Here is a 57,671-nt window from a genome sequence, read left to right as displayed (position 1 = left end):
CAAACTCTGCGTACCCCCAAAAGCTGCCGCAGAAGCCTCTATCATAGTACGCGCCACATTGTTAAACGGATCCTGTTCGGTGAGGCTCCAGCCACTGGTCTGGCTATGCGTTCGCAAAGCCATGGATTTGGGGTTTTGAGGATTAAAGCCCTTTACCAGCCTGGCCCATAGCAAGCGACCGGCCCGCAGCTTGGCTATTTCCATAAAGTGATTCATGCCAATACCCCAGAAAAAAGATAAGCGGGGGGCAAATGCATCTATTTTTAAGCCCGCTTTAAGCCCTGTGCGGATATATTCCAGACCATCGGCAAGGGTGTAGGCCAATTCCATATGGGCGGGAGCTCCCGCTTCATGCATGTGGTAGCCGGAAATACTGATACTGTTGAAGCGCGGCATATGCTTACTGGTAAATTCAAAAATATCAGCCACGATCTGCATGGAAGGGGTAGGGGGATATATATACGTATTGCGCACCATAAACTCCTTCAGAATGTCATTCTGAATGGTCCCTGAGAGCTGCCCGGGAGCAACCCCCTGTTCCTCGGCGGCCACAATATAAAATGCCATTATAGGGATAACGGCTCCGTTCATGGTCATGGAAACCGACATCTTTTCGAGCGGGATTCCGGCAAAGAGCAATTTCATATCCTCCACGGAGTCTATCGCTACCCCGGCCTTCCCTACATCCCCTACCACCCTGGGGTGGTCACTGTCATACCCCCTGTGGGTGGGCAGGTCAAAGGCAACGGACAGGCCTTTCTGCCCGGCAGCCAGATTCCGCTTGTAAAAGGCATTGCTCTCTTCAGCCGTAGAAAAGCCGGCATACTGCCGGATGGTCCAGGGGCGCTGTACATACATACTGCTGTAAGGTCCTCGCAAATATGGGGGGATGCCGGCCCCGAAACCGGGATGCCTTATCTCTTTGATATCCGCTTGTGTATATCGGGTTTTCAGCTCGATGCCCTCTGCCGTGGTTATCGCTTTAGCGACATCCGGCCCGGGCGCCTGCGAGATACCAGAGCCCTTTTTCCATTGTAGCTGTTGTATCTTATCTCGGTTCATCCTGCAGTCTCTTTTGTTCATAATTGGTCGCAAGCCTGGAGGGTATTATGGGTTCCAGCAGGGTCTTTCTGCTTTTTTTGGCGAGCCGGATGGGTTTTTGAAGCAGCACCTGCATCTTGTTATCCGCATTGGGGTATTTGTTGCTCCCCACCAGGATTTTGCTGCCGGAATCGAATGCCTGTTGCTCCTTGGTGGCAGATTCTCTTATCTTTTGCTGAATGGTGTGCGCTCTTAACTGTTTTAAGAAACCCCCACCTTTTTCAAGTTGTTTTAAAAGTTCCAGTGCTTTTGAACCCAGTTGGTCCGTTAGCGACTCGATATAGTAGGTGCCGTCTGCCGGATTATGTACCTGTGAAAAGTAACTTTCATGCCTCAGTAATTGCAGCTGGTTTCTGGCTATGCGGTCTGCGAAGGTATTGGGATACTGGTAGATTTGATCATAAGGCAGGTTGCAGATAAGGTCAGCTCCTCCCAGTATAGCGGCCATACATTCAGTTGTGGTACGCAGCATGTTGGTATTGTAATCGTAAATGGTTTTATTTCTCAGGGAAGGGGATGCAAAAATGAGGCAATCTCCAATGAAGCCGTATTCCGGGGCAACTCTGGCCCATAATTTTCGAAGTGCCCTGAACTTGGCTATTTCAAAGAAATAATCCCCTCCTGCCGCAAGGTGGAAAACCGGTTGCTGCAACAAGGGCTGCAGGGATTTTTCCTCTGCAGACCAAAGCAGATATTCCAGGGCGTGGGAAAGGGCGTAAGCCAGTTCCTGTACCCGGTTGGCGCCGGCGTTCTGATACAGATCTGCGTGAACTGCGAAACGGAATTCGGCTGAGCTCGCAGCCGGATGGGATAATACTTTTAAGAGCGAGCCTGCGTCATTGGTTTCCCTGCTGTACCAGTTCCCGGTAGCTGCTAAATGACCTATTGGATCCACCAGGATTACCGGATGCCTGAGATTGGATTGGCTGATCCAATCCGGCAGGAGTTCGTCTGTCCCGGAAAAATCGAGGTAGACAGGTTGCTGCAACTCACTTAAGACCGCTTTATGGGGAAATGTTGCGGAAAACGATTCGGGCGACTGGACCAAAAAATGTTGAATATCCGCTTGCAGCGCTTCTGAAACCTGCTCAGAAGGGGTTTCATTGCCAATCCGGTAGCCAATTTTCCAGTTCCCGCTGCCTGTGGCGGGTATCCCCGCTTCTTCCGGCAGGTCTTCCTCTGAATAGAAAGGCTTAACCTGGATACCTTCAGGGCTTGTCCAGCTCAGTAATTCATTATAGTCGGCACCTTTTAGGTCGGCCTGCAATTTTTGTTTCCATTGTTTGGCCGAAACAGGTTCAAAATCTTTTAAAAGCTCGTTAGTCTTCATTTTTTTTATGTTCCAGGCTGTCTTCAAAATCGATAATGAAGATTTCCTCATTCTTCTTTTTCAGGTAGTACTGTTCCCTGGCAAACTTTTCCAATTCTGCGGGGTCCGAAAGTTTTTCGATAAGTGCCCGGTCTTTTGAAATTTCCTCTTTCAGGAATTCCTGCTGTTTTTCCAGTTTACGGATTTCTTTTTGCAATTCCATGTGAATCAACAGGGAATTGGTGTCAAAAAAAAGCATCCAAATGGCGAATACGGTCAAAACGAGCACATAAATATTGCTGACCACTGCAAACCACTTTTTCTTCCTTAAAGATTTCAGGCCCATATTCAGATGAGTTTGTCGGCTATGATCGTTCGTACTATATCTATGGCAACCGTATTGTAGCGGTTATTGGGGATGATGATATCTGCAAACTCCTTTGTAGGCTCAATAAATTGGTTGTGCATAGGTTTGAGCGTATTCTGATAGCGGTCCAGCACCTCGTCCAGGTCCCTTCCCCTTTCTGTGATATCGCGCTTAAGCCTTCTGATCAGGCGCTCATCCGAGTCTGCATGAACAAAGATTTTGATGTCGAACATCTCTCGTATTTCCGGATGGGTCAGGATCAGAATTCCTTCCACGATCATGACCTTCCTGGGAGGGGTCAGTACGGTCTCTGTTGTACGGTTGTGCTCTTTAAAAGAATACACGGGTTGTTCGATGGGTACCCCGGCTTTTAACTGTCGCAGGTGTTCCCCCAGTAGCTTGAAATCGATGGCCCTTGGGTGATCAAAATTTATTTTAGCCCGTTCTTCATAGGTAAGCCCGGACAGGTCATTATAATAGGAATCCTGCGAGATCACGCCCACTTCGGTATCCGGAAGTTCATTTACGATTTGGTTTACAACGGTTGTTTTTCCGCATCCGGTACCTCCTCCAATGCCTATTATTAACATGCCAGGTCTCTTTGGATCAAAAATAAAAATTTAGATCGACCTGAATTCGAATCCGGACGTATTAATTCCCGATTAATCGCGTGGCAAAAGGAAAGGGGAAGAGCATAATCTGAGGGGTTATTCCCCTGGGCAAACTGTGATGGGCCATTGGTGTGGCTGGCAACCCTTAATATTTGTATGCAAATACGGGTTCGTCCAGGGATAGTGTTGATAAAATAAATCCGGATTGCGATCTCAGATTCTGCCTGAAACCTTATTTTTAAGGTCATTTCAAATGTTAAGCCATGTCTGAGACTTTTTCCGTATCCGTTGATGAAAACTGGAATTTTGACTTGTATCCTGAAGATGCCGCCGGCTTGGACCTGATTCAAACCGGCGCAGCCCGCTACCATTTAGTGGATGGGAATCAGTCCATGGCCGTGGCGATTCGAAATACTGATTTTTTAGCCAAATCATATGAAATCGAGATAAGGGGAAAGACCTATACCGTACGGCTTGCTGATACGCTCGATCAGCAAATCGGCAGCATGGGCTTCCGTAGCGGGAGCAATAAAGACATTTCCGAAATACGCGCCCCAATGCCCGGGCTGATCCTGGACATTCCGACCTCTGCGGGAGCGACTGTCAAAGAAGGCGATCCGCTATTGATCCTGGAGGCCATGAAAATGGAAAATGTTATTAGTTCCCCAAGGGAGGGAGTCATCAAAAAAATATGTGTAAACAAGGGGGCCGCCGTAGATAAGAAGGAGCTCTTGCTTGAATTCGAATAATAGTATCAGGCATGAAGAAGATTTTAGTTGCCAACAGGGGGGAAATTGCCATACGGGTAATGCGCACAGCGCGCCGGATGGGGATAGGTACCATCGCCATTTATTCAGAAGCAGACCGGGATGCCCCCCACGTGCGATTTGCGGACGAAGCAGTGTGTGTGGGGGAAGCCCCCTCTGCCAAATCCTATCTCAGGGGAGATCATATCATAAAAAAGGCCCTGCAGTTGGGCGCAGACGCCATTCACCCGGGTTACGGCTTTTTAAGTGAGAATGCCGGGTTTGCCAGGGCCGTTACAAAGGCTGGATTGATTTTTATAGGCCCCGGACCTGAGGCTATTAGAACCATGGGCGACAAGCTGGCGGCAAAGGAAGCGATTAAATCTTATGATATCCCCATGGTACCCGGAACAGACTACGCTCTTAAGGATGCCACCTCGGCCCTGGAAATTGCCAAATCCATAGGCTTTCCAATCCTGATAAAGGCGGCAGCCGGGGGTGGGGGAAAAGGCATGCGTATAGTAAACCGGGAATCAGAACTGAAGCAGCAAATTGAACGGGCCATGAGCGAGGCCCAGTCCGCCTTCGGGGACGGCTCTGTTTTTATCGAAAAATATGTGAGTTCCCCCAGGCATATTGAAGTGCAGGTCATGGCCGACACCCATGGGAATATCCTCCATTTTTTTGAGCGGGAATGCAGTATACAGCGCCGCCATCAGAAGGTAGTGGAAGAGGCCCCATCCTCGGTACTGAGCCCCGATCTTCGCAAGCGCATGGGGGAAGCGGCCGTTAATGTGGCCCGCTCCTGCGATTATGTCGGCGCAGGAACCGTCGAATTCCTGTTGGACGATGAGCACAATTTTTATTTCCTGGAAATGAATACGCGCCTGCAGGTGGAACACCCGGTAACCGAATGGATTACAGGGCAGGACCTGGTGGAATGGCAGATCCGGATCGCCAGGGGTGAACCGCTGAGCATGGCGCAGCAAGACCTGCAGATCCGGGGGCATGCCCTTGAATTGCGCGTTTATGCTGAAGACCCCCTAAACGAATTCCTCCCATCAGTGGGGACGCTCGAACGCTACCGCCTCCCCGTTGGAGAGGGTATCCGGGTAGACAACGGATTTGAAGAGGGCATGCAGGTACCTATCTATTACGACCCCATGTTGTCCAAACTGATAACCTACGGACGCGACCGGGATGAAGCCATACAACGCATGCTGGAGGCCATTGCAGCCTATGAGGTTAAAGGCGTATCTACCACTCTGGACTTCGGAGCCTTCGTTTGCAGACATCCTGCCTTCCGTTCCGGGGATTTCAATACGCATTTCGTTAAAGAACACTACAATCCTGAAACCCTGATGGAACAGCGGGCCAAAGAAGCAAAAATTGCGGCTGCTGTAGCACTGAAGCTATATCTGGAGGAAAAAAATAAGCTGAGAATTCCAAACCCATAAAGGATGAAAAAGAAAATTGAAGACCTGCAGGAACGCCTGAAAGCAGCTCATTTGGGAGGGGGCCAGAAGCGGATCGCCCGCCAGCACGAACAGAAAAAACTGACAGCCCGGGAACGGATCGCTTATTTGCTGGACGATGAGTCTTTTGAAGAGATGGGGGTGCTGGTCACCCACAGGACCACAGATTTCGGAATGGAGGACCAGCAATTCTACGGGGACGGGGTGGTAACCGGCTACGGAACTATCAACGGCAGGCTGGTGTATGTGTACGCGCAGGATTTTACGGTTTTTGGAGGATCCCTGTCCGAAACACATGCCGAAAAAATTTGCAAGGTGATGGATTTGGCCGTAAAAGTAGGCGCCCCTATCATAGGCCTTAATGACTCGGGGGGTGCCCGTATTCAGGAAGGGGTCCGCTCCCTGGGGGGATATGCCGATATTTTTTACCGCAACGTTCAGGCCTCTGGAGTGGTTCCGCAACTTTCAGCCATAATGGGTCCTTGTGCGGGCGGGGCGGTTTACTCTCCTGCCATAACGGATTTTATCCTGATGGTGGAAGAAAGCAGTTATATGTTTGTGACCGGCCCCAATGTGGTCAAGACCGTTACCAACGAAACGGTAAGCTCCGAAGAGTTGGGAGGGGCCAGCACCCATGCGGTAAAATCCGGGGTGGCCCATTGCACCTCCCCCAATGATGTGGCCTGTCTGGATGACCTGAAAACGCTCTTGTCTTACCTGCCTCAGAATAACACGGAAAAACCTCCTGTCAGGGATTATACCCTGGGGGATGAATTGCGCAGCGAACTGCAGGATATCATTCCGGACAACCCCAATAAGCCCTATGACATGCATGCGGTAATTCAGGGGCTTATTGACATGGATTCGTTTTTTGAGATACAGAAAGACTTTGCTGAAAATATCATAACGGGATTCGCTCGCATGGGTGGCGAATCCATTGGCATTATAGCGAACCAGCCGCTCTTCCTGGCCGGGGTTCTGGACAGTGACAGTTCACGCAAGGCAGCGCGTTTCACACGCTTTTGCGACAGCTTCAATATCCCTTTGCTCGTCCTGGTGGACGTTCCTGGTTTTCTGCCGGGAACCGACCAGGAGTGGTCCGGTATTATTATACATGGAGCAAAACTGCTTTACGCCCTGAGCGAGGCTACAGTGCCCCGTATTACCCTGATTACACGTAAGGCATACGGGGGTGCCTATGATGTAATGAATTCCAAGCATATTGGGGCAGACCTGAACTTCGCCTGGCCCAGTGCAGAAATTGCAGTTATGGGAGCCAAGGGGGCCAGCGAGATTATTTTCCGCAAAGAAATCAAAGCGGCTGCCGATCCTGAGGCGGAGCTGGCTGAAAAGGAAGCCGAATATGCCGCCAAGTTTGCCAATCCGTATCGCGCGGCCCAAAGAGGTTTTATCGATGAGGTGATCCTCCCAGAGCAAAGCAGGAGGAAACTCATCAAGGGTTTTGCTTCCCTGAGAAATAAGAAAGTGGAACAACCCCGTCGCAAACACGGAAATATCCCACTCTGATTCCCGGGATGCTTATATGCTGATTTATTTCAGATCTAAGGGTACAGCCAGTTTCCCGTTTAAGGAAGCCTGCCCCAGGAAATGCCTGGCTGCTTGCTCCTGGAAGGCCTCCAGATCCTGATAGACCAGCACAATCCCCGAGGTCTGGGAAACGCTTATTTTTTCCAGAAGATATGGGTTGCCGAAATGGTACAGCAGCACCTCGTATTTTTCAAGGATTTCTTTAAGGGTTTTGAAGGCTGCATCAGAAAAACCAAAATGCTCTTTGGGTTTGTAACTCGCAGGGTTAAGGGCCAGTAACACCTTACTGCCGGGAGGAGGCCATTGAAACGGATTGACGCTGGCATTATCCGGTAGAAATAATTGTTCTATGAGCTTGGAACTTTGTATCGCCTTTTCAAAAACCGGCAGGGCTTTCCCTGCTACTACCATATAAAATGGCCCCTCGCCAATTGTTTTTGGATCTTCGCCCGGTTTGTGAACCGGGCTGATGCATTGCCCGGCAAGTTTTGCCAGCAATTCGCCCGGAGCAAATGCGGGTGATATTATCGTTTTTTGAGGGTTAAAATGCGTTTTTTTTAAGTTCCAGACCCTTTTAAAACGTTCTTCTGCAAATTCAGCTGGCAGCCGTTTTTTAAGGTGTATTATGGCCTGTGGGATGTCTTCGGCAAAACACAGCAAGTCATTGCCTGCTTCCAGGGCTTTGAGGGCCAGCATTCCCGGTTCGGAATATAATGTACTGACCGCATGCATATTGAGGGCATCGGTTATTACAACCCCCTGAAAGCCGAGTTTCTGACGCAAGAGGTTTTCTATAAGTTCCCGGGATAAACTGGCCGGATTCCCGGAGGGGTCCAGGGAAGGCACGGCAAGATGTGCGGTCATAATAGCCGGAACACCCTCCGGGATCAATTTTTTGTAGGGGATAAGTTCCTCCTCTTCCAGTGCCGAAACTCCTTTTTGAATCAGCGGCAGGGCTAGGTGTGAATCCGTTGCCGTGTCGCCATGGCCGGGAAAGTGTTTCAGGCAGCTAAGGACTCCCCCGTCTATCAGCCCTCTGTGGATTTGAAGTGCTTTGCGAGCCACGCTTTCAGGCCGGGCCCCGAAGGAACGATAGCCAATAACTGGATTTTCGGGATTGGTATTTACATCCACAACAGGAGCCAGGTTCCAGTCAATTCCCAGTTCGCGACAGTCTTCTGCCATGCGCAGGCCCGTCTGATAGAGCAAGGGGTCGTTGTCTGAGAGGGCTCCAAGGGTTAAAGCATAGGGATAGGCCGTGCTGTTTTCAAGGCGCATGGCCAGGCCCCATTCTGCGTCAATGGCTACCAGCAGCGGGTAGGAGGCCGCTTTCCGGAACCGCTGTATCAGTTTTTTTAATATCTCCTTACTGGAAGCGTTAAAGCGTACCTTTTCAGAGCCTTCAAAATTGGCAGCCGCGCTGGCCCGGCTATGGAAAAAACAAATGGCTCCAATATGGTAGTCCTGTATGAGTGCCTCCAATTCACTGTGGGCTGCTTCCGTATCATTTACGAAGGCGGCGGGCATAAATAGCTGCCCCAATTTTTCTGCCAATGACAATTGGGTAGTTGCTACCCTATATTCTGGAAATTCAGACATCTGCATTGCTTTTTTTACCATAATCGGCTGGGTAGGTTATGGCTTTTGACAGGAGCAGTACCGGGATGGCAGCAGCCACAACCCAGATAAAAAAGCCGGTATATCCCAGCCATTGCTGTACATACCCGCTGATCATACCGGGCAGCATCATTCCCAGGGCCATAAAGCCTGTGGCAATGGCGTAATGAGCCGTTTTATAGGCCCCATCTGCTATATAAATCAGGTACATCAGAAAAGCGGCAAACCCAAAGCCATATCCAAATTGTTCTATCACTACGGTTGCAACTACTGCCCAGGTTTGATCCCACTGAAAGGCCGCCAACAGCGCATAGAGCACATTGGGTGCATTCAGGGCCAGGATCATGGGCAGCATCCATTTTTTAAGGCCATCCCGTGATATGAGAATCCCCCCGATTATTCCACCCAGTGAGAGGAAAATAACTCCGGCTGTACCATAAATAGTGCCCACCGCTTCTGTGGCGTACTCGAGCCCGCCTTCCGATCGGCTGTCCAGCAGGAAGGGAGAGGCCATTTTCACCAGTTGGGATTCGCCCAGCCGATAGGTCAGGATAAAGGCGAGGGCCAGTGCCATCCCCGGTTTTTCAAAGAATTTCCGGAAGACGGTAAGGAAGCCGGTATTATGATCGGCAACGCGCACCTCTTCATAATCCGGGCAACTAAACCAGTTGGCCAGGGTCAGCAAAAGCATCAGGAAAGCCGTGGCCGAGAGGGTTACGGACCAGGCCTTTGCATTATCGCCATAATAATTTTCCAGAAAGCCGGCAAGGATGACGATAAGGCCCTGCCCTGTAATCATGGCCAGTCTGTAAAAGGTACTGCGCACTCCCACAAAAAAGGCCTGCTTCTTTTCGCTTAGCGCGATCATATAATAGCCGTCTGAAGCAATATCGTTAGTGGCCGAGGCAAAGGAGGCCATCCAGAAACAAGCCAGGGATGTTGTCAGGAAAAGGTTGGTGGGCAGGCTCAGGCCTGCAGCCAGCAGGGCTACGCAAATCAGCAATTGCATGGAAAGGAACCATTTGCGTTTGCTGCTTTTCAGGTCAACCAGTGGGCTCCACAGGGGTTTTAAAACCCATGGCAGGTAGAGCCAGGAGGTGTATAAACCAATTTCCGCATTGCCGACCCCAAGTTGTTTGTACATGATTACCGAAACGGTAACTACCATTATATAAGGGAGGCCCTGGGTGAAGTAAAGTGTGGGCACCCACCACCAGGCCCGGGTATCTTTTGGGATCATTCAGGAATTTTGACCTAAAAGTATAAAAATAGGGGCGTAGTTCCTCGGATTCCTTGTGGCAGCTTTTCCAAAAACCGGACAGGAGTATCTGCCGGGTACCCCAAAAGCTACAAATGGTAGCGTACAAAACCCTCCATGGCCTCGTATTCTGCCATCCCCAGGTCATTGTAACGGGCAGCCGTTTCCTTGTTGCGCTGTTCTGCCCGCTGCCAGAATTCCCGTTCGTCATTGCCTGGGAACATGGCGCTGTCTTTTTGTGACTGATGCTTGAAAATCGCATTCTTTTTCCGCTCCATATCTTTCGGGCCAATAGGGACGGTCATTTCCATATCGGCAATGTCCCATTCCTGCCAGGCGCCGCGATAGAGCCATACATAGCAATCCTCCAGCCAGGCCGCCTGTTCTTTTTTCAACCGGTCCAGGGCCTTGTATATGATTTCCAGGCATACCCGGTGCGTTCCATGCGGGTCGGAGAGATCTCCTGCCGCAAATATTTGCTGCGGCTGCAATTCTTGCAGAAGTTTGTAGGTAATATCGATGTCGGCCTCGGAATAGGGTTTTTTCTTTACAGTACCCGTTTCGTAGAAGGGAAGGTTTAGAAAGTGGGCATTCTTTTCAGAAACACCGCAGTACCTGCAGGCAGCAAGGGCCTCCCCTTTGCGGATCAGGCCTTTGAAATTCTGGATTTCAGGACTGTCTACGGCTCCGGGGCTTTTCTTACTAAGAAATTCACGCACCTCCCGGAACTGTTTCTGCAGGGTTTTATTGTCTTTTTGGATGTCTGTGGCGAAGTCCAGAAAACGGATCACCTCATCATCAAAAACCGCAATATTACCAGAGGTCTGATAGGCGACATGCACCTGGTGCCCCTGATCGACCAGGCGCAGTAGCGTCCCGCCCATGGAGATGACATCGTCATCAGGATGCGGGCTGAAAATGAGGGAGGTTTTTGGATAGGGGTCTTTTCGTTCAGGTCGCTGGCTGTCATCTGCATTGGGTTTGCCGCCCGGCCAGCCGGAAATGGTCCGTTGCAGGTCGTTAAAAACCTTCAGGTTGATATGTTCAGCAGACCCGATCTCTGCAACCAGGTTCCCCATTCCATATTCATTGTAGTGTTCGTTGGTGAGTTTCAGAATGGCCGTATTGAGTTTTTGCGAAAGCCAGATTGTTGCCTTTTTAATCAGCCGGTCATCCCACTGGCATTCGGAAACCAGCCAGGGGGTGGCAACCCTTGTCAGGGAGGAGGCTGCTGCCCGATCCGTAATAACCTCACAGTGCGGGTGTCTCTGCAGGAAGGTAGCCGGAACGGATTCGCGCACCTTCCCTTCCACGGCTTGCTTTATAATATCAGCCTTTCCCTCCCCCCAGGCCATCAGGATAATGCGCCTGGCAGCCAGGATGGTCCCTACACCCATGGTAAGGGCCTTGGTGGGCACATTTTCCAGGCCAAAGAAGTCGCTGGCCGCGTCCAGGCGGGTCACACGATCCAGGCGTACCATTCGGGTAAGGCTGCTCAGGGAAGACCCGGGTTCATTAAAACCGATATGTCCGGTGCGGCCAATCCCCAGGATCTGAATATCCAGCCCTCCGGCTTTATGGATCTTTGCCTCGTAATCGCTGCAGTAATTTTTAACGTCTTCTTTCTCAAGGGTACCCTCCGGGATATGAATTTGTGATTTGGGGATGTCAATATGGTCGAATAGGTGCTCTTTCATAAAGCGGACGTAGCTGTGGATGGATTGGGGTTCCATGGGGTAGTATTCGTCCAGGTTGAAGGTTATAACATTCTTGAAACTCAGGCCTTCCTCTTTGTGAAACCTAACCAGATATTCATAGACACGCGTAGGGGTGGAGCCTGTGGCCAGCCCCAGAACAGCTTTCTTTCCCTGTTTTTTACGTTGCCGGATAAGCGCTGCAATTTCGTTTGCCACAAAAAAGGAAGCCGCATCGGACTGTTCGTAAATACGGGTGGGAATACGCTCGAATTTACGGGCTTCTTCTTCGGTTGGGATTAGCTGAGGGTCTGCTTGACTGAGCATAGGGCAATAATTAAAGATTAGTGCAGCAAAATTACATATAAAATTTAATATTTGCAGTTTATTGCAATATTAAATGCAATATATTGCAGTAATAAGAAAGTATTATCTTTGTATAAGCAATTTATGGCAGATTATGGAATTCACTATCTTTGTCAAAATTTAACATGCATGCTTAAGGAAGAACGCCAGCGGCTGATACTTTCAGAGGTAGAATTGCACAACCGGGTACTGCTTACCGACCTGGCAGATACCCTTGAGGTTTCTGTCGATACGGTCAGGAGGGATGTAAAGGAACTGGATATAGAACAGAAGCTGCGCAAAGTGCACGGAGGGGCAGTGTCTTTGGGCTTTACCTCACTGCCGGCTGTAAACAATAATGTCTATGCCCTGGAAGAGAAACGGCTGATTGCTGCCAAGGCCTTAGATCTGATCAAGGATGGGGGGGTGATCTTTCTGGACGGCGGAACCACCTGTCAGGAACTGGCCCGTATTATCCCGGAACGCCTTTCCCTGACCTGCTTTACAATAAGCCTTCCGGTGGCCATGTTACTGCTGTCCAAACCCAGGATAGAGGTCATCCTGATTGGAGGCACCCTTTCACGCGAGGCACAGATTACCTCCGGGGCCTCTGCCATTCACGGGCTTTCGGGGATACAGGTGGATTATGGATTTATCGGGACGGGCTATGTGGACGCCCTGCATGGGCTTACTGAGTTTGACTGGGAGGTGGTGCAGGTAAAAAAAGCGGTGGTACAGGCCTCCCGTAAAACCGTTTTGCTCTGTATCTCCGAAAAATTGAATTCCCAGCATCGCTACAAAAGTTGCGATATAGCTGCCATTAATACCATGGTTACGGAACTCCCTCCGGAGCACAACCGCCTGAATCCTTTCAGGGACTATCAAATACATATATTATAGGATGTCAGACTTTAGAAAAATTACAGAGCAATCTTCCCTTTACGACAATCTTGAAAATGAATCCGTACAGAGCCTGCTCGAAAAAATTAATACGGAAGACCAGAAAGTAGCCCTGGCTGTGGGAGCCTGCATCCCGGAAATTGGAAAGCTGGTTGAAGCCCTTGTTCCCAGGTTCCTCAGTGGGGGGAGACTGTTTTATATAGGGGCGGGCACCAGTGGCCGGCTGGGAATACTGGATGCCTCCGAAATTCCTCCTACTTACGGCATGCCGCATGACCGCGTTATAGGCCTGATTGCCGGGGGAGATTCCGCTATCCGGAAGGCGGTAGAACACGCCGAAGATGACCGGGAACAGGCCTGGAAAGATTTAAAGGCATTTAATATCGGACCAATGGATACAGTAGTGGGGATTGCCGCTTCCGGAACTACCCCTTATGTGCTGGGAGGCGTAGAAAAGGCTCGTTCGGAAGGCTTGCTGACCGCGGGAATTACCAATAACCCTGGTTCTCCCCTGGCTTTGGCGGCCGAGATCCCGATAGCAGTGGATGTAGGGCCGGAATTTGTAAGCGGCAGTACCCGTATGAAAAGTGGTACCTCCCAAAAACTGGTGCTGAACATGATTTCCACAGCCCTGATGATCCGGATAGGACGGGTTCAGGGTAACCGGATGGTACATATGCAATTGAGCAATAACAAGCTTATTGACCGGGGCACCCGGTATCTGATGGATAGTCTGGGGCTGTCATACGAGGCAGCCGGAAAAGCCCTTAAAAAATACGGTTCCGTGCAGGCGGCCCTGAGTTCTCTGGGAAAATAGCCCTAATTGCGCCCAATTTGGGCGACTTCAGCCTCGGTTACCATGGCCTCTTCGGTTTTGTTTCCGAGGCGGTTGCGGATATAATTCATGACATCAGCAACTTCCTGATCTTTCAGGCCCATCGGCATCATGGTATTGTCATAAGTGATGCCGTTCACTTCAATGGGGCCCCTTTGTCCGAATTTGATCCCCCGTATGCTGGCTGCCCTTTTGGACATGAGATAATCGGAGCCCGCAAGGGGCGGATATACCCCCTCAACCCCTTTGCCATCCGGCAAATGGCAGGTAACGCAAAAGTCCTGGTAGACTGCTGCCCCCCTTTCAATGCTTTTTGAAAGGGTTTTATCCTGTCCGTAAAGCATAGTAATAATTCCTGTACTGAAAATAAAAAAAAGCAGTCTTTTAAGCATATTTGGCATTTAGCCTTGCGGGACCAGGCGGTAAATGCCCTTCCCCTCTATAGCTACGTAGATAAAACCATCCGGGCCCTGGCGAACGTTGCGCACGCGGCCCATCCCGTCCAGGAGCTTTTCCCTTTTTACGACTGTGTTTCCATCGAGTTCCAGGCGTTCCAGATATTGGAAAGAAAGGGAACCTACCAGTAAATTGCCGTTCCAGTCCGGATACCGCTCTGAGGTAACAAAACACATACCGCTGGGGGCAATAGAGGGGACCCAATAGTGAATGGGCTGTTCGGTTCCTTCCATTTCGGTCTGATCCGTAATAGGGGTCCCACTGTAATTGATACCATAAGTCACCAGGGGCCAGCCATAATTTGCACCTTTTTTGACAATATTGATTTCGTCTCCACCCCTTGGGCCGTGCTCATGTATCCAGATCTCCCCGGTTTGCGGATGCCGGGCCATGCCCTGCGGATTCCGGTTGCCGTAGGTATAGATGGCAGGCCGGGCTTCCGGGCTATCTATAAAAGGATTGTCTGCAGGGATCCGCCCATCGTCGTGCAGGCGGTATATTTTTCCGCAGTCCCGGTTAATATCCTGCGGGTTTACATCCCGTTCCCCACGTTCCCCTATGGAAAAATACAGATACCCATCGCTGTCAAATTCAATCCGGGAACCAAAGTGCTGCCCCCGTATGGTATTGGGCCCTGCCTTGTAGAGCACCTCCAGGTCTGCTAACTGATTACCCTGTAAACGGGCTCGGGCTATGGCAGTGTTCCCGCCTTTTTCTGCTCCCTCGGGAGAGGCGTAGCTCAGGTATATCCAGCCATTCTCGGAATAGTCAGGGTGTAATTCAAGATCCATCAGCCCACCCTGCCCGCGGTTGTAGATTTCAGGCAGGTTGCCTATGGTAGTCTTTTGCCCGTCTTTAAAGCGGATAAGTTCCCCAGATTTTTCTGTTATCAGCATGCCGCCATCCGGCAGAAAAGCCATCCCCCAGGGAATTTGGAGGCCATCTACCACCAATTCGGCGGAAACCACCTTGTTTTCCGGGACATTTACCTTGTTTTCGGGGTCCTGGGCACAGGAAACAAAGGTCATTACAACGAAAAAACAGATACATACCATACTATTTCGCATATCAGATCGTTAAGATTTATAATGATTATGGGGTTTAACCCCCTAAAGATAAAGAGTTTTTATAAGTATATATAATTACACCGAAGACTAGTTGGGTTCCCAAATCCCGATTATTCTTACCACAAGTTTAACCTATGCTCCCGAAACGAACCAGGCATCTATGGTATGCCCTGCTGCTGATAGCTGTTGCTGTCATCAGTACTTCGGCAATTGCGAATGGTCCTATTCAAAGCCTGATCAGGGGATTTCACTATCTGCTCCCTGACAGTTTTGACAAGGATACTTCCGGGCCTGAGGCCGAAACACAGGATCCTTTTGGAATACAAACTTCCGGGGCCGACGCATTGACGGCTTCGGCGCCTATGTTTATGACCATCATCCAGAATGCGGATGAGGAAGTGGTTTGTAGCGACAACGGCTTTACGATTGCCCGCTTCAATCTCTGTGGGGATTTTGATGACCGTATCATCAGCGTTGCGGGGAGCCACAGTACCTACCAATGGCAGCAACTGGTCCCAACCGGGGCATGTACCTTCGACATCAATGAAGATTGTCCGCCCATTATCGGGAACGAGTGTAACACTTCCTGGCAAACTATTTCAGGGGCTTCCACCCTTACGCTCAATGCAGCTGGTATCCCTGCTTCCAGTGGAGCAGAATTCCGGGTCCGGGTAGACGGTGGTGCCTACTACTATTTCAAGGTTAAAAAGAGTACCATTACCCAAACCTTTGTTAAACGGGATTTTATTTGCGGTGTAGACGGTCGGATACAAATTACCAACCTTTCAAGTGCCTACGAATTCAGTATGGACAGCGGCAGCGGTTTCGGACCCTGGCAGTCTTCTCCCATTTTTGACGGACTGGCCCCTGGAACTTATATCGTAAAGGCCCGCCTGCGAAATACACCCAATACCTGTGAGTATCCCTACGCCCCCATAACGATTGACCAGCTCGATATCGATATCGATGTGGAGTTTGTGGATGCCCAGTGTTTCGGAGAAACCGGAAGTATTACAGTAACCGTGAATAACGTACCGGGCCCTTATAAATACACCCTGCTCGATTCAAGCGGGGTCCCGCAGGAATTTACCACCTTTATCCCCAACAATCCCTATACGTTTGCTGCAGTGGGCTTCGGCAATTACAGCATACAGGTAGAAACACAGCAATGTGCGGGAGACCCCGGGAACGGCATACCACCACCGCGGCAGGACCTCGACATAAACGGGAATCCCATCAGTATTGGAAACGGGCTGGTAGCCCTTTCGGCTTCCACTGAGGTGAATGAAAGCCTGAGCTCAGACCCGGCTTGTGGCGCCAATGATGCGGATATTATCGTCCGGACTTCGGGCGGGGCACCTCCCTACAGTTTTACGGTTAGTGACGGCGGGAACTCCGGTGGGACCTATGCCAGCCAGACCACCTATAATGTAACCGCTGCGGGAACTTACGACTTTACTATTACCGATGCCAATGGTTGTGTGATTACGGCAACCGCCAGCGTTGAAGAGCTTACTCCACCGGTAGTTTCGGCAACCGGGACCGACGGGGACTGTAACAGCGGGGCCCGTATCGATATCAATATTATAGATGCCAAGGGGTATAACCTCTTTTTCAGGGCAGATCCGTCTGACCCCTGGTCGGCCAACCCGGTACTAACGGTTCCGGACGGTACGTATAACAACATTCAGGTACGGTATGAGCAGGGCAGTTTTAGCTGTATTTATACACTGCCCGACAGTATTACTGTAACCAATATTGGGGCTATCAATGGATCTGCCGTAAAAATCCAGGATCGGGTTTGTAATGCTGCCGGAGGGGTTGACGGTGGTATTATCGAGTTCCAGGGGCCTTTTTCAGGTGGTTTCGGAAGCGGCTACGAATTCAGTATTGACGGGATCAATTTCAGTGCACAACTCACCTATAGCAACCTGGCACCCGGAGATTATACTCCAATTATAAGGGATGCCGGAGGGTGTCGCCTGGACCTGACTACCATTACCATCAACGATGTGGATCCGCCTACGGACATTAGTTTTGCCCAAAGTGCTATCAACTGTGCCGCCGGGACATCGGATGTTCAATTAAGCGTAACCAGCAATGCGGCCATCGTTTTATATGAAGTGATCAGCCCCGTAAGTATCAACAACGGAGGCAGCGATACCTTTGCAGGATTAGCCGTTAACACGGCCTATACTTTCCGTGTTACCGATGCCAATGGCTGTATGTATACAGAGAGTTTTACCCCGGCTGTGCTCAGTACCATTCGCGCCCGGGTTAAATCCGGAGGCGATACAAGGGTGTGTACCGGAGCTACCGATGGTGCGGGTACCTTTATAATAGATGGCTTCGATAACGCCTATACCTATAATATTAACGGGGGTCCTGAAAGCGCCCCGCAAAGTGCCCCGGAAGTGGACCTTCCCCCCTCCGGCGCCGGAAACTTTATCATTACGGTTACCGATGCAGATACGGGTTGTACGGATACGGCCAGCATCCTGATAGAAGAACCGCCCAGCCCACTTACTCTTACAGGTAATGTTACCGCCATGAGTTGTGCCAATGGCAATCTCGGACGGGTTGTTTCTACTGCCTCCGGCGGATGGGGTACCTACCGCTACACCTTGGAACTGCCCAACGGATCAACTATTGGCCCCAGAAGCGGGCGTACCTTCGGAAACCTGGGTCTGGCAGGGAACTATATCCTCTCTGTGGAAGATGCGGAAGGCTGTACGGCTACTTTCAACTTTAGCCTTACGCCCATAGATCCGCCAACCGTGAGCCTGGATGCAGCAGCATCGGACTTTTGTTACGTCCCCGGAACCGGGGCAACCCTGCAAGTGACTTCCACGGCCGGAACGGCACCTCTGGGCAGCCACCAATATCGTATTAATGGAGGACCGCTGCAGGCCAGCCCCGTATTTAGCGGGTTGACGCCCGGCAATTACAGCATTGAAGTGGAAGACGGCAACGGGTGTACTGATTTTGTAAACGTTACGGTTAACCCACAATTACGGGTGACCACCAATATTGATTCCGAAATCCCCTGTGGCGGGGCAGACGGAGGTATCAGCGTTCAGGTAACCGGAGGGTATCTTGCCGGGGCAGGCCCCAAACAATACGAGGTCAGTTCCGACAACGGAAGCACTTTTGGCGCTCCAGTCCCCCTGGGTGCAAATTCATTTGTATACAGCACCAATGTACCCGGAGATTATATTTTCAGGGTTACAGACAATCAGGGTTGTGTGGCGGAGTCTTCACCCATTACGCTCAACCCGCCGGCGAATATTGACCCTGCCAGTATAAATGTGGTTCCGGCCAGTTGCGGGGAAACCGATAACGCAATTGTAACGATTACTCCGGATGCCACCAGCGGTATTCCACCCTATGAAATAAGTTTTGATGGCGGGCCTTTTGGCGACCAGACTGTATTTTCCAACCTGATCGCCGGTCAGACCTATACCTATATTGTACGCGATGCCAGGGGCTGTGAAACGGTCCCAGCCTCTGTACTGATCCCGCTGGATGCCACCCCACCGCCAGATGCTACCGTAAGCCCGCTTACAGCCACCTGCTCCCTGGGGGTAGTGGAGGGAAGTGTACAGGTTACGTCCGTGGCCGGGGGAACGGCAGATTTTACCTATATCCTTCAAGACCAGTTTGGCAACGAACTAAGCAGGATCGGGCCAACTTCCAGTACTTCGGAGAGTTTTGACAACCTGGCACCCGGTATATATACTATAGTAACCCTGGATGCCCTGGGCTGCCGCGATGTGGATACGGTCACTTTAGACCAGACTACCGTGGATGTAGTTCCGGATCCGGTAGTGGCGCCCGTTTGTGCCGCTGGAGGCTTTACCAATACAGTTGAGATCGTAGGAGGGGTCGGACCCTTTGAAATCCGACTGGCAACAGATCCAAGCCCGCCTGTTCCTGTAAATAGCCCTCCAAGGAGACATACCTTTACAGGACTGCAGTTTGGGGTGACCTATACGGTTGAGGTAACTGATTTGGGAACCGGGTGTGTGTACCTGGATGAAATCCCTCCGGTGGATGGCCCTAATCCGTTGGATATTACCGCCAGTTCAACCCCCGGCTTCTGCGATGTAAACCGAAACGGCCAAATTCTTTATACCATTGATGGCTTTACTCTGGGGGCCACCCTCTTTGTGGAATTGCTGAATAATGATGACGGCACCCGGATCCCGCTTGAAACGGTAACCCCCGGAGCTGTACCTTATTCCAATAGCTATGAGTCCCTGCCTGCCAATTACCAGGTAATTGTTACAGACCTATCGAATGACTGTACGGATGCAGTAGCCGTTACCATAGACCAGAATACCCCTTCAATCGATATTCTGGCCGAAGAGCCAGCGAATTGTAACGCCTTTGGGCAGTTTACCGTACGTGGTTCCGGAGGGGATGGTGGCCCTTATATGTATGCCTTTATGGACAGTGGCGTGTCTCCGACCCCTGGCGATTATAGCTCGGAAACCACCTTTGTGGGAGCAGCCGGGGCTTATGATGTCTATGTTATGGACAGCAGCGGCTGTACCTCATTTGCCATTGCCCAGATCATTAACCTGGATCCGGATCTTCCACCTCCAACCATTTTGGTGGATAACCAGTGCGATATTACAGCCACTTCTTTCCAGATCACCGTAAGTATGCCGGCTACCGTAGATACCCCCCGTTTTACACTGGGTGGGGTGACACTGCTTACCAACCCGGCCACCTTTACGGTAAGTTCGCCCGGGGATTATACCATTGATGTAATCGATGCCAACGGTTGTACCAGCCAGGGAATCGCAACGGTATATGAATTCCTGACAGCATCAGGAGATTTCACCACACAACCCAACTGTTTGAACAGTGACGGGGAAATCACTATCAATACGATAGGCGGAAGCGGGGATTTCACCTTTGAACTGCGCACCGGGGCAGGCGCCTATATTACGGACAATACCAGCGGGATCTTTAGCGGATACCCCGCAGGTGATTACGAAGTATTGGTCACAGACAACCTGGTGGCAGACCTTTCCGGGAACTGTACCTTCCTGGTAGACAATATAACGCTGGATCCACCGGTTCCCCCGGTTATCAATACCGTACTGGATGCGGATATCTCCTGTTTCGGGGCAAATGACGGCAGTATTGACGTGCTGTTGCAGGCGGGTACCGATGTGGATAACCCCCTGGTATATACGCTTTACGATGCGGGAACGGCAAATATCGTCCAACAGAATAACTCCGGTTCCTTTACCAACCTGGCCCCTGGTTTCTACGATGTAACCGTGGTAAGTAGCCGAAATTGCGAGGACCGGCAGGACAATATCGAAATATCGGAACCCCAGCCGTTTTCCATTACGGCCAGCGCTCCGGACTTTGCCTGTGAGCCGGGTGCAAACCGCTATAGCTCCACTATTATTACCGTTTCTATTGTGGATCCGGGAACGGCAGTGGGCGGGTACCAGTACAGTATAACCGGCTTTTCGAATTATCAGAGTGCGAACACTTTTGAAATAATCGACAACGGATCGCCTCAGAATATTACGGTATATGCCATAGACGGGAATGGTTGCCAGGACCAGTTTACGCTGCCGACCATTAATCCCCCCACCGATGTGGTACCAACCTTAACGGTGGAACAACTACTCACCTGTACGCTGGACGAACGGGTACGAATTGATGTGGTCGGGACTACTGACTTCACGGTTTCCCTGGTAAACGGCCCGGTTGCCCTGGCACCGGTTACCAATACCCCCGGCGACTCTTTTGTTACCATTGACCTTCCGGTTGCAGGAGGCTATTTACTGGAAATCACAGATAATATTGAGGGCTGTAGCTATCCACTACCCTTGCATGAGGTAATAGACCCGATTTATCCGGTGGTATCCATCAGCGAGGCCAACCCCGTGAGTTGTGCGGTACCCGGAAACGACGGAGCACTCTTTATAGAAGTAACCGACTATACCGGGGTATACAATTATCAGGTATATCAGGTAGACAGTTCCGGAAACCGCATTATGCCTGCGGTAAGCAGTGGCAGTTTTGATACGAATAATTACCCGGATGTTAGTGGGGATCCTGCCCGGATCACCGGTCTTACGGGTGGAAACTTTATAGTAGACATCGTTTCTGCAGACAGCCCGGGCTGCCCGGCTGAAAGTAATGTTGCAACCGTACGGGCACCCAACGGCCCACTTGTGCCTGCAGCTGTGGAAGAAGGGAATGTTAGCTGTAACGATAATATGGGAATTATTGTGGCCTCCGCTACCGGCGGTTGGGACACTGCCCCTTATGAATATCGATTATTACAGGATGACGGCAGTGGGACCTTCATTGAAATTGTGGCCTTCTCCAACGCAGATCGTTTCCAGAACCTGAGCAGCGGGGATTACCGCGTGGAAGTTCGGGATATTGAAGGCTGTACACAAACCGCAGACATTAGCCTGAATCCTATTGATCCTATTTTAGTCGGGATACGGGAGCCTGTGGCCCTGGTTTGTCCGGGAGGTAATAATGCGGTTCTGGAGGCCTATGACCCTGCTACAGGAGATGCTATTACAGGTCTTCCGGGAGCATCCGGAGGGGTACCCGGAGCCGGTTACAAGTACCAGCTCATTTATTTGGGCAGCAACAATATTGCAGATGAGTTATCCCGAAGTGGTTTACAGGACACCCCTACTTTTATCGGTAGCTCCGGTGCCGGGTACATCAGTACGGGCTGGTATGCCATAGAGGTTTCTTCCAGCTATTCCTGTGTAGGGGTAACCGCACCCTATTTCGTGGATCCGCCCCCGCCAATTAATCCTACTCTGGTACAGGTGCAGGCTCCCGGTTGTGGGGGTATGGGTGAAATGCGCCTGAGTATACAAAATCCGGAACCCGGCTTTGATTACGAGTACCGCCCGGTTGGTTCCCTGCCTGCGGATCCCTTTACATCGATGGGCCCTGGCGTTACATCGGTACTGATATCAGGAGGCCCTGGCTTCTATCAGTTTGAGGTCCGCAAAATTAATGCAACCAATACCTGTGATGTGGTAAACTCCAACGGACTTACCCTGATCGATGCCCAAAACCTGGACCTGGTAGTAAACCTGCCGGATGATATCTCCTGTTCCAATGAACTGGACGGACGGATTGAATCCTTTGCCTCAGGTGGGGTGGGGAACAATAGTTTTATGCTCTTTGACGGAGATCCCGGCCTGGATCCCTTTAATCCCCTGGCCTCAGCTACAATCGTGCGCGGGCCACAGCCTGACGGAACCTTTGAGGGGCTCTCTGATGGAAATCAATACTATGTTACTGTAACCAGTGGCAGTACCTGCGGGGACGTGGAGGGGCCATTTACCATCGTGAGACCCGACCCCATTTTGTTCACGGCAACGGCAACCCCTGTATCCTGTGCCGGGGAAACGGATGGCAGTATTACTATAGAAGTGAACAGTGGCGGACAGGGACTGTTGCAGTTTGCCATAGAACCGAATTTCAACGAATTCTTTAGTGACCCGACCACTCCCGGGCAGTACACCTTTACCGATCTGGAAGGAGCACCTTTCCCGGGAAGGGAGTATGATATCCTTATTCAGGATGAACAGGGATGTTCAGAGGTTACAACCATTTCCGTGGTAGAGCCACAGCCTCTGCAGGCAAGTTTCACTGCCAGCCCTGAGACCTGTCTGGGTTTTGCAGATGGATCTGCCCAGGTCACCATTACCGGGGGTACCCCTTTTGTGGATGGAGTAGGGGTGCAATACTATGAAACCAGTCTGGATTCTTCGGCAGATACGGATTATGTCCGCAATGACGCTTTATTCTACGATAATCTCTCCGGGGGTCAATCTTATGTGGTCTTTGTCCGTGATGCCAATGGCTGTACCACCAATGTGGTGATTCCGATCGATATTGGAGTGGAACTGGCAGCAGAGCCTGTTGTAGAGTACGGATGCCAGGGAATATTTCCATTCAATACAGTGCGAATTGAAATGCAGGATAACAGCGTACTGCCGGATGTGCTCTTTGCACTGGATCCGGTAGATCCTACAGATGCTATCACCGCCCAGGCCGACACTATTCGTAACTGGGGCGATCTGCCAGCCGGAGACCATACCGTATACCTGTATCATTCCAACGGCTGTACGTCCTTTGTAGAATTTACCATAGAAGATTACCAGCCCCTGGTATTGGATGCCATGCAAACCGGGCCTGATGAAATTACGGCTACGGCTACCGGAGGCTTTGGAGGATACGAGTACTTCTTCCAGGGTGATTCTTATGGTGCCAACAATGTTTTTAATATCAACTATGACGCCACTGTAAATATCAGGGTGGTAGACCAGCAGGGATGTGAGGTAGAAATCGCATTCCCATTTGACTTTGACGGCATGGTAGACTTCCCGAACTTCTTTACTCCGGATGGTGATGGGATGAACGATGAGTGGTTCCCCAGAAACCGCGAATTTTTCCCGAATATTGAAGTGATTATCTATGACCGTTACGGAAGGGTGGTTGCCCGCCTGGACCAGGTAACGAAATGGGATGGTACCTATGAAGGGAAAGAAGTACCCACCGGGGACTACTGGTATGTGGTTAACGCCAACGACAACGAAAAACAGCAGTATGTAGGGCATTTTACCCTTTACAGATAAGGGTATAACAAGCGGAGCATGTGTTAGAGCCGGTCTGTTGCAATTTACAATGGGCCGGTTCTTTTTTTTGGCAATCCCTGATTTAAAATAGAAACTGTAGGAAGAAACTAATTTTAGTTGCCGTGCACTTCAAGCATTTCCTGCTCATTTAAAAGACGGGTAACCAGATAGATGGTGTCGAAAGTCTTTCCGAACTCCTTGCTTTCAAATTCGGTTTTCAGAAGTGCTTCCCTGTAGTAATATTCTTCACCCGGGGCAACTTCCCGGTATCCGGTTGAAATCCAGAACTCCCTTTCTTCTTCGCTAACCAGCAGGTATATGTATTTGTCCGTGGGTATAGTCTCTTTAATAAGCACTTTATGCAATTCATTACTGAGGCCATCCAGGGAGATATGTGCAACATTGGATTTTACAGGAAAAGGGCCGGCTTCTTTTGGATTATCCTTACAGGATAAAAGAAGTGCCACAGGCAGAAAAAGCAAAACTATTTTTAAGCGATTGAAGAACATCATAAATTTTCAGGTTTAATAGTGCGAAAAACCAATCGGAAGATACACCACTACAGTTCCACTTCATTTGCTATGAGCTGATCGATTAATTTCGGCCGCACTTCTTTATGTGGGTATTTGATTAGCTTTCGCATTAATCGGTCGGATTCTGCAGAAACTCTTTTGACAGCTTCTTTTTCAGATGTTGCGTGTAAATACTCCTCCAGCCTGCTTTCCAGCAGTAGTTTATACTGGCCTAACACCGCCCTGAGAGGAGCTTCCCGAAACCAGTTATTATATTCCTGAAGCGCCTGTTCAATGATCCCTTCTACACTCCTTATGGCAGCCCTCCGTTTTTCCTTTGTTTGTTGCAGGTCTACAGAGAGAGAATCCAGGTCATAGAGGCTAAGGCCGGATACCCTTTTAAGATTACTGTCAATATTGGCTGGCAAAGCCAGGTCTATTAGCAAGCGCTTGTCAGTATTGGGGTTTATGCTATGAATCAGGTGGTGCTGATTGCTTACGGCACTGATGATGACGTCAAAACCATCGAATGTATTGCTTAGAACCTTTTCCCAGGGATAGAGTTTTAAATGGAATTTGTCGGCTAATTTTTGTGCATTTTTTTGGGTGCGGTTGCTCAGATAAATTTCACTAAATCCAAAACTATTGTTATACTTCAGCAGTTGCCTTGCAATATCGCCTGTCCCGATCAGTAAAATGCGAACGGGCCTCCTGGATGACAAGCGATTAAAATGATCCCTTACTACTTTGAGAGATTTATAGGCCATTGAAGTGGTACCATTCCTGAAGGTAGTTTCGTTGCTGATACGCTTGTGGCACTTAAATACGGATTGCATGGCCCGTTCCAGCAAGGAACCCTGCAGATTTTGACTCATACTTAGTTGGAATGCCTTTTTGATCTGGTTTAAAATTTCTGCATCACCCAGCACCTGTGAAGAAAGTCCTGAAGATACCTCCAGTAAATGCCGGACCACATCCATTGTATCATCGCCTTGTTGAAAAAGCGATTTTGAGGCTTCAGGATCTGAAACACCCCTGGATTCGACAAAAAAGTCCCGAACTTCTGCGGCTTTGGTGGTTTCGGATTCAAAATAAAACTCTGTCCGGTTACAGGTCACCAACAGGAACAGCCCGGAAATGTCTGGAAACAGTTCTTGTATATGCCCCATCAATTCCAGCTTTTCCTCCTCAGGCACAAAGAATTGCTCGCGCACCTGAATGGTGGCTGTTTGGTGAGATATACTTATAAAGTGAACGGATTTACTCATATTTGATTTTACTAATAAAGCAATACAAAGGCTTCTTCCCTATGACAATTGTCATAAAGTGCAAAAACCCTGAAATTGGAGGGCTATTCTTTAAGAGTCCGCATATGGTTTACAATCAGCCATCGGTCTTCGTCATCTGGAATCTTTTTAGTGAATTCGGGCATGTCGTCCCTCCCAAAACTGGTTTTATAAAAAAGTTCCCCATCTGTCTGCTTTTGAAATTCCGATGAAGAAAAGTCTCCAAGGTCACCGGTTAAATCATCTGCCTTTGGGCCGTCTCCATATCCTTCTGCGCCGTGGCATGATTTACAATGCTTGGAATACAGGTTTTTGCCTATGGCCTTGTTTTCTGAATCTGAGGCATCAGTAGGATTTTTTTTGTTTTTATACTCTGCAGGCACTACCCATTTTTCCTGGTAATCATTTGTAAATGAATAGACCCCAAAACAGAATACGCCTAACAATGCGATTAATAAGATTTTTTTCATGGCTATTGATTTTTGGATTTATAGATGTAAAATAAGTTTGCTATTAAATATAGTAAGATCCCCCAGACCCCGATAATCAAAACATTCGAAACTACAAGCAGGAATAGTGGGGTTTTAGACGGGGGTGACCACATAGTCCGTTGGTCAAAAGTAGACTTATCGGTTATGGGGACTCCCAACGGAGCATTGGCTATGGCTTTTACGGTCCCGTAGGTGTCATTATCCAACAGTACAACCTCCAGGGTAAGCTGGCCATTTACTCCGGGAATATCCGAAGCAATGGGAATTCGAATACTTCCACTGGCATCAGTCATATTAAAATCTCCACCGATCCGTAGAGGTCGGAACAAACGTTGCACTTGCAGGATCAGTGGCTGGTCTTCAAGTGGCGCTCCATTATTGATATCGATCAGTTGGGCTTCCAGATAGGTACGATCTGTCTCCTTGGAAAAGTGGAGGCCTATTTCGGCATCCCGGATGGAAAGCGTTTTGGAGGCTATCCGAAAACTCGGGTGTTCTGTAGATTTCACCACAAAAGTGTATAGTCCTGTACTATCGGCATGCTTGCTTGCCAGATCTCCCAATTGAAACGGTGCTTTTCCCTCTTGATTGGTAATCGCATTTCCCAATAGGATCAGGCTATCTGTTTCGGTCTGATTGAAGATCTCAAAATTAAGACCATTCGCAGGCTGCATGCCATCTTCCCCGCGGTACCTCGCCTGTATGGACAGGGTAGAGGTTTCCGGCATGAGCTTTGTGTAGCTCAAAGAGATACGGGGTCTGTTTTTGGACTCCTGTCCGTAGAGTGATCCGGTCGCCGGAAGCAACAGCAAACAAAGCAGGGCAGCCAAAGCGCTATGTAAGCTTATCCTATTCATCCTGTTCTAATAAATTGGAAATTTTGGATGTTTCATTTTCAATAGTCTTCTCTACGGGAATAATAGGCAAAAACCGCACCAAAAACGTCATGATTAGTAAGGCCATGGCCGATGTCCCAATGGTTACAATCCACTCGAGGGTGGTTGGGAAATAATGATGCCAGGACTCCGGCACCCCTTCGATCGGCAGAAAGGGATGCAGCAGGGTGGGGGTGACAATAAGGTACCTTTTCCACCAGGCACCAATAACGACCAGGATCCCCATAAAAAAAACAGGCAAAGGTTTCCGACCCTTCGGAAATACCATGACCAGCACGGGAATGAACAGGCTCCCAATTATAATCATCCAGAAGAGGGCGGCGTATTCGCCAACAAATAGCTCCTCTAAGTGGACCGCTTCGTCCACGGTATTTTTATAGGCAGGTACCAGATATTCATTAATATTAAAATAGATATAGACCAGGCACAGCAATACCAGTAATCTGGCCATTCTATCAAAATGAAAATCTGTTATATACTGCTTTAGTTGGTGGGATTCCCTTAATATGTACATCACCACTACAACAGCGCCTGCTCCGGCAACAAAGGCCCCGGCGATAAAATACGGTCCAAAATTAGAACTGTCCCATCCAGGGCGGTAAGTGGTTGCAAATAACCAGGCCGTTACGGTGTGGATCCCAAAGGCCACCGGGATGATCAGGATACTCAGTATCCGGATCGCTCTTCTGTGCCTGGCTTTCTGATCTGCTGTTCCTTTCCAGTTCAGGGAGAGCCGGGCATACCATTTCCTGGCCCTGGATCCTTCAGGGTAGTGATTCTTTATCAAGGCGAAATCCGGCAGCAGCGGATAATACAATAATAAAAGGCTTATTACCAGATAGGTAGTGATGACTACAACATCCCAAATAATAGGGGATTGAAGTCGCCCGTGCAAAAACAAATTGAATAGCCGGTCGGGGCGGCCCATGTCAATAATAATTGTAAGCCCTGCCATGATGATGGCTGCCACTGCAATTATTTCTGAAATTCGGACCAGGGGTGTTCTCCAGTGGGCACCCGTAATCCTGAGAATGGCGGTGATAAGCGACCCAACCAGACTGATGGCTACAAAGAAGACGAAATTTGAAATATATACCCCCCAAAGGGCGTAGTCGCGCATATCCGTTACAATCAGTCCTTCCTTGAGCTGAATGGCATAGGCCACCAGGGAAGCGACGATCAAAATGCCCAGGAATGAGAGCCATATATAACTCTTTACCCCGAATTTCCTGGGCATCAGATCTTTTAGGATTCGATCGCGTATCTCCATGACTATTCAGGTTTTTCTACTGACTGGTAGGGCGTGTAATTCTCAAGACCTTCCTCAAACTCCACCAGGCGGTCTGCCGGAGGCAGATAATACACACTGGGTTCGGTACCAAAATCTTCCATGAGCCGGTATCCGGCCTTTTCTTTCAATAGTTCTTTGAGCCTGAATGTTTCCTCCCCGTTGGTAACAGTATCCTCATAGGCATCCCCAAAATAGAATACCCCATTGGGGCAGGCCGTCACGCAATGCGGTAATTCATTATTATCAATCATGTGCGGGCAAAAATCACATTTATCGACAGTCCCCATCTGGCTTGGCAAACCCGCGTAATCAGGCGAGTGAGACATATGTTCCAAATGCAGGCTTATTTCGGTGGTTTCTCCCTGTGCGGGTTCCTCCCAGTTAAATACACGGGTAGAGTAGGGGCAGGCGGCCATACAGAACCGACATCCAATACACCTATCATTGTCGATCAGTACCAGGCCGTCCCTCCTTTTAAATGTAGCGTCAACCGGACATACTTTTACGCAGGGTGGTTTGTCGCAATGCATACATAGGGTTGGCTGCCAGTAGGGAGGCGTCTCAGGTGAATCCTGCATTTTATAGACTTTCAGCCAGGCATTCTCTCCGGTAACAAAATGGGCCTTGTTACAGGAACTGATACATTTTTTGGCATTTTTACAACGGGCCAGGTCTACAACCATTACGAATTTACGATTGGGATATCCCTCCCGTACCTTGTAGTTGTCATCCTTGAGTCCGGGCACTTCCTCCACCATATCGGCGGGCACCCTCATAAGGGTCCCATCGGTAGACATTACCTCAATGGTTTCTTCATTTTTTGTGTTCCCGCAGGCATTCAATGATTTTAATGCTCCTGCAGCCACAGCTCCCAGAATCCCAGCTTTAAGACCTTTGTCCAGAAAATTGCGACGGCCATTTGTATTCTTGTCTTCCATAAATCCTTTTATGAATTTGATTTTCCGAGCCAGTTTAAAAGGGATTTGTTACTCACCTTTTTCTGGATAACCTTAGCATCTCGGGTAGCCTTTCTTTTGATTTTTACAATGCTTCCATCGGCTTTCAGAAATGTGTCATATATTTCATTGTCCTCAGGGGAAGTATTGGTTTCTTGATTTGGCCCGTTACCAAAACCAAGGTACGGTAAGAAGAAACTACCCATAATAAGGGGTAATAACTTTCTTCTTTTAAGGCCTTTTTTATCTAATGAGTGGTTATCCATAGTAAGTCCATTTTTTACTGGAGAAACATATTCAACCCGGTGCGGGATTCAGAAATTATATTTACGGGTAATGTTGAAGCCAATCAAAAAGTCGCCTTTAAAAAAGTCGTTGGTATTAAACATATAGTTTTCCTGTGGCAGGATGCCGCTCAGGTTGGAAATAAATAAATGAAAGGCATGACCTGAAGTCGCGAATTCTGCACCAATACTAAAGCCCGGTTTGGGGTCCATATCGAGTTCGTCTCCATTTAAATGATGTACAAAAGGTTTGGCATAATCGATAAGGATGGATGTTTGCGGACTAATCTTGTAACGCCCTCCTACCGCCAGGCCAATAACGTCGTTGCGCATTCTGGGTTGGACAAGATTAAAATGGGATACGCTGGGAGCAATTTGCATGGAAAAATTGCGATTGAATCGCCGCGCGATAATCAATTGGTGGAAAAAGGAATACCTGGATTGCACGGTTGGAAAGCGGTTATTTCCTTTTTTGCGGGCATCGATGGCCCAGTTACCATAATAGGAAACGCTTACCGGTATCTTTCCCGAGCGGGTTTGCTCTAAAAGTGCGGCTTTCCAGTTAAAATCCTGAAACCTTTTGAATTTTGTGGTTCCAAACCCTACAGTCAGTCGGTCGTGTACTGCATAGGTCGCCCCAATCCTGATATTGGCAGAACCCCATATTCCCGCCAGGTCATTAGTACCCCCGTTGATCAACCCGAAACGGTGCGACATCATAATCTCCAATGTCTTTTTATTAAAGAGAATATTGGTGGGGTTATCTATAAGGTAAGAGCTCTCAAAGGCCGGTCGTTCCGGTTTGTCCACAACAGTATCCCGGCTTTGTTCCTGACCGATGCACAGACCGGAATACAGCAGGGAGCACATCAGTAATAAAATTCCTTTTTTCATTATTTCTGGTCTCGTTGGTGTATTAATTATTTTCGGCACCCCTGTCTATCCAACTTTTAATCAGGGAAATATCTGCCGTACTCAATTCAAATCCTGTTTCCACTGTGTGACCCAGGCCTGGCAGTCGCTGGTAAAACAAACTCCCTTCGGCATCTCCTGCAGTGACATAGGTTGGTACAATTGCGTTATAGGCATTTCCCACACGTAAATCGGGATCCTGAATGGCTCCGTTATGACATAGGATACAATTGGTTTCATCCCTGGAAAACAGCGGTTCAATATCCGTACGGAATGAAATTGGGGTATCGGGGTCTACATCCGGAATTGGTGGAGCCGGCAAGGCCTCGTCGTAATAGCATGAATACATCATCAGGCTGCAGAAACACAGGGTTGATATTGTTTTTAAAAATCGGTACATACGCACATATTTTGATAGATAAAAGAATCCCCCGAAGGCCATCCGGGGGGTCTTGGATTCCGCTAATCTTCGAGTGCCTCGATTGAGTTTTTAATAAGCGCTTTGGCGTAATTTGGATTATGTACCCCATCAGAGTTATCCTCAAGGATGGTCATATAATTCCAGGTGGCCTGTGCAACGGCCGCAGAATACGTTCCGGGAACACGCCTGCCTTCAGCATTGATAGAACCGGCAGCCAATAGTAATGCCTCAAGCCTTTCCATATCGGCAGCAAGGCCACTAACCTCAGATGGCGGGCCAGAAGTATGGCACTGTAAACACGCATTTTCTGTGGGGACCCAGGTGTGACCTCCGTCTGTGCCGTCTGTGGTCGGACCCATATGGCAGGCTATACAGGAAGATCCGGTCCTGTGGCCGGCTGAACCACGACCGGGATACGCCTCGGAACCTGCAATGGGAGCACCCATGATTCCTTCCAGCATGGTAGACTGCGGCCCGTGATGAGGCCCGAAACGGCTGGAGGTTATTTCATAATCAGCGGTCGGACCCGGAATTTCGTAACTATTTCGGGGTTGATGGCAATTCACACATAAATTACTCAGCCCCAATTCGTCTGAATTGTTGCGGATGTCTATCTGAATATTTGGATCCAGAAAGAGATCTACCGCTGCAATGGAGCGCACCGCTTTGTCGTTGCCGTCGTTCTCAAAATCGAAGGAACGGTGGCTGTCGTGACATCCGGTACAGCCAATAGGATTAGATACTCCATACCCATCCGGATTCGCCGTTGCAAATCCAAGGGAATCTATATACAGATTGGAGAGCAAATCAATAAACCCTTCATTATTATGGCAGCGTGCACAATTTGCCCATGTGCCAAAAGACCTTACTGTGTTTTTTCCGGAACTTGCATAGGCCATTTGAATGGGTTCCCTGAAAGAATTGGAGTGACATGAAACGCAGGAGGTAGTCCCGTCTACTCCATCCACTCCGTCTATACCGTCAATCCCATTAATTCCGTCAGCACCGGGAGGGCCGACGATAGGGTCACTGGTACAGCCAACTAAAAAAAATCCCATTGCAAGGATTAACAGCAGGCTGGGTAAATTAATATTTTTCATGAATCTCAAAATTTAGCGGTTACTATAATACCCTTAAACTAGAAAGAAGAAATATGATGAATCATGATAAATGTCATGTTTTGAAAATATTTATCCCGGTGAACAAAGCAGATTTCGAAGAAACTTTATTATTTTTGCCAACTGAATTTCGGGATGTGGCGCAGTCTGGTAGCGTACGCGCATGGGGTGCGCGTGGTCGCTGGTTCGAATCCAGTCATCCCGACCAAGTAAATCCAACGCGAAAGCGTTGGATTTTTTGTTTGCGGAAAACGCCAAATTTATTTGAGCGTTTGGAGCGAACAAAAAAACAGCATAGCCGAAAGGCTGTGTTGGATTTACTTGAGCAACATCCCCCGCTCTGGATCACGCCGAAGGCGTAATCCAGAAATTCCATCCCGATAGTTATCGGGACCAAATTCCAAATTCCAGTAAACTAGTCCCTTGTTTGTAAGCGTGGATGAAATGAAAAAGAGAGCCGGCCTCTTTGGCCGGCTTGGATTTACTTGAGCAACATCCCCCGCTCTGGATCACGCGAGTGTAGCGAGCGTAATCCAGAAAACCCCACCCCGATAGCTATCGGGGCCAAATTCCAGTATTAATTTCAACTTAATACTGACCTATCTGATCCTTATCATTGGTTTAAAAAAGCTGCTGTCCTAGCTTAGTGTTAAAGTCTTAAAACATGGGCTTTTATGATATTTAATCCGTCTTATTCCGGCTTCCTGCTCCCGGACACCCCGGGCAGATAGTCGGATAATGCAACCCTAAAACTTTGGGATGAAAATCAAAAGGGACAAAATAACGGAGATTCTCGGTGCCCTGAATATGGTGGTGGAAGCTGTAATACAAGAGGAAGAACAGCATTCAGCTATTCTAGAAAATGTACATGAGGCACATATTCTGAGTGCCCAAAACCTAATTCATTATACCGCCTTCAGGAAGTTCGATTTAAGGAGGATCAAAAAAAAATTGCGGAACCTGGGCCTGACCCGTTTTACCAATGCGGAAGGTCATATTATGGCCAGTTTAAACAATACCCGATTCATCTTAGGCAGATTACTTGAGAGCAGCGAGATCCATAAAATAAAAACCGGGCTGTCCATTAAAAAAGGTAAGCGACTGCTTACAAAAAACACCAAGGCACTGCTGGGCTACCGGTCAAAGGGAAGACGGGTACGCATTATGGTGACACAACCAACAGAGGCGGCATTTAATCCTCAATTGGTTCTCGAAATGGTGCAGGCAGGGATGAATTGCGCGCGGATCAATTGCGCCCACGATTCTCCAGAAATATGGAAAATGATGATCGATAATGTACGGCAGGCGGCAAAAACAACGGGAAGGAACGTCAAAATAGCCATGGACCTTGCCGGCCCAAAGAACAGGACCGGGGTTATGGCTCAGGGACCTAAAGTCCGGAAATACCGGCCGACTCGCGATGCCAGAGGAATTACCACTGGGCCCGCAGAAATTGTCCTGACTCCTGAGATCACAGAGGCATCGCCGTCAAACGCATTGCCGATATGCGCTGAGGCATTGGCCAGCCTGAAACCTGATGATGTTTTCCAATTTCAGGATACACGCGGGAAAAACCGAAGATTAAAAATAGTGGACCTCGATAAGGCAGGGGCAAGGGCCGCATGCAACAAGACCTTTTATATTGAAACAGGGACTGCTCTCAGGTGTATGAACAGGAGGCTGGATCCCATTATTGTAGGAGATTTACCTGCGGCAGCGCAACCCATTATCCTTTATAAGGGCGATGTGCTGAAGGTTTCCCGTGAAGCTCTAGAAGGACATGGAGCCAAACGGAATGAGGAAGGCGGGCCCATACAAAATGCCAAAATCTCCTGCCAGCTGCCCGAGGCTTTTGATTACGTCAATTCAGGAGATAGAGTCTTTTTTGACGATGGTAAAATTGAAGGGATTGTTGAAAACATCCAAAAAGAGGAGTGGCAGGTGAGGATTACCTCCGCCAGGGAAAAAGGTTCCAAACTCAGGGCCGGAAAGGGGATCAATTTTCCCGACACCGAATTGAAAATAAATGGGTTAACGGCAAAGGATAAAAAGGATCTGGAATTCGTTGCCCGGCATGCGGATATTGTTAATTTCTCTTTTGTGAACCGGAAAGAAGATGTAGAGCAATTGTACGAGGAGTTGGGCAAGCTGGGGGTTCTACACCAGCTGGGGGTTATCCTGAAAATCGAAACCCGGCATGCCGTGAAACATCTCAGGCAAATCCTCCTGGCAGCCATGAAGTCCAAACCGATTGGAGTAATGATCGCCCGGGGAGATTTGGCCGTGGAGATCGGATGGGATTCAATTGGAAGGGTACAGCAGGAAATCCTGACCTTATGTGGTGCTGCACATATTCCCGTGGTCTGGGCTACTCAGGTATTGGAAAACCTGGCCAAGAAAGGGTTGCCATCGCGATCGGAAATCACGGATGCCGCCGCCGCCATGCAGGCCGAGTGCGTCATGCTCAGTAAAGGCCCTTACATCCTGTCGGCCATCCGTTTGTTACATGTAATCCTGTCCGATCTGGAGGCGCATCATGTAAAGAATGAAGTGCTGCTGCCGAAACTGCATAGTACAGGAGCCGACCAGAAGGAATCGGTGGCTTCAACAACCTGATCTTACATCATTGTTTCAAAAGGAGAATTGAAACCCGATACCTTAATTATTTAATACTGGAGGGGTTTCTTCCGGTTGCGGCAGGTAGTTTTTTCGAAGCCATTCCCGGTAACGTGGCTCGGTGCGGTACGGGTCGAGCATGGAACGGCTGTTTAATCTTAAATAGGCTTCTGGATGGTTCAGGTAGTGGTACATGGAATCCCGTTCTCCAAGCACCGCATACACGGTAACCAATTCAGGAATTCGTATCAATTCCCCTTCACCCCAAAAATTATTCAGTATATCATGCACTTCATCTACCCTTCCCAAGCCGGCCAGCGCAAGGCACTTCATATACCTGCCTTCAGCTGTATTTCCTATGCTATCCTGAACAATATTCAGTGCAGTTTCATACGAATTTTGGTAGTAATGGTAAAAGAACCATCTAAGAGAACGATGAAAGTGGTTTCTTCCGTAGCGGAATTCCGGAGTTTGCATCAGCTCTAAGGACCTCTCGAACTGCCCCGCTTCATTTAGAGCACTCAGCAAATGGAATAAATGCCCTTTATCAATTTCGTAAGCTTTTTGCAGATACTCCACCATCTTCTGGTCATCATTATAAAACTCGTCATACATTATCGCAATACTCGAATAGAGCCAATTGTTTAATGTATCAATTTCCGAGGCCTTAAGGAAAATTTCCAGTTTTTTGCCCATGTTTCCTTGCCTTAAGGCTTCAATATCCCCTTTCCTATGTAAATACCACAAACCCGTAGTATCCGCCCCGAGAAGTATTTCTTCTTTTGTTAGCTCCTCAATTAGTTCGGGATCTTTAAACCGGAATAAAATTCGTGGCCGAAGCCATTGTACCTTATTTGAATAGGGCGCTATTTCCCGGGCCTTGTTTATTAATTTCAAAGACTTGTTAAGATCTTGTGGCCAACTTGCGGACAATGTCCATGCATAGTCCCAGTTTGTTAACAAGTCATTAGGCTCAATTGATAATGCTTTTTGGTAATGGTATTCAGATTTTTTAATCGCTTGATTTTTACCAGGGAAATGATAATAATTTCCAAAGAAATTATGGGCCCGGACCGAGGTAGAGTCCAGGCGTAAGGCTTTTTCTCCATTTTTATAGGCCAGGTCAAGGAGCGCTTTATTTTCCCAAGTATGTACGTATTCATATTCCTGGCAATAGGCCAAATGGGCATAGGCGTCCGCGTAAAAAGGGTCTAGCCTGATAGCTTCTTTAAAATAATCCGTGGCCTCCTGGTACTTTGGCAACCAATGATCCTCTTCAATAATCTGTTTTCCTTTGATAAACTGTTTCCAGGCTTCAAGATTATTTGTTCCTGTTTTTTCTATGTAGCCCGTTTCCTCTTTGGATATATATACATCCAATTGATCTACAATTTCTTTGGAGACAGTTTCTGTTATTTTCCCATGATTTTCAGCGTTCTCTTCATAGCGTTCAGACCAGATTACCCTTTCATCCTCATCTACGAGATTTACTGAAATCAGCATGAGATTCGGGTTGTCTTCAAACCGTATTACTTCCCCTTCCAGAATGTAATCTGCCTTTAGTTCTTCTGCTATTTCCCGGGTTCTTTTGTTTGAATCCATGAAGTGGTTGGAGGAATTGAAAGCTAAAGTCTCCAGGTTTTTGACTCCGGAGATCTTTCCATGGATACTACTGGCCAATCCGTAACAGAAGGTTTCGTTGTCCTTATCCTGACTGATATCGCGGAGGGGAAGTACAACTACCCTGTAAACGGCATTTTTCCTGAGGTTGAACCCAATGCCCCGGAAGGCATAAACCAGCACCACGGCCATAACAACAGCAAAAGCAAACATGAGCAGCAGATTCTTCCGGGAGCTGAACGAAGAGGTCTCCTCAGAGGGGCCGGATACCCTTTCAAATCCTTTCAGGGTGATCTTGTAAGCCCAGGAAATGAGAACCCATACAGGTAAACCAATCGCCAGAATAATGACCAGCGTTTGGGAGACCCAATCCGGGGCATCAAAGGTTTCAAGCACAATGTCTGCCACTTGCAGCAGGACCCAGGCAACCGCGAGGTATCCCAGGGTTTCCCGGATCACATTGCGGCGCTTGAGTTCGTCCCAGAAGTTGTTCATAGATTAACAAGTTAATCAAAATCCATCCCGATAGCTATCGGGACCAAATTCCAACCTGGAACCAAAGCTGAATTAGCCATTGGGAATTGGTGCTTGGATTTTGGAATTTACTCTAGTTCTTTATCCCAGGCAGGGTCCCAATCCCCTTCTTGCTTCAGGTATTCGATGACTTCGGCCCGCATGCGGTGGGTTTCCTCTGTAATCCGTTTAACAACCTTTTGGAATTTTCTATCGTTTTTAAACCGGTCAAAAAAGCCACGTTTAAGTTCACTGAAAACATCCAGGCGGTCCTTTTTTTGGAAATACCTGGTTTCAAGGGCCTCTACAAAAGCAAGTGTATCGTTGGTGGCATATAAACAATCTAGTTGCAGGTTGTTTTTCTCATGTGGTGGTAGATAGTCATCAGAAGTTGACAGGGTTTTATAATATTCGCACAGTTTTTTGGCAAAATTATCCGCCCTAGTATTATCGTGAGTTAATCGGAGCAATTCAATGTAAGTTTTTAAGTCATTGTATTTCGATCCATATTTTAAACTATCAACATAGATGAGGTCCTCTTGGATGTTAGGATGTGTAAGTTCAAAGATATCTTTTGCTTCTTCGTATTTCCCCAATCGAATTAGAAGCTGTACTTTGATTAATGTTTCTGTTTGGTAGTCTAGTCCTTTTTCAGAAACCCAAAGATCTAGGGTTTCCTGAAGAGTCTTAAACTCATTAGTGAATAAGTAATATGTACAAATACTTAGAATTGTTGTGGGGTTATCCGGATAACGCGCTTGCATAAGTCGATTGTACTTGTCAGATACAGGAGGCAAATCCAAATCGAGCGGGAAAAGTAAATTGAAATTTAAATTGCCTAAACGATATCGAACATCATCATGTTTTCCACTCGAATGAATTAATTTATATGCTTCTGACATATCCCCCTTAGGCCCTTTGGAAAGCATTAAGGCCATTCGCCTCATGGCACCCGGAACGGAATCCTTTGAGATTAGTTCATTCATTATGGTCAACCCCCGGTCTTGGAAACCGTAGAAATAATTCATATCCGCTAGTTGAATTTTTAAAAAGGAATTTTTAGGATCTAATTCCACAGATTTTTCAATCGCTTTAAGAGCTGGAGCAAATAACCGGGCACGATGCAAAGCCAAACCTAAAGAATAATATGCATCAGAATAATTAGGTTTTAACGCGATTGCCTTACGAAGGTCGGCGATTACCTGGCTGGAATCTTCTGGAGAAACCACATAGTACCTAGCCTTAGCCCATAATACCTCAGGTCTTTCTGGGGCTAATGCAAGCGCTTTGTCCAAGTGGAATTCCATCCGTTCGTCACGAATTTCCTTGCTTACGTTCCCATAAAAAAACCAATTGCCGTAGAGGTAACTTAATTCGGCATGGGCTTCCGCAAAATAGGGATCCAATTTTACGGCTTCATTAAGGAGGGTTATTGCTTTTTCAAGATCTTGATCCGTTCTTTTCTTGGAATAGTTTTTGGACTCCAGATACAGTTTTAGAGCCTCTGTATTCGTGGTAAGCACAGTTCCGAGTAACTGATCTTCCCCAGGAAGTATTTTAACCTTCAGTTGGGATATGACATTCCTGCTAACATCTTCCTGAAATCCAAAGATCTCAATAAAATCACCTTCATAGGAATCGGACCATAAATAGTGGCCATTATTCGCATTTACAAGCCGGGTAATAACTTTAATCCGGTTATTATTTTTGTCATATTGAAGGCTTCCTTTAAGGAGATAATTTACCTTTAGCTCTTCCCCTATTTCTTTATCACTAACTTTCATGTCATCATAGGAGAAGGAAGATTTGGGGTCTATTACCTGTAAAGCGCTTAATTTGGCCAAGTCATTTAAAATTTGTTCTGTCAGGCCTTTAGCAAAATTTTCGCTGTTTTCCAGCACGCTGATATTTTCAAACGGCAACACCGCAATACTCGCTTCCTGCTTTTTGTTGATACTGGTGGCCCCTGCAAAAAAAACCCTTTCTACCAGTAGAAAGCAAAGGGTCACGGCAAGTACGCCAATGATTATATGGTTCAGGCGCCGGCCCGCTTTGCGGTTGTCGGCCGTATCCTGTTGGACGATTCCCGTGCGCTTTAATCCCTGTGGTGTGAATTCATACAGCCATGTCAACACCAGGGCTATGGGGAAGCCCACAATAAGCATCAGGGTGGTCCAATAGGCAATGGTTGGCGGCCAGCCCAGGTTGTTCCCCAGGGTTTCCACGGCCTGCAAAATCAGCCAGCTGGTGACCACATAGGCGGTAGCTACCTTGTAGACGTTTCGGTTTTTGAGTTCGTTAAAAAAATTACTCATGACGGTGGGGATTAACTCATTGGCCTTCCATGTAATTGTTGTAATTAAAATTAAATTCTTTGCCTAACTTTTTCAGAAGCTCTGACCAGCGCGGATCGGAATGAAGGGCCTTTAATTCAGGATTTAACCACAAATCCTCGGTATGCGTAAGAAGGCGATCCCAAGCTTTTTCCAGTGAAATAAATGCCCTGTTCAAATCTCCTATAGATGCGTACAAAACAGCTGATTGAAAATGGTAAAAGCCCAAATCTTCGCCTGTGCTTTCCAATATTTGTCTTTCGGGAAGCTGTGTAAATAAGGTCAATAAACTATCGGCCCGCTCCGAATTATCGGATTTTGATTCAATCAGAATGGTAGCGTATAAGCTCCAATAGGGATCTGTGTCTTTGGCTAAGGTTTCTCTGGCTTTTTCGATCTGGCCATTTTCAAAATAATCAATAGCAAGCTCATCCAAATATGGATCTTCACCTATTTGTTGTTTGCGCACCTCTATGTGCTTATTGTACAAGGCTGAGGCTTTGGGATAATTCTCCCTGTACCTCTCTAGCTTCCAGGCCCACCTATACAATTCAGGTTTCATTGGTGAAAGAGGTATAGCCTTATAAATAGTTACCAGAGCTTTTTCAGGCATCCCTAGCCGGGTATAGGCATGTGTCGCATAATGATAAGCCTCTACATCATTTGGAACCTTGGAAAGTAATCCTTCTAATGTTTTTAATGACTTGTTTCCTTCCCGATTGTGCCATTGCCAATTGGAAATCCAATTTAATGCCATGATATTATTTGAATCTAATTCCTTTGCTTTTAGAGCGGCATTCATTCCAATAGTTATAGCTTCATCTTTTTCGATGTGGTTGTTATAAATACCCCTATGGAATGTTGTAGCGGATAACAAGGCCCATGGGGGTGCATAATCAGGATCGATCTTTATAGAATTACGCAGCAGTGAATCAGCAATGGTAATTGCACTGTCTGTAAACACTTTTAAATCTCTTAAGCTCTTAACCCCTTGCAAGTATAAATCGTAAGCTTCAGGATCCACTTTTCGCAACAAAACATCTTCTGTTGAGAACGTTAGATTTAAGCGCTCCGCAACTAGTTTCCCGATTTCATCTTGCACAAACAAAATGTCCTCAATCTTCCGATCAAAAGTATCTGACCAGATGTGGGCGCCGTCTGTTGTGTTTATAAGTTGGACCGTTATGCGATAAGTGTCCTTTGCCTTACGAACGCTGCCCTCCAGGATATAGGCGACTTCCAATTCCTCTCCAATTTGATCAATAGTGACATTCTTGCCCTTGTATGCAAAGGAAGAGGTGCGGCTGATGACCTTAAGGTCTTTGTATTTGGCAAGGTAATTCAATATTTCTTCGCTGATCCCATCGGATAGGTATTCCTGGTCCATTTCCGGGCTCATGTCGTCAAAAGCCATTACCGCAATGGAAGAGGTGAAATCGGGCAGGAGGGAAGCTTCTGCAAGTGGTTCCTCTACATTTTGGCTCATCCGGACCTGGTTAACAACAAGCAAAATTACGGCTATGCTTAGCCCGCCGATGATCACCCGGTTCAACCCTAAATTCTTCTTCCTGGAAACCTCAGGATCAAATGGTACATCTTCGGTCTTCTTTATCCCCTCTGATGAAAAATCATACACCCAGGCAATGATGAGCCAGATGGGGAAACCAACTGAAAGCACAATAATTGTGGTTTGCATCCAACCGGTGCCCAACTCAAAGGCATCGAGCAAAATGTCCAGTACCTGCACCAGGAGCCAGGCTCCCACGAGGTAGGCCAGACCGGCCTTGACCACATGGCGGCGCTGGAGTTCTTTAAAATATTCCTTCAGGTTCATTTTCCAGATGAACTGATTTTAATTCGCATACCCCGGATTTTGGACCAGGTTGGGGTTAATGTCTATGTCATCCTGGGGAAGGGGCATTACCAGTTGGTTTGAATTGAAGGGCAGCGTATCAATATTCAACAACAGGCGTTTAGCATCGTGCAGGCGAAAGCCTTCAAAGGCCAGTTCGCGTCGCCGTTCGTCCAGGATGTCCTGCAGGCTTATGCCCGATAACGGGCCTGCATTGGAACGCCCTCGCAGGGCGTTAATCTCTTCTTCAGGGGCCAGGCCCAGGCTGCTGCCTTCCCGAAAATTGCACTCTGCCCGGATCAGATGCATTTCAGCAATACGGATATGGGGTACATTGGCAAATTGCCCCTGCCATTTGGCTGTAACATTGGTGCCATTGCCGTTATAGATAAAATCGGCCCGGTCATCCGGCCCGGAAAACAAGTCGAAAAACGGGGGTTCAATGGTTACGTCCGCAGTCTGGGAGCGCCCCCCGAACTGAATGGTGGCCCAATAAGTGTTATACCAATTTGTTCCATCCTGGGTGGTCACCTGCCAGGAAAAAATATCTTCAACTCCATCTGTCTCATTATTAAAAGCCGCGGCCAGGTTTGGCGCCAGGCTGTGCCCGCTATTTACCAAAACATCATGGGCAGCATCGCGGGCAGCAGTGTAATTGCCCTGCTGTAAATATACCCTTGCCAAAAGGGCCCGGGCGGCATAGCGGTCTGCACGATCTGCATTGTTCTCGGGCAGCAGGCTATAGGCATCCTGCAGATCGGAAAGGACCTGGGCATAAACCTCATTAACGGTATTGCGAGCCGGATAGGTGACCTGGCTGAGGTCTGATACCCCGTCGTAAACCAGGGGAACCCCCAATTGGTTGTTTGAGACCCCTGCCTCGTAGGGCAGGGCGTAGAAGCGTACCAGTTCAAAATAATGCAGTGCGCGCAGAAATTTGGCTTCCCCTTCCAGGCGGGAACGTATTTCATCATCCTCCTGTATCTCCAGATTGTTCAGTACCAGGTTGCAAAGATTTATGGAACTATAGGAGGTGAACCAGAGAAAACGCGCGGTACCATTTGTGAGGGTTACCTGCTTACGGTCAAATTCAAAAAAGGTGGGAAATGTTCCCCGATAAGCCAATTCCCCCTCATTGGCCAGAAGTTCTGTAATGGTCTGATATTCCCCCGCATAAAAAAAAGTTGATCTGGCATACGCACCAATAAGGGTTTTATCCAGATTTTCCGGGTTCTCAAAAAGCTGTTCCGGGGTGAGGCTGTCAGTTGGCTGGGTTTCCAGGTTATCATCGCAGCCAACGAATAATAGTATGAGAAAGATGAAGATATATTTATTGTCCATAACCAGCGTTTTAAAAGTCTACATTAAATCCAATCGTTAGGGTACGCGCCTGAGGCGGGGAATAGAATGCCAGGCCAGAAGCAGCAGAATTGCGCTGGGCAAAATCGGCCGTAGATTCCGGATCCCATCCGCTGTAATCCGTAATAGTCAAAAGGTTTACCCCTGTAAAATAGACCCGGAGGCGATCCATTCCCAAACGGCGGGTAATGTCCGGGGGGAGTGTGTAGCCCAGGGTCAGGTTTCGCAGGCGGATAAAGTCTCCGTCTTCCAGGTAACGGGAAGAAGTTTGGGAACCATTGCCCCCGAATAGTCGTGCCTGTGGAACATTTGTAATGTCGCCAGGCTGCTGCCAGCGGTTTAACTGGTCTCGGGTCTGGTTATCAAAGAAGTCTGCATTGGAAGACTGGTAGATCCCCCCTCCGTTATAGATTTGTGCACCCCACTCCCCCTGGAAGGTAAAAGAGAAGTCAATCCCCTTGAATCGGAAATTGTGGGTCATCCCGCCGATGACATCGGGGAAAGGGTTCCCCAGAATCCGACGGCTGGCCTCGTTAAAATCATTGGTGGTATTCCTGTCCAGGCTGCCGTCTGCCAATTCGGTATTCAGGAAGAACAGGGCATCCCCATTGGCCGGATCCACCCCGGCATATTCCACCATGTACCAGGAGGCCACAGTTTCGCCTTCCCGTATGATCTTGTTGGACCGGATTATATCCTGCCCTTCGGGCAGGCTTTTTACTTCATTGGTATTGAAGGCCAGGTTGATATTGGTACTCCAACTGAAATTCTCCCCCAGGATATTTTTGGTGTCAAGGACAAACTCCAGACCCCGATTCTGGATTTCACCTAAATTCCGGTCTACCGAACGGATTCCGTTAGTGCTGGGTATGGGTACGGAAAACAACAGGTCTTCCGTGTTCTTCTGGTAATAATCTACAGAGGCATTGATCCGGTCATTAAACAAACCCGTGTCCAGACCAAAGTTATACTGCTCCGTTTCTTCCCAGCCCAGGTTCGGATCTCCCAGGCGTTGCAGGAAAAATCCCGGCCTTAAATTATAGGTATTGGTATTGAATTCGGTGCGGCTGGCAAAGGGGTTGGTATTGGAATTTCCTGTCACCCCCCAGCTGGCCCGCAGTTTCAGGTTGGAGATGGTATTATTGTTCTGCAGGAAGGGTTCATTGGAGGCCAGCCAGCCCACCGAGGCGGCCGGGAAGGTGCCATACTGGGAATTGACCCCGAAACGGGACGATCCGTCTACCCGCAAACTGGCTTTCAACAACCAGGTGTCAAATAGGGTGGCACTGGCCCTTGCGAAATAGGAAACCAGGGTGGCCCGCGATTCATAGGTAGTACCCCCTGTAATTTCCCCGGCACTTGCCAGTTTACGCAACTGGTCCGAGGGGAAATCCTGGCCTTCTATGTAAATTCCTTTGTTAAAAAGCTCTTCAAAGGACATCCCCAGGGTGGCCTCCAACTGTAGCTTTTCCCGGTTAAGCCGGTATTGGAGGTAATTGTTGATCACAAATTTTTCCTCCTTATCGTCATAGGCATCTGCAAAGCCATTGGTAGAGGCAGACTGTGTAAGGCTGCCAAAAAAACGTTCTTCCATCTGGTCGGTCAGGTCGTAGCCAAATTCGGACCGCAGGTAGAGATTATCTGTAAAGTTTATCTGTCCATAGACTTTGGCAAAGGCCCTCCAGATATTTGTTTCGTGTTCCCCATTGAATGCATCCATGAGGAAGTTGTAGTACAGGGTGGTTTCAGTATTTGGAGTGACTCCATCCGATAAATAAGGACTTGAAAAGGGGATTTGCGCAATGGCCTGTAAGGGGTTGGCGAACTGGTTGTCATTGGCAATCCGCGCCAGCTGGGATTTACTCAGGTTGGAATTGAGCCCCAGGGTAAGCCAGTCATTGGCCTTGTGTTCTATATTGGCCCGGATGGTATAGCGCTCGAGGGTATTCCCCCGAATGATAGCTTCGGTCTTATTGTAGCCTGTAGAAAGGAAAAAAGTGGTTTTCTCTTCCCCGCCACTGGCACTGAAACTGATATCCTGCACGGCCCCTGATACCAGGCCGAGGGATTGCCAGTCTGTATCTACAGCCCCTTCCCGCCAGTCAGCCTCGTCCTCGGCAAAAAGGTTGAAGAAAAAAGCTGCATCGTCTTCCGTAAAACCGGAATTAAGGGCCGCCTCTGTATACAGCTCCACGTACTCTTCTGTATTGAGCCATTCCAGGGTATTGGAGGGTTCGCTCCAGCCATAAGAAGAGTTAAAGGAAAAACGGGTTTTCCCTTTTTTACCGCTTTTGGTAGTTATCAAGACCACCCCGTTGGTGCCCCTGGAGCCATAGATGGCCGCCGCAGAGGCGTCCTTCAGGATTTCTATGGACTCGATATCAGCCGGGTTCAGGGATATCAGGTCGTTGATGGGGGATCCATTGACACTGAAATCGCTTTTAAAGATAGGTACCCCGTCAATTACATAAAGAGGCTCCTGGTTTCCGTTGATGGTGGCAACCCCCCGTACGCGGATTTTAAAGCCTCCTTCTGCCCTGCCGCTCACCTGAGTGATCTGTACCCCGGCTGCCTTGCCCACCAGGGCCCCCTGCACAGAGGGAACCGGGACTTCCTTGATCTGTTCCCTGCTTATGGACGCAATGTTGTCTGTAAGGGTTTTCCGGCTGGTGGTTCCGTATCCGACCACCACCACCTCTTCCAGGTCATTCCCGGGCATAAGGGTAATGTTGTAGTTGTTTCGGGTATCGACCATCACAATGGCTGTGATATAGCCGACATAAGAAAACAAGACCCTTTCTCCTTCGGCGGCCTGTATCTGGTAGGTCCCGTCCGGGCCGGTGATAGTCCCTCGCTGGGTACCCTCAACCAACACGTTGGCCCCCAACAGGGGTTCGTTAAAATTATCCCGTACCGTTCCACTGATGGTTTTCTGCTGGGCAGTAACGGACCAATTGGTAAGCAAAAGGAGCAATACCAAAGTTATCCTGGGCGCAGTTGGCATGATGCAGTAAAATTGAAAATACGGCTCCGAAGCCCGGAAGGTCGTATTGGTTAGGTTGATTACAAATTCCCCCTTCCTGAAGTGTACCGCAGGGGGAAACGGGTCAAGAAGTTAACAGTTCATCAAGTAGATTGTCAATTAAATTTATCAAATAAAACTTATTTTAACACGAATAGTTTATAAAAAGTTAAGAATGACATATTTTTTTAATATTATTTCATTAAAGTAGCAATATCATTAATATATACGTAAAAGGGTTAAGAGTAGGGATCTGCTGCTGACTCATGCTGGGATTTAAAATGTAATGGCAAGGACGTAAGTTTTTGAAATCTGGCCCACATCCCCGTGGTATGGGCTACCCAGGTCCTGGAAAACCTGGCCAAGAAAGGCCTGCCTTCCCGGTCGGAAATCACGGATGCTGGCGCTGCCATGCAGGCTGAGTGCATGATGCTCAACAAAGGCCCTCACATCCTGGCTGCGATACGCTTATTGAATGTGATCCTTTTCGATATGGAAGCCTATCACGATAAGAAGGAGGTGATGCTTCCCAAACTGCACCAATTAGAGGCGGGCTGATAGAATCCCCGCCTGCTAAATACCAGAGAAACCAGTGAAAGGGTCTATTAAACCCGCTTCATGCCAACCTTAATGCTTCGCGGGACTTTTTTCCTGCACAACCAGTAGAGCAGCAGGATGACGGATACAACATAGGAAATACTCATTAAAGTTCCCGATACCATTATCACATAGCGCATCCATAGGATTTCCTTCCAAAGCAGATAAATGCCCCCAAAGGTCAGGAAAACGGAGATCAGAGGCTCAAACAATAAAACCTTTCGCAAAATACCTGTAACGGGGCTGAGGTAAACCAAAAAAGCCAGGATCAGGAAAAGCATCCCCATTGCAAGCATATGGCTATGCACGATATTGAGGATCTGTTTTTCACTTTTGGCAAACTTCAGTTCCAGGGCCTCCGGGTCGTCTTCATTTCCAAGGTAATTCTCCTGTATACCCTTCGGATTGCCTTCACTGGTAACCCGAACAAATTGCAGTGCAGACAGGAAGCCTACACTGGTTATGAGCAGGTAAAGGATTATCAGGGTTTTCAGTTCCCTGGACAGATTCTGTATACTTCCACCTAACAACATTATAGAGCCTTTTCAGCCTTTAGCATGGCCATACTGACCAATACTTTGTCTACTGCCAGGGTCATGGAGCGGGCTGAAATGGTGGCTCCGGAGATAGCATCCACATCCTTTCCGTAGGACACAGATTCTCCCGCTTTTTTGCCGATGAACTGTTTCAGCCAGCGCTGGCTCCCGATCTGACGTCCGTAATCTTCCCGGTAGATAAGCACCTTGGCCTTCTTAATGCTCATATCCGGAGTAAATAAGACTACATAATCAAATGTATTTTTCATACTCGGGGCGTTGCCCAGGTAGGCATAGCCCAGCAGCTCCTCCTCTCTTGAGATTTTAAACAGGTTTTCTTCTCCCAGCGGGACCGAAGCCTTTTTGGCAAGATTCGGATTTATCGAGATAGGAAGCAAATCAAATTCTGCTTCTGAAAAAGTGGATTCCACAGCGGCCTGCAATTTTTGCTGCAGCCTGGGTGAAATGGAATTTGTGGTATAGCCCGAAAGCAAAAGGGCCATGATTACCATGGCCCCATACCGATATAATATGCTATTTAGTTTGAACACTACTTACCTCCTTTTCAGCGATTACAAACTTGCTAATTACCTCTTCGATTTCATCTGAAGTGGCTCCCTTTTTCTCCAGCGGATATAGGTGCATAAAGAGTGGCTTCCCATCAACCTTTTTAGCAAGGGTCAGATCTCCCTCCCTATCGTAAATTCCGTTCCACGCCTCTCTGACGCTGGTCCAGAAATCGCCATGCTCGTCCCACCAGTCTTTGGCCAGCTGACACTTTTCTTCTGCCACTTTGGTATAGATGTTCATACCCTTCTCTTGTGCCAGTAACACATCTGCGGCTCCTTCTGTTCGGATAATTTTATCGTTATCCTGTTCGTGCACCCAACCAAAATCGGTTATTTCATGGCGGTTGCCGCGAATCATAACATTGTAGTCGCTCCTTTTGGTATACTCCCGGCGGGGCAGTGGAGAATCTGCCTTGTTTTCCCAGAAGTGTTTGCCGTCAAAATGCACCCAGGTGGCCGAACCGGAATAGCGCGGGCTGTCGTCTGTCTGATAGACCTTTTGAGTCCACTGGCCCGATACCTGATCGGCAGGTATCTTCTTAAAATTCCAGCTGTTGTCCTTATTGTAGGTAAAAACCTCCTCGTTCTCATATATCCAGTCCTGCCTCCAGTGTTTTACCACCATGGTGTCATTGACAACCAGTAAATGCTGTATCGATATTTTGTCATCCCCTTCATAAATTGGAAGGGCTAGCTCCAGTGCAGCAGCGGTATAATCCAGTTTTTTTTCATAGTCAATTTCAGGGGCAAAGGTCTCTGTGTACTTAAAGGTTATCTCATAGCAACCACATAGGTCCTTGATCGAATTTTTATCCAGTTCTTTTTTTTCCTGACCGAAGACCAGGGTAGAAGAAGCCATTGAAAATAGGGCGGCAAATAGTGCTTTTTTAGTAGTCATTTGGATTGTTTTAGTGGAAAATAATTTTAAAAAAAGAGCAATTATTATTTAGAACGATTATAAATAACATATATATTTGCGGTCAAAAATAAAATGGAATGAGTCTAAATAAAAATTATTTCGTCATAATTTTTTCAACATTGGCCCATTTTTTTTCATTGGCTCAGCAATCACCGGAGAAAGACTCGGTCCTGACCGAAAACCTGAACGAAGTAGTGGTGACGGCTACCCGTACCATGCGTCAATTATCTTCCCTGCCCTTGCCGGTAACACTCATTCCCAAAAAACAACTGGAACAGACAGGAGTGACCCGTCTCAACGAAATCCTGTCTGAGCAAACCGGGATTGTCATGACACCGGATGCCACTATTGGTGGGGGGGAAGGCGTCCAGATACAGGGGATTGCCTCCGATTATATTCTGGTACTTATTGATGGGGTACCTATGGTCGGTCGCAGTTCCGGCAACCTGGACTTAAGCAGGTTTGCCGTCGGAAATATTGCCCAAATTGAAATTGTAAAGGGCCCTTCCTCCAGTTTATTTGGTTCCGAGGCCCTGGGCGGGGTTATCAATATTATTACGGAAAAACCCCGTTCTGAAAACCTGACGGGTGCTGTTTCCCACCGGGCAGCCACCTTTAACAATCAAAACTCCAATGTAAGCCTCAGCCAGCGCATGGGTGCGTTTGGATATGCCCTTTTTGCCGATCGCCTCAGCAGTGATGGGGTAGACCTTGCACCAGATCAGGAAGGGCAAACGATTAATCCGCTGACCAATTACACCCTCAGTGGCCGCTTCTATTTTGAGGCTTCTGAAAAATGGGATGTATTTAGTTCCGCCCGCTACTTCGGGCAGTCGTTCGCGGTGTCCGACGGAAGGAGTGAGGAAACCGATCTGAACCTGCAGTTACGGGCAAATCAACACCCTTCTTCAAGAACTGAAATTCAATACGAGCTGTATTATACCAATTACACGACAAACGAACAGACCACAGACCCCATAAATGATGAATTGCTGCTCGACAATGCCTTTGACCAAAAACTTTTCAGACCGGAGGTTCGGATAAATTACTCCTACAGGGACCAGAATACCTTAAGCCTTGGCGGGGGATATAACTTTGAGAGTCTCGATCGTTCCCTGTTTGCGGACCTGGTTACTTTTGATTCGCAGTACCTCTTTGCGCAATACGATTTTAACCCCTCGGATCGGCTCAATATTATTGCGGGAGCCCGATACGATAGCCACAGCGAATACAATTCCCAGCTCAGTCCCAAAATATCGGCGCGTTACGCACTCAGCCCGCACCTGGCCGTAAAAGGGTCGGTAGGCAGCGGCTTCAAGGCCCCGGATTTCCGGCAACTGTACCTGGACTTCACCAATGCCTCCGGCGGCGGCTATTCCGTCTTTGGCAAGGAGGTGGAAGCGGACGGGATCCAGCGCCTTCAGGATAACGGGGAACTGGCGAGCCTCCAGGTGGATCCTGCAATGCTGGGGGACGCCCTGGATGCCGAAACCTCGGTAGGTTTCAACCTGGGGACTACCTACAGAAACGGGAAGGTGTCCGCAGGGGTGAACTTCTTCAGAAATGATTTCAGGAACTTGATAGATACCCGGATACTTGCAGCTAAATCCAACGGCCAAAATGTATTCGGATACATCAACCGGGAACGCGTCTTTACCCAGGGCATGGAAGTAGACCTACAAGTCCGCCTTGAGGATAACCTGCGGCTCTCCGGTGGGTATCAGCTATTATATGCCTACGACAAAGAAAGGCGGAACGATATTGAAAACGGGCAGGTATTCGCCAGAGACCCGCAGTCCCAGGAAACGGTCCGCCTGCAAACCTCCGATTATTTTGGACTTGAAAACCGGTCCAGGCATACCCTTAACCTGAAAGCCTTTTATGAAATCCCGGATTGGAATGCCCATTGCAACCTGCGCCTGGTATACCGCAGCCGTTTTGGCCTTACCGACCGCAACGGAAATGGATTGCTGGATACCTACGACGATTCCTTTGTAAACGGGTACTCCCTGGTCAACCTGTCGTTTGGAAAGACCCTATGGGAGGATTATCAGCTGCAAATGGGGGCCAACAACCTTTTAGACTTCAGGGGGAGTAACCCCCTGGCAGCCCAGGATAACGAAGTGTTTATCAATCCTGGAATACAATTATTTGTTAAACTAAATTTTCAATTTTAAATCATTAGAACTATGAAAGGAAGCCTAAAACTACTCAAACTCTTTGTGCTTATGATAGCCCTGACAGCCTGTAGCGAAGATGATATGGGGGAGGTAGTTGCATTCAATGTCACCTCCATTTCCCCGGAGGTAGGAACCGTCGGAACAGAACTAACCATAACGGGAAGCAATTTCCCATCAGACGCTGCAAAAATAGAGCTCACTATAGGGGGGGCAGTTGCACCCATTACCTCCCTGACCGACAGCCGGATTGTGACAAGTGTTCCGCCAGGAGCCGTATCGGGGGAGGTACGCATAGTGGCCAATGGCGTTGCCAAAACGGCCCCTGCTTCCTTCACGGTTTTACAGGAGCTGGAAGTGGCCACTTTTGAAAATCTATTTGCGCCTCAGGAGGGAGGACAGGGACAGGGTGAAATTGGAGGTCCCTTTACAAAATTCAGTTTTGAGACCGGAGCGGTTACCGAAAGCAATACGGACTGGGACATTGCTTTCAGGGGAACCACCATTGCCATTAACGGTGGCGTGGCTACTGGAACAAATGATGAACCGGAACGCAACGCAGACGCAGGAGCAGTAATCGTAAATGGCCTGTTTGATGAAATTAACTCGGCAGAAGGGCTGAGTTTTTCCCAGGATGCCAGTGGTGCCTTTGCCATCCCGCTGGGGAGTGATAACGGATGGTACAATTACAATTTCATGACCAATGTAGTAAGTCCCATTCCCGGCGTGGTGCTCGTTTTCAGGACACATGATGGAAAGTACGCCAAAGTAGAGATATTGAGTTATTACAAGGATGCACCGGCTAACCCGGACGGTTTTGCGGATGCCTCCCGGTACTACACTTTCCGGTATGTATACAACCCGAATGAAGGAGAACTAACACTGGCCAACTAAATGAAATCCCTTAATATTATCTTTATCGTACTGCGCCTGTTGCTCGGAGGGTTTATGATCTATGGAGGGGTGCAGAAGTTTCAAAAACCGATTCCGGAACCCCTTCAGGTGGTGGAAACGGCACAAAAATTCCATGATCCGGCCCAGAAACCTACGCTGCAAAAAGTCCTGTACATCAGCGGGGCAAAACAGACCGGATATTTCTGGCAGGTGTTGGGGATTTGCGAATTGCTCTTTGGCCTGCTGCTGATTTTGCAGTACACCAGTTTTATAGGAGCCCTTTTTCTGCTGCCTATTACGCTGCATATCTTCCTTTTCCACCTTTTTCTGGAGGCGGATGAACTGGGGGAACTATTCCAGACGGCAGGGCTGCTGATTGTTAATATTCTACTGGTACTAAAAGAGTACGGGAAATGGAAACATTTGCTGTGGATGCGGCCGGTTGGAGCCTAAGCCTTTTTTTTAAAAGCCCCTTTTAATAAGGGGCTTTTTAATGCGGGCAGTTTCGCCTAAGCCGACCTTCGGTCTCTGAAGAAGCTGTTCAAACCTGCCACTACCTCAGCAGATTTGGTCCGCCCAGAAAGGGTAGCCTTATTTTGCCGTTCACCGACAGCAACTTTTCATTCGTCTATACTTATCTGCTTTTGAACCACATATAAACTTAAGTACTAAACAAAAGAAGGTATATTGCCATTTAAATCTCATTCTGAATGAACCTTCTACTGATTGAAGACGACGCTATCGAAACGATGAAGTTCCAGCGTGTCCTTACCAAACTTCAAATACCACACGAACTCAGGGAAGCCAAGAACGGGGAAGAAGCTTTGGATTTGCTCGAAAACGAGCCATTGCCCGATCTCATCCTTTTAGACCTAAATATGCCCCGTATGAATGGGATAGAGTTCTTAAAAAGATTGAAGGAACACGAGCAGATCAAATTTTTGCCAACAATTATCCTGACCACTTCAGAAAACCGGGAAGACTTGCTGGAATGCTATAAAATTGGTATTGCCGGCTACGTAATCAAGCCACTCAAATTTGAAGATTACGAAGCGCGAATAAAAACGGTGCTGGAGTACTGGGGCATCAACGAATTGGTCAAAGCCTGACAAAATCTGGCGTTTCACAACAATTCTTATTTTGTAAGTGGCTAATTTCCTACTTTTAATCAAACGCCAAACCTAATGAAGGGGATTATATTTACCGAATTCTTAGAAATGGTAGAGTCGGAATTCGGACTCGAAACCGTGGATGCCATTATCGAAGCTGCAGACCTGCCCTCCGAAGGAGTCTATACCTCTGTGGGAACCTATGAATTTAATGAGATGGTAAGCTTGTTGGGTGCACTCAATAAGAAGATTGACAAACCTGTATCTGACCTGCTATATGCCTTCGGACACTACCTTTTTGGAAGACTTGGTAAAACGCATCCGGAGGTAATTCAGAATTATACTTCTCCACTCGGATTGTTATACTGTATAGAAGACCATATTCATGTACATGTAAAAAAACTCTATCCGGATGCTCAATTACCTACATTTAAAATTCTGGAAAAAACCGACAATTCTCTTTCGATGATTTACTCCTCTTCGAGGGGTTTGTATCGGCTTGCCCATGGGCTTATTGAGAAATGTTTTGAGCATTTCAATACTTCTGCAACCGTATCCTATGAGTTACTTAAGGAAGATGGCACTGAGGTGAAATTTGATATTGTACAAAATGCCGCCTAACGAGATAGAAATACTCAAAAGGGCATTGGAACGCCAGAAAAAAGCGCGGCAGCAGGCAGAGAGAATCCTCGAAGAAAAATCCAAGGAACTTTTTGATACCGCTGAGCACCTGAAACGGGCCAATGCAAGACTGAACAGCTTGTTGGATGAGAAATCTGACGAGATGGATGCGGCCTTTCTCAATATTACAGACCCCTACGTAGTGATGGATCTGAATTTTGAGGTAATACGGACCAATGAGTCAGCAAAGGAATTCCTGGGGTTTGACTACACAAAAGAATCTATCAATTTGGCATCCCTGGTGCATCCGGATTATCTGCAATATACACAAGAGTCTATTGGCACCCTACTGGAAGTAGGGAGTCTAAGAAACTACAGAGCCAAAATCTTTACAAAAAAGCGGGAGCTGAAATATGTTCAGATTAATGCCAGCCTGATCCACAACAGGGCAGGCAAACCCATTGCGGCACAGGGGATCATTCGGGATATTACCCAAGAGATGGAAATAGAAGCGCTTCTATCCGAGCAACGGAAGCAACTGGATATCATTGTTGAGAATTCCCCGCTCGGGATTGTACTTACTGACAAGGGTAAGATCATCAAGAGTAACGCCGCCATGTTGCAAATGCTGGGATATTCACATGAAGAGCTTAAGAAATTAAGTGTATCGGATATTTCATCCTACAAGGATGTTAAGGGATCTAAAGAGCTGATCGAACAGATGAACAAGGGGGAACTGGACCACTTTACCCTGCATAAGAAGTATAAGCGGAAAGACGGAAGCCTTTTTATGGCCAAGACCTCCGTGAGCGCTGTTCGAAATACAGCTGGGGATATTGGCTACCAGGTCGCCATTGTGGAAGATATTACAAGGGAAGTGCAGGCCCGCGAACAATTGGAGGCTTCTGAAAACAGGCTGGCAACTCTTATTAAGAACCTTGAGATGGGGGTTTTGCTGGAAGATCAAAATCGAAGTATCGCCCTGACCAACAGTAAGTTTTGTCAAATGTTTGGGATACAGGCCAGTCCGGAGCAGATGATAGGAGCTGACTGTTCCAATGCCGCGGAAGAATCCAAGGGCTTTTTCAAAAATCCCGATAAATTCGTTAAGCGCATCGATGAAATCCTCCGGAAACGGGAAACCGTCCTCGCCGATGAACTCGAATTAATTGACGGCCGCATTCTGGAACGAGATTATATTCCCATTATCATCCAGGGCGACTATAAAGGCCATTTATGGACCTACAGGGATATAACGCTTCGAAAAACATTCAAAAGAAACCTTCAGGCAGAAAAAGATAAGTACAGCAGCATTATTGCCAATATGAATCTGGGGCTGATAGAAGTAGACAATGAGGATCATATTCAACTGGTCAATCAAAGCTTCTGCACGATGAGTGGTTATAATGAGGAAGAGCTCATTGGGCGCAAAGCCAGTGAAGTATTAAAGGTTTTTGACAAGTCTAAAATAGCAGAAAAGAATGCCAGGCGGCTGGACAATGTATCGGATTCCTACGAAATACAGGTAAAAGACAAAAACGGGCAGACCCGTCACTGGCTAATCAGTGGGGCACCCAGATACAATGAAGCCCAGCAGGTTATTGGCTCCATAGGAATCCACCTCGATATTACCGAATCAAAGCAACTCCAAATTCAAAAAGAACACCTTCTGGGAGAGTTGCAAAAAAGCAATAAGGAACTGCAGGAATACGCCCATATCGTTTCACACGACTTAAAATCGCCCCTTCGCAGCATCAGTGCCCTTGCCAGCTGGCTGAAGGAAGATTACCAGGATGTCTTAAGAGAAGACGGGGTAAATCAATTGCAAATGATGCAGGAGAAAATAGAGGGGATGGACAGTCTGATTAGTGGAATCCTGAAATATTCCAGTATAGACCGAAAGGCAGCCGATGAAACCGAAGTAGATCTCAATCAGGTAGTGGCGGAAATAAGGGAGATCATATTTATCCCGGAGCACGTGAAAGTTATAATAATGGACCCTTTACCGGTATTGGTGGCGGAAAAAACCAAAATTCACCAGTTGTTCCAGAATCTGCTCTCGAATGCCGTAATGCATATTGAGACGGACGAGGGTATCGTACAGGTCTTTTGCCAGGAATGTAAGTCCCACTGGAAATTTAGCGTTAAGGACAATGGGGTAGGTATTCCGGAACAATATCATGAAAAAATATTTAAAATATTTCAGTCGCTCAACAAAAGGGAGGGTTCAACGGGGATAGGACTGTCTATTGTCAAAAAGATTGTAGACTTATATTCCGGAAAGGTTTGGGTAGAATCCGAAGTCGGCAAGGGTACCACCTTTCACTTTACCCTCAAAAAAAATCGGGAATGAAAAACGAAGCTAATTTGGATTACATAAACCGACTTGCCGGGGACGATAAGGAATTCCGGGATCAGTTTATTCACATTTTGAAAACAGAATTCCCAGGAGAGAAGGAAGCGTATTTGCAGGCTCTGCAAAGAAAAGAATACCGCACTGCATCCGAGTGGGTGCATAAGATCAAGCATAAATTAAGTATTTTGAATCTTCATCAGGGACATACCCTTGCCGGGCTTCACGAAGAGGAGTTAAGAGACGGAAAAACAGACAAAGCTTCAGGCTTTTTGGACACATTGAATTATATTGAGGAGTATTTAAAACGCCTGACCGCATGAATTGCATAATTATCGATGACGAGGCAGCAGCAAGGGCCGTATTAAAGCAACTTTGTTCCAAAATGGACAACCTGCATGTGATTGAGGAGTTTGACAACGCTATTGAGGCCATCAAATTCCTGAACCAGCAAGACATTGATTTGATTTTTCTGGATATTCATATGCCGGGCTTTAGCGGGATAGACTTTGTTCAAACCCTGAAGAACCCTCCTAATATTGTGATGACCACCTCCGATACAGATTTTGCAATCGCTTCTTACGAGTATGAAACCATTGTCGATTACCTGGTAAAACCTATACTGCCGGAACGCTTTGAGAAGTGTATACAAAAAGTACAAAACAGCCATTTGACCAGGCCAAAAAAGGCGGACCTTCCCGATGGAGAGAACCGCGTGGGCGAAGACCTCTATATCAATATTGACCGGCGGCTGATAAAGTTGAAGTATAATGAAATTTTACTGATAGAGGCCAAGGGCGACTACATTAACATTAAAACGGAAACCGAAGAGTACCTGGTTCATACCACTCTTAAAAAGATACTGGCCAAACTCCCAGAGGAGCAATTCCTCCAAATACACAGATCGTATATCATCAACTTCACGAAAATCATTGATATAGAAGATAACAGTGTGCTGATCGAAAAGAACGTCATTCCAATTAGTCGGTCAAATCGGCCAGAGTTAATGCGCAGACTCAATTTACTTTAATCCGGGAGTTGACAAATCAGAAACGCCTTATGCGTTAACCAACTAATATGTCTTGGTAGCAAAAACAGGCTGTTTACTCAGCAGCCACTGAAGCTTTATCCCGGTTTCGGCAAATTCGAACCCTGCTGCAGTAGCTGAAGCGATATTGCTGTACTTTCCGAAACAGGTAGCACTGAGCCTTTTGGATAAACTGAATTGTATCCCGGCCTCGGCCCGGAAACTGGAACTGAAAGCCTGATCTTCTATTTGTTGTTTTCCCGTGGCCGCAGAGAGCACGAAGCTGGTAAACGGGCCAATCTTACCTCTGAAATCTCCAAAGATCTCTCCGGCCTGAAATTGGGAGGGGCTAAAATAAAGTTCGGGCAATTGCTCCTTAAAAGTCATGTACTGGTAATTTAACCCAAATTTTAAAAGTGGTTTTTGCAGCAGTACCTGGTAAAGGGAGGTAAAGAGCAGGTCCCTTTGATTTGAGTCGCTCTGTCTGGTGTGGATCACCTGGCTATACCATCCCAGGCCGAAGTTGGATCCCAGGTTATACGTCAACTGATAATGTTCCTGGACGATTTCCCTACTGATAAGCTCGGCATTGAAGTTTTGAATCTCCCGTTGGTAGCCCAGGGTAAGGTCTTGTAAATTAAAGGGTTTGGATTGTAATTGAAGCTGGAAAAGAGGCTGTGTGAAGGCATTTTCGGAAAAACGGGCATTACTCAACCCAAAAAGGGACTTCAATGCGGTTTTCGGCCCGATTTGGTATTGCAGGCCTGCACTTACCGACTCGGTTTCAGCCTTTAAACCATTAAGGGTATTTTCGGTGGTACGATAATCGTAAGTAACATGGGTAGTCCATCGTTCAGATAGAGCCAATTGCGCTGAGGTATTTGTGTAAAAGGCCTGGTTATTGCCATTATCAATGGTATAGGCGACCAGTTCTGTCAGGCGGGGGGCCAGGGCAAGATCCAGTTTTTCTATAAAAGCAAGGGCATCTTTTTGATTGGGATAGTATATAAGGGTCCTCCGGGCAGCATGGTAGGCTGGAATGATCTGGTTTGAGGCATACAGGGCATTGGCCCGGCCAAGGTTTCCATCAAAGGAAGTGCTGTCAGATTGCAATATCCGGGAATAATCAGCAAGGCTGTTTTTTACCCGCCCGGTATACAGGCCTAAGGTAGCCCTCAGGGCCAATAACCAGTTGCTGTCGGAATATTGGGTGTAGATACTGTCAATTGTTTGGCTGGCCCTTACAAACTTCCGATTCCATATGAGTGCCTGTATATACCTGCTGCTGGTTTGCTCCCTTACCGATGCTCCGGAATCCGGTGTTAGCATGCTGAAGCTTACACGGGCAGTATCCAGGGCAATTTTATTATTGCCATCCAAATGGTACGCAAGTGCTATTCCATTTAA

General features: G+C 47.8%; 44 protein-coding genes and 1 tRNA gene (2 of these 45 running past the window's edge). 17 read left to right on the top strand and 28 right to left on the bottom strand.

Going from position 1 to position 57,671, the window contains the following annotated elements:
• The 4 genes in view from scpA to udk are tightly spaced (at most 2 nt apart) and all read right to left on the bottom strand, a layout consistent with a single transcriptional unit that may run on beyond the window.
• On the bottom strand, positions 1 to 1,062 hold the start of the coding sequence (gene scpA / locus ACT6NU_RS01140; RefSeq protein WP_445382625.1) for a methylmalonyl-CoA mutase. Its footprint begins 1,098 nt before the window's first position; only the first 1,062 of its 2,160 coding nucleotides appear in the window; the start codon lies at positions 1,060 to 1,062; its stop codon lies beyond the left edge, outside the window.
• The gene (locus ACT6NU_RS01135; protein ID WP_445382624.1) at positions 1,049 to 2,431 is read right to left on the bottom strand and encodes a methylmalonyl-CoA mutase subunit beta; all 1,383 of its coding nucleotides are present in this window, start codon (positions 2,429 to 2,431) and stop codon (positions 1,049 to 1,051) included. Before ACT6NU_RS01135 ends, scpA begins: the two co-directional genes overlap by 14 nt.
• Positions 2,421 to 2,756 carry an FtsB family cell division protein gene (locus ACT6NU_RS01130; protein ID WP_445382623.1) on the bottom strand — a complete coding sequence of 112 codons (336 nt, stop codon included), beginning with the start codon at positions 2,754 to 2,756 and terminating at the stop codon, positions 2,421 to 2,423. Before ACT6NU_RS01130 ends, ACT6NU_RS01135 begins: the two co-directional genes overlap by 11 nt.
• Before the next feature lie 2 nt (positions 2,757 to 2,758).
• Positions 2,759 to 3,367, bottom strand: coding sequence for a uridine kinase (udk, locus tag ACT6NU_RS01125; RefSeq protein WP_445382622.1), 609 nt, complete (start codon positions 3,365 to 3,367; stop codon positions 2,759 to 2,761).
• 284 nt (positions 3,368 to 3,651) lie between these two features.
• Between udk and ACT6NU_RS01120 the strand changes: the two genes are divergently transcribed.
• From ACT6NU_RS01120 to ACT6NU_RS01110, 3 genes are read left to right on the top strand one after another with little or no spacing between them, the layout of a single operon-like run.
• Entirely contained in the window at positions 3,652 to 4,137 is a 486-nt protein-coding gene (locus ACT6NU_RS01120) for an acetyl-CoA carboxylase biotin carboxyl carrier protein subunit (protein WP_445382621.1), read from the top strand.
• 11 nt (positions 4,138 to 4,148) lie between these two features.
• Complete coding sequence (accC, locus tag ACT6NU_RS01115) at positions 4,149 to 5,591, top strand: acetyl-CoA carboxylase biotin carboxylase subunit (RefSeq protein ID WP_445382620.1); 1,443 nt, start codon at positions 4,149 to 4,151, stop codon at positions 5,589 to 5,591.
• A 3-nt stretch (positions 5,592 to 5,594) separates the two neighbouring features.
• A complete protein-coding gene (locus tag ACT6NU_RS01110; protein WP_445382619.1) occupies positions 5,595 to 7,136 on the top strand; it encodes an acyl-CoA carboxylase subunit beta in 1,542 nt (513 codons plus the stop codon).
• 24 nt (positions 7,137 to 7,160) lie between these two features.
• Here ACT6NU_RS01110 and ACT6NU_RS01105 read toward each other — a convergent pair whose 3' ends face one another.
• The 3 genes from ACT6NU_RS01105 to nagB all read right to left on the bottom strand — a co-directional run bounded on the left by ACT6NU_RS01105 (position 7,161) and on the right by nagB (position 12,053).
• Positions 7,161 to 8,756 (bottom strand): glycoside hydrolase family 3 protein, encoded by a 1,596-nt coding sequence (locus tag ACT6NU_RS01105; protein ID WP_445382618.1) that lies wholly within the window; start codon positions 8,754 to 8,756, stop codon positions 7,161 to 7,163.
• Positions 8,749 to 10,014, bottom strand: a complete 1,266-nt coding sequence (locus ACT6NU_RS01100) for an MFS transporter (protein WP_445382617.1) — start codon at positions 10,012 to 10,014, stop codon at positions 8,749 to 8,751. Before ACT6NU_RS01100 ends, ACT6NU_RS01105 begins: the two co-directional genes overlap by 8 nt.
• A 107-nt stretch (positions 10,015 to 10,121) precedes the next feature.
• Positions 10,122 to 12,053 (bottom strand): glucosamine-6-phosphate deaminase, encoded by a 1,932-nt coding sequence (gene nagB, locus ACT6NU_RS01095; protein WP_445382616.1) that lies wholly within the window; start codon positions 12,051 to 12,053, stop codon positions 10,122 to 10,124.
• Between the two features lie 168 nt (positions 12,054 to 12,221).
• On the opposite strand from nagB, the gene ACT6NU_RS01090 reads away from it, so the two are divergent.
• A complete protein-coding gene (locus tag ACT6NU_RS01090) occupies positions 12,222 to 12,971 on the top strand; it encodes a DeoR/GlpR family DNA-binding transcription regulator (RefSeq protein ID WP_445382615.1) in 750 nt (249 codons plus the stop codon).
• 1 nt (position 12,972) lies between these two features.
• Positions 12,973 to 13,788, top strand: coding sequence for an N-acetylmuramic acid 6-phosphate etherase (locus ACT6NU_RS01085; protein WP_445382614.1), 816 nt, complete (start codon positions 12,973 to 12,975; stop codon positions 13,786 to 13,788).
• A gap of 2 nt (positions 13,789 to 13,790) precedes the next feature.
• Here the strand turns inward: ACT6NU_RS01085 and ACT6NU_RS01080 are convergent, their stop codons facing one another.
• Complete coding sequence (locus tag ACT6NU_RS01080) at positions 13,791 to 14,198, bottom strand: c-type cytochrome (RefSeq protein WP_445382613.1); 408 nt, start codon at positions 14,196 to 14,198, stop codon at positions 13,791 to 13,793.
• 9 nt (positions 14,199 to 14,207) lie between these two features.
• The gene (locus ACT6NU_RS01075) at positions 14,208 to 15,329 is read right to left on the bottom strand and encodes a PQQ-dependent sugar dehydrogenase (protein WP_445382612.1); all 1,122 of its coding nucleotides are present in this window, start codon (positions 15,327 to 15,329) and stop codon (positions 14,208 to 14,210) included.
• 134 nt (positions 15,330 to 15,463) lie between these two features.
• On the opposite strand from ACT6NU_RS01075, the gene ACT6NU_RS01070 reads away from it, so the two are divergent.
• A complete protein-coding gene (locus ACT6NU_RS01070; RefSeq protein WP_445382611.1) occupies positions 15,464 to 23,980 on the top strand; it encodes a T9SS type B sorting domain-containing protein in 8,517 nt (2,838 codons plus the stop codon).
• A 113-nt stretch (positions 23,981 to 24,093) separates the two neighbouring features.
• Here ACT6NU_RS01070 and ACT6NU_RS01065 read toward each other — a convergent pair whose 3' ends face one another.
• The 10 genes from ACT6NU_RS01065 to ACT6NU_RS01020 form a co-directional block, all read right to left on the bottom strand.
• Positions 24,094 to 24,492, bottom strand: a complete 399-nt coding sequence (locus tag ACT6NU_RS01065; protein WP_445382610.1) for a hypothetical protein — start codon at positions 24,490 to 24,492, stop codon at positions 24,094 to 24,096.
• Between the two features lie 47 nt (positions 24,493 to 24,539).
• Positions 24,540 to 25,760, bottom strand: coding sequence for a glutamyl-tRNA reductase (hemA, locus tag ACT6NU_RS01060; protein ID WP_445382609.1), 1,221 nt, complete (start codon positions 25,758 to 25,760; stop codon positions 24,540 to 24,542).
• An 83-nt stretch (positions 25,761 to 25,843) separates the two neighbouring features.
• Complete coding sequence (locus ACT6NU_RS01055) at positions 25,844 to 26,248, bottom strand: c-type cytochrome (protein ID WP_445382608.1); 405 nt, start codon at positions 26,246 to 26,248, stop codon at positions 25,844 to 25,846.
• A 2-nt stretch (positions 26,249 to 26,250) separates the two neighbouring features.
• A complete protein-coding gene (locus ACT6NU_RS01050; RefSeq protein WP_445382607.1) occupies positions 26,251 to 27,126 on the bottom strand; it encodes a hypothetical protein in 876 nt (291 codons plus the stop codon).
• Complete coding sequence (gene nrfD, locus ACT6NU_RS01045; RefSeq protein WP_445382606.1) at positions 27,119 to 28,435, bottom strand: NrfD/PsrC family molybdoenzyme membrane anchor subunit; 1,317 nt, start codon at positions 28,433 to 28,435, stop codon at positions 27,119 to 27,121. Before nrfD ends, ACT6NU_RS01050 begins: the two co-directional genes overlap by 8 nt.
• A 2-nt stretch (positions 28,436 to 28,437) precedes the next feature.
• Entirely contained in the window at positions 28,438 to 29,394 is a 957-nt protein-coding gene (locus ACT6NU_RS01040; RefSeq protein ID WP_445382605.1) for a 4Fe-4S dicluster domain-containing protein, read from the bottom strand.
• A gap of 8 nt (positions 29,395 to 29,402) precedes the next feature.
• Positions 29,403 to 29,678, bottom strand: a complete 276-nt coding sequence (locus ACT6NU_RS01035) for a hypothetical protein (RefSeq protein ID WP_445382604.1) — start codon at positions 29,676 to 29,678, stop codon at positions 29,403 to 29,405.
• Positions 29,679 to 29,726: 48 nt separating this feature from the next.
• On the bottom strand, positions 29,727 to 30,590 hold the full coding sequence (locus ACT6NU_RS01030; RefSeq protein ID WP_445382603.1) for a DUF5777 family beta-barrel protein: 864 nt from the start codon (positions 30,588 to 30,590) through the stop codon (positions 29,727 to 29,729).
• 22 nt (positions 30,591 to 30,612) lie between these two features.
• Positions 30,613 to 31,008, bottom strand: a complete 396-nt coding sequence (locus ACT6NU_RS01025) for a hypothetical protein (protein ID WP_445382602.1) — start codon at positions 31,006 to 31,008, stop codon at positions 30,613 to 30,615.
• 62 nt (positions 31,009 to 31,070) lie between these two features.
• Positions 31,071 to 32,129 (bottom strand): hypothetical protein, encoded by a 1,059-nt coding sequence (locus ACT6NU_RS01020; protein ID WP_445382601.1) that lies wholly within the window; start codon positions 32,127 to 32,129, stop codon positions 31,071 to 31,073.
• Positions 32,130 to 32,278: 149 nt separating this feature from the next.
• On the opposite strand from ACT6NU_RS01020, the gene ACT6NU_RS01015 reads away from it, so the two are divergent.
• Positions 32,279 to 32,355, top strand: a tRNA-Pro gene (locus tag ACT6NU_RS01015).
• 551 nt (positions 32,356 to 32,906) lie between these two features.
• Complete coding sequence (locus ACT6NU_RS01010; RefSeq protein ID WP_445382600.1) at positions 32,907 to 34,763, top strand: pyruvate kinase; 1,857 nt, start codon at positions 32,907 to 32,909, stop codon at positions 34,761 to 34,763.
• Positions 34,764 to 34,805: 42 nt separating this feature from the next.
• On the opposite strand, the gene ACT6NU_RS01005 is transcribed toward ACT6NU_RS01010, so the two are convergent.
• The 5 genes from ACT6NU_RS01005 to ACT6NU_RS00985 form a co-directional block, all read right to left on the bottom strand.
• On the bottom strand, positions 34,806 to 36,878 hold the full coding sequence (locus ACT6NU_RS01005) for a hypothetical protein (protein WP_445382599.1): 2,073 nt from the start codon (positions 36,876 to 36,878) through the stop codon (positions 34,806 to 34,808).
• 107 nt (positions 36,879 to 36,985) lie between these two features.
• Positions 36,986 to 39,211, bottom strand: coding sequence for a hypothetical protein (locus tag ACT6NU_RS01000; RefSeq protein ID WP_445382598.1), 2,226 nt, complete (start codon positions 39,209 to 39,211; stop codon positions 36,986 to 36,988).
• Between the two features lie 16 nt (positions 39,212 to 39,227).
• A complete protein-coding gene (locus tag ACT6NU_RS00995) occupies positions 39,228 to 40,958 on the bottom strand; it encodes a hypothetical protein (protein ID WP_445382597.1) in 1,731 nt (576 codons plus the stop codon).
• Between the two features lie 123 nt (positions 40,959 to 41,081).
• The gene (locus ACT6NU_RS00990) at positions 41,082 to 42,422 is read right to left on the bottom strand and encodes a RagB/SusD family nutrient uptake outer membrane protein (RefSeq protein ID WP_445382596.1); all 1,341 of its coding nucleotides are present in this window, start codon (positions 42,420 to 42,422) and stop codon (positions 41,082 to 41,084) included.
• Between the two features lie 10 nt (positions 42,423 to 42,432).
• Entirely contained in the window at positions 42,433 to 45,444 is a 3,012-nt protein-coding gene (locus tag ACT6NU_RS00985; RefSeq protein WP_445382595.1) for a SusC/RagA family TonB-linked outer membrane protein, read from the bottom strand.
• A gap of 345 nt (positions 45,445 to 45,789) precedes the next feature.
• Between ACT6NU_RS00985 and ACT6NU_RS00980 the strand changes: the two genes are divergently transcribed.
• A complete protein-coding gene (locus ACT6NU_RS00980; RefSeq protein ID WP_445382594.1) occupies positions 45,790 to 46,020 on the top strand; it encodes a hypothetical protein in 231 nt (76 codons plus the stop codon).
• Positions 46,021 to 46,067: 47 nt separating this feature from the next.
• On the opposite strand, the gene ACT6NU_RS00975 is transcribed toward ACT6NU_RS00980, so the two are convergent.
• The 3 genes from ACT6NU_RS00975 to ACT6NU_RS00965 are packed head-to-tail and all read right to left on the bottom strand — an operon-like array spanning position 46,068 to position 48,062.
• The gene (locus ACT6NU_RS00975; RefSeq protein ID WP_445382593.1) at positions 46,068 to 46,592 is read right to left on the bottom strand and encodes a hypothetical protein; all 525 of its coding nucleotides are present in this window, start codon (positions 46,590 to 46,592) and stop codon (positions 46,068 to 46,070) included.
• The gene (locus ACT6NU_RS00970; RefSeq protein ID WP_445382592.1) at positions 46,592 to 47,146 is read right to left on the bottom strand and encodes an FMN-binding protein; all 555 of its coding nucleotides are present in this window, start codon (positions 47,144 to 47,146) and stop codon (positions 46,592 to 46,594) included. The genes ACT6NU_RS00975 and ACT6NU_RS00970 overlap by 1 nt, the downstream gene beginning before the upstream one ends.
• A complete protein-coding gene (locus ACT6NU_RS00965) occupies positions 47,130 to 48,062 on the bottom strand; it encodes a DUF6607 family protein (protein WP_445382591.1) in 933 nt (310 codons plus the stop codon). The genes ACT6NU_RS00970 and ACT6NU_RS00965 overlap by 17 nt, the downstream gene beginning before the upstream one ends.
• Positions 48,063 to 48,160: 98 nt before the next feature.
• On the opposite strand from ACT6NU_RS00965, the gene ACT6NU_RS00960 reads away from it, so the two are divergent.
• The 8 genes from ACT6NU_RS00960 to ACT6NU_RS00925 all read left to right on the top strand — a co-directional run bounded on the left by ACT6NU_RS00960 (position 48,161) and on the right by ACT6NU_RS00925 (position 56,267).
• Positions 48,161 to 50,260, top strand: coding sequence for a TonB-dependent receptor plug domain-containing protein (locus ACT6NU_RS00960; RefSeq protein ID WP_445382590.1), 2,100 nt, complete (start codon positions 48,161 to 48,163; stop codon positions 50,258 to 50,260).
• 12 nt (positions 50,261 to 50,272) lie between these two features.
• Entirely contained in the window at positions 50,273 to 51,154 is an 882-nt protein-coding gene (locus tag ACT6NU_RS00955; RefSeq protein WP_445382589.1) for an IPT/TIG domain-containing protein, read from the top strand.
• A complete protein-coding gene (locus ACT6NU_RS00950; RefSeq protein ID WP_445382588.1) occupies positions 51,155 to 51,607 on the top strand; it encodes a DoxX family membrane protein in 453 nt (150 codons plus the stop codon).
• Between the two features lie 257 nt (positions 51,608 to 51,864).
• Positions 51,865 to 52,263, top strand: coding sequence for a response regulator (locus ACT6NU_RS00945; protein ID WP_445382587.1), 399 nt, complete (start codon positions 51,865 to 51,867; stop codon positions 52,261 to 52,263).
• A gap of 75 nt (positions 52,264 to 52,338) precedes the next feature.
• Positions 52,339 to 52,884 carry a heme NO-binding domain-containing protein gene (locus ACT6NU_RS00940; RefSeq protein WP_445382586.1) on the top strand — a complete coding sequence of 182 codons (546 nt, stop codon included), beginning with the start codon at positions 52,339 to 52,341 and terminating at the stop codon, positions 52,882 to 52,884.
• Positions 52,874 to 55,237 carry a PAS domain S-box protein gene (locus ACT6NU_RS00935; RefSeq protein WP_445382585.1) on the top strand — a complete coding sequence of 788 codons (2,364 nt, stop codon included), beginning with the start codon at positions 52,874 to 52,876 and terminating at the stop codon, positions 55,235 to 55,237. The genes ACT6NU_RS00940 and ACT6NU_RS00935 overlap by 11 nt, the downstream gene beginning before the upstream one ends.
• A complete protein-coding gene (locus ACT6NU_RS00930) occupies positions 55,234 to 55,560 on the top strand; it encodes an Hpt domain-containing protein (RefSeq protein WP_445382584.1) in 327 nt (108 codons plus the stop codon). The genes ACT6NU_RS00935 and ACT6NU_RS00930 overlap by 4 nt, the downstream gene beginning before the upstream one ends.
• Positions 55,557 to 56,267 (top strand): LytR/AlgR family response regulator transcription factor, encoded by a 711-nt coding sequence (locus ACT6NU_RS00925; RefSeq protein ID WP_445382583.1) that lies wholly within the window; start codon positions 55,557 to 55,559, stop codon positions 56,265 to 56,267. Before ACT6NU_RS00930 ends, ACT6NU_RS00925 begins: the two co-directional genes overlap by 4 nt.
• Before the next feature lie 42 nt (positions 56,268 to 56,309).
• Here ACT6NU_RS00925 and ACT6NU_RS00920 read toward each other — a convergent pair whose 3' ends face one another.
• On the bottom strand, positions 56,310 to 57,671 hold the 3' portion of the coding sequence (locus ACT6NU_RS00920; RefSeq protein WP_445382582.1) for a tetratricopeptide repeat protein. 699 nt of this gene lie beyond the right edge of the window; only the last 1,362 of its 2,061 coding nucleotides appear in the window; the start codon falls outside the window, past its right edge; its stop codon occupies positions 56,310 to 56,312.

It is taken from the genome of Robiginitalea rubriflava (assembly GCF_052540725.1).
This window is presented reverse-complemented; position numbering and strand designations above follow the sequence as displayed.

Excerpts from the sequence above, each read along its gene's own strand:
- ACT6NU_RS01135 (WP_445382624.1), bottom strand. The coding sequence starts at position 2,431 with ATGAAGACTAACGAGCTTTTAAAAGATTTTGAACCTGTTTCGGCCAAA.
- ACT6NU_RS01130 (WP_445382623.1), bottom strand. The coding sequence starts at position 2,756 with ATGGGCCTGAAATCTTTAAGGAAGAAAAAGTGGTTTGCAGTGGTCAGC.
- udk (WP_445382622.1), bottom strand. The coding sequence starts at position 3,367 with ATGTTAATAATAGGCATTGGAGGAGGTACCGGATGCGGAAAAACAACC.
- ACT6NU_RS01120 (WP_445382621.1), top strand. The coding sequence starts at position 3,652 with ATGTCTGAGACTTTTTCCGTATCCGTTGATGAAAACTGGAATTTTGAC.
- accC (WP_445382620.1), top strand. The coding sequence starts at position 4,149 with ATGAAGAAGATTTTAGTTGCCAACAGGGGGGAAATTGCCATACGGGTA.
- ACT6NU_RS01110 (WP_445382619.1), top strand. The coding sequence starts at position 5,595 with ATGAAAAAGAAAATTGAAGACCTGCAGGAACGCCTGAAAGCAGCTCAT.
- ACT6NU_RS01105 (WP_445382618.1), bottom strand. The coding sequence starts at position 8,756 with ATGTCTGAATTTCCAGAATATAGGGTAGCAACTACCCAATTGTCATTG.
- ACT6NU_RS01100 (WP_445382617.1), bottom strand. The coding sequence starts at position 10,014 with ATGATCCCAAAAGATACCCGGGCCTGGTGGTGGGTGCCCACACTTTAC.
- nagB (WP_445382616.1), bottom strand. The coding sequence starts at position 12,053 with ATGCTCAGTCAAGCAGACCCTCAGCTAATCCCAACCGAAGAAGAAGCC.
- ACT6NU_RS01090 (WP_445382615.1), top strand. The coding sequence starts at position 12,222 with ATGCTTAAGGAAGAACGCCAGCGGCTGATACTTTCAGAGGTAGAATTG.
- ACT6NU_RS01085 (WP_445382614.1), top strand. The coding sequence starts at position 12,973 with ATGTCAGACTTTAGAAAAATTACAGAGCAATCTTCCCTTTACGACAAT.
- ACT6NU_RS01080 (WP_445382613.1), bottom strand. The coding sequence starts at position 14,198 with ATGCTTAAAAGACTGCTTTTTTTTATTTTCAGTACAGGAATTATTACT.
- ACT6NU_RS01075 (WP_445382612.1), bottom strand. The coding sequence starts at position 15,329 with ATGCGAAATAGTATGGTATGTATCTGTTTTTTCGTTGTAATGACCTTT.
- ACT6NU_RS01070 (WP_445382611.1), top strand. The coding sequence starts at position 15,464 with ATGCTCCCGAAACGAACCAGGCATCTATGGTATGCCCTGCTGCTGATA.
- ACT6NU_RS01065 (WP_445382610.1), bottom strand. The coding sequence starts at position 24,492 with ATGATGTTCTTCAATCGCTTAAAAATAGTTTTGCTTTTTCTGCCTGTG.
- hemA (WP_445382609.1), bottom strand. The coding sequence starts at position 25,760 with ATGAGTAAATCCGTTCACTTTATAAGTATATCTCACCAAACAGCCACC.
- ACT6NU_RS01055 (WP_445382608.1), bottom strand. The coding sequence starts at position 26,248 with ATGAAAAAAATCTTATTAATCGCATTGTTAGGCGTATTCTGTTTTGGG.
- ACT6NU_RS01050 (WP_445382607.1), bottom strand. The coding sequence starts at position 27,126 with ATGAATAGGATAAGCTTACATAGCGCTTTGGCTGCCCTGCTTTGTTTG.
- nrfD (WP_445382606.1), bottom strand. The coding sequence starts at position 28,435 with ATGGAGATACGCGATCGAATCCTAAAAGATCTGATGCCCAGGAAATTC.
- ACT6NU_RS01040 (WP_445382605.1), bottom strand. The coding sequence starts at position 29,394 with ATGGAAGACAAGAATACAAATGGCCGTCGCAATTTTCTGGACAAAGGT.
- ACT6NU_RS01035 (WP_445382604.1), bottom strand. The coding sequence starts at position 29,678 with ATGGATAACCACTCATTAGATAAAAAAGGCCTTAAAAGAAGAAAGTTA.
- ACT6NU_RS01030 (WP_445382603.1), bottom strand. The coding sequence starts at position 30,590 with ATGAAAAAAGGAATTTTATTACTGATGTGCTCCCTGCTGTATTCCGGT.
- ACT6NU_RS01025 (WP_445382602.1), bottom strand. The coding sequence starts at position 31,008 with ATGTACCGATTTTTAAAAACAATATCAACCCTGTGTTTCTGCAGCCTG.
- ACT6NU_RS01020 (WP_445382601.1), bottom strand. The coding sequence starts at position 32,129 with ATGAAAAATATTAATTTACCCAGCCTGCTGTTAATCCTTGCAATGGGA.
- ACT6NU_RS01010 (WP_445382600.1), top strand. The coding sequence starts at position 32,907 with ATGAAAATCAAAAGGGACAAAATAACGGAGATTCTCGGTGCCCTGAAT.
- ACT6NU_RS01005 (WP_445382599.1), bottom strand. The coding sequence starts at position 36,878 with ATGAACAACTTCTGGGACGAACTCAAGCGCCGCAATGTGATCCGGGAA.
- ACT6NU_RS01000 (WP_445382598.1), bottom strand. The coding sequence starts at position 39,211 with ATGAGTAATTTTTTTAACGAACTCAAAAACCGAAACGTCTACAAGGTA.
- ACT6NU_RS00990 (WP_445382596.1), bottom strand. The coding sequence starts at position 42,422 with ATGGACAATAAATATATCTTCATCTTTCTCATACTATTATTCGTTGGC.
- ACT6NU_RS00985 (WP_445382595.1), bottom strand. The coding sequence starts at position 45,444 with ATGCCAACTGCGCCCAGGATAACTTTGGTATTGCTCCTTTTGCTTACC.
- ACT6NU_RS00975 (WP_445382593.1), bottom strand. The coding sequence starts at position 46,592 with ATGTTGTTAGGTGGAAGTATACAGAATCTGTCCAGGGAACTGAAAACC.
- ACT6NU_RS00965 (WP_445382591.1), bottom strand. The coding sequence starts at position 48,062 with ATGACTACTAAAAAAGCACTATTTGCCGCCCTATTTTCAATGGCTTCT.
- ACT6NU_RS00960 (WP_445382590.1), top strand. The coding sequence starts at position 48,161 with ATGAGTCTAAATAAAAATTATTTCGTCATAATTTTTTCAACATTGGCC.
- ACT6NU_RS00955 (WP_445382589.1), top strand. The coding sequence starts at position 50,273 with ATGAAAGGAAGCCTAAAACTACTCAAACTCTTTGTGCTTATGATAGCC.
- ACT6NU_RS00950 (WP_445382588.1), top strand. The coding sequence starts at position 51,155 with ATGAAATCCCTTAATATTATCTTTATCGTACTGCGCCTGTTGCTCGGA.
- ACT6NU_RS00945 (WP_445382587.1), top strand. The coding sequence starts at position 51,865 with ATGAACCTTCTACTGATTGAAGACGACGCTATCGAAACGATGAAGTTC.
- ACT6NU_RS00940 (WP_445382586.1), top strand. The coding sequence starts at position 52,339 with ATGAAGGGGATTATATTTACCGAATTCTTAGAAATGGTAGAGTCGGAA.
- ACT6NU_RS00935 (WP_445382585.1), top strand. The coding sequence starts at position 52,874 with ATGCCGCCTAACGAGATAGAAATACTCAAAAGGGCATTGGAACGCCAG.
- ACT6NU_RS00930 (WP_445382584.1), top strand. The coding sequence starts at position 55,234 with ATGAAAAACGAAGCTAATTTGGATTACATAAACCGACTTGCCGGGGAC.
- ACT6NU_RS00925 (WP_445382583.1), top strand. The coding sequence starts at position 55,557 with ATGAATTGCATAATTATCGATGACGAGGCAGCAGCAAGGGCCGTATTA.